Below are 55915 nucleotides of genomic sequence, written 5' to 3'. Positions count from 1 at the left end.
CTCGTCGCCCGCTTCGTACCCGTCGGAGTCCCCGTCCCCGAATGCGACGGACCCTCAACACCAACATCACCCGTGGCAGCCGACGCAGTTAGCGGCACGACCAAACCACCCCCAAGCACGAGGAGAAGCGCAGTCAACAGGGCCCGCAGCCCCCTTTTCCGGGGCCCGCCGTAGGACCAGGACGCCTTGGGGACGTGCTCAAAGTGGCCAGAATTAGATAGTGGATGGTCCATCAACTTCACTCCCCGGTGTTGGATACTCAGCCAATCCCCAGGTTGTTCAGTGTTGGCGGTGCCGGTAGCAAAAACAACCCCCGGCGTGCCCCCTAAACCCTAGGGGACACAGCCCCTAATCCCCGCAAAACCCCTATTCCCTACCCCATGGAGGCAAAGCACGCGCCGGGCAGCCCCGGGGGTTCCCCTACTGCAGGGGGCCGGGTCCCCTTGCTGAGGCCGTCACGCCTTGCCGGAAATACCGGCAAGCAGCTGCTCGAACGGGAGGGATTCCAACGGGGCCGGCTTCCGCCCCGGCTGCGGCCCCTCCAGCAGGCGGGTGAACTCGCCGGCCGCGCGCTCGACCCGGTCCGCGAGGGATGCCGCGCCCTCCTCTGCGGTTCCCCAGTCTTGGGGCCCTGCAAAGACTCCAGTGGCCGCCATGCGCGTCCGGAGGTAGCTGAACAGTGGGCGCAGGGCGTAGTCAAGGACCATCTGGTGCCGGTCCGTTCCGCCAGTCGCACCGAGCAGGACAGCCTTGCCGTCCAGCGACTTGGGATCCAGGACGTCTACGAAGGACTTGAAGAGGCCGCTGTAGGAGGCGCTGAAGACCGGAGTCACGGCAATGATGCCGTCCGATGCCTCCACACTGGTGATAACTTCTGCCAGCCGCGGTGCCGCGTAGCCAGTGACAAAGTTGTTGGCGATGTCCACGGCCAGATCGCGGAGTTCGACGACGTCCAGCGCCACATCGTAGCCGGCAGCCCCGAGCTGCCGTGAGACGGCGGCTGAAAGCTGGCCGGCCAGCAGGCGGCTCGATGAGGGTACGCCAAGTCCTGCGGAAAGGACGGTGATGCGGCGGGTTTCCATGGCATTCTCCTGTACTCGTTCAATCCATCATACATGCATATGCATCTATACCGCTGAACCATTGCCAGGGGCCGGATATTCCCAACGAGTCTGCCGGAAGGGGCGGTTGGCGGGTCCGGGTTCACCGGAGGAGGCGCCACCGCACAAACGAAAGACCCCCGCCGCCGGAGTCCGGCAGCGGGGGTCTTTGACGTGGCGCAGGGGAAATTACTTTCCTGCCACCACGTCCAGTTCAATCACAGCGGCAACGTCAGCGTGGAGGCGGACGTTGGCCTGGTAGGAACCAACCGACTTGATGTGGGCGGGCAGTTCAACCTTGCGCTTGTCGATCTTGCCAAGGCCAGCGGCCTCAACAGCGTCGGCGACGTCGCCCTGCTTGACGGTGCCGAACAGGCGGCCGGACTCGCCGGCCTTGACGACCAGCTTGACCGGCTTGGCGGACAGTGCAGCGGCCTGCTTCTGAGCATCTTCCAGGGAAGCGTGCTCGCGGGCGGCGCGGGCAGCCTTGATGGACTCAACCTGCTTCTCGCCACCCTTCGACCAGGTCAGGGCGAAGTTGCGGGGCAGCAGGTAGTTACGTGCGTAACCGTCCTTGACCTCGACAACATCGCCGGCAGCACCGAGACCGGTGACTTCGTGGGTCAGAATGAGCTTTGCCATGTTAGTTAATCCCTTCCTTAGCCGCGGCCAGCGCCGGAGTAAGGCAGCAGAGCAACTTCGCGGGCGTTCTTGATTGCCTGGGCGATCTTGCGCTGTTCCTGCACCGTGACGCCAGTGACGCGACGGGCGCGGATCTTGCCGCGGTCGGAGATGAACTTGCGCAGCAATGCTACGTCCTTGTAGTCGATGACAGTGATGTCAGCGGCCTTCAAGGGGTTGGACTTTGGTTTGGGCTTACGGAGTTCAGCCTTAGCCATCGTGGAGCTCCTATTCTAGGGAGCCCGTGGATATTGATCCACGGGATGGTGGTGGTCCGACGGCGGCAGTACCTTGGGTGCGTGGCGCACCAGGCAACTCCCGCGCCGGGCCGTTTATGGGTTTTAGAAGGGAGGTTCGGAATCGGGGCCGTTGCCCCAGCCGCCTGCGTTGGACACACCGGGCGTAGCCCAAGGATCATCCTGTGCAGCCTGCTGGTTGCCGCCGCCCCAGCCTCCACCGGAGTTGCCACCCTGGTTTCCACCAGCGTTGCCGCCTCCGAAGCCACCGCCGCTGTTGCCGCCGCCGAAGCCGCCGCCACCCTGTCCGCCGGAGCGCTGGGTGCGGTTGACCTTGGCATTGGCGTAGCGCAGGCTGGGGCCGATTTCGTCGACCTCGAGCTCGATAACGGTGCGCTTTTCGCCTTCTTTTGTTTCGTAGGAGCGGCTCTTCAGGCGGCCGGTAACGATGACACGCATGCCCTTGGTCAGGGACTCGGCAACGTTTTCGGCTGCTTCACGCCAGACAGCGGCGCGGAGGAACAGGGTTTCCCCGTCCTTCCACTCGTTGGACTGGCGATCAAAGGTGCGGGGGGTGGAAGCGATGGTGAAGTTCGCTACTGCCGAACCGGACGGTGTGAACCGCAATTCCGGGTCATTGGTGAGATTACCGATGACCGTAATGGTGGTCTCGCCTGCCATCTACTGCCTCCTTGTTCGATCCTGGGTGAAGAGTGCGTTTCCTGCGGGGTAAAGAATGAAGACGGCTGAATTACTCAGCAACAACCTTCTGCTCTTCGGGGCGGGTGATCTTGGTGCGCATGATGGTCTCGTTAAGAGACAGCTGGCGGTCAAGTTCCTTGGCGGTCTCCGGCTTGGCGGTGAAGTTCACCACGGCGTAGATACCTTCGGACTTCTTCTTGATGTCGTAAGCCAGACGGCGACGGCCCCAGATGTCAACCTTTTCGATGGTTCCACCATCGTTGGTGATGACGTTCAGGAACTTCTGAAGCGACGGCTCAACGGTACGCTCTTCGACCTCGGGGTCGATGATTACCATCAATTCGTAAGGACGCATATGTGAACCCACCTCCTTTGGGCTAAGCGGTTACGGCATTTCCGTAACAGGAGGTTCATTTGCGATTCCGTGCAATGCCTTGCCGCCGGAACGGAGGCAGGACGCAGCACAGACTTCAATATCCTAGTGCATTTGGACCCGATAGGCGATTCGCGCTTGACTCAAGGCTAGGCGCGTGATGCGTCCCTTGGCAGCGTCCGGGCGGTTATGTGGAAAACCCGTCTCGGCGCGCGGCAACAGTTTCATCAGCACCACGCCGCTGGAGCCACTACCATCTGACGTATGCGTCGACATGTGATCGCCATAGGTGTGGCGACGATGTTTTTGTATGGCTGCTCTGCTCCCTTAGCCGAACCGGCAGCCAACGAGGCGGTTCCTGCCTCGGTTCCAGCAGCCCCGTCGGGGCCTGCTGGGCCAGAGACGGACTCGGCCGCGGCAATTTGGGATTGGGGCTCGCCGATTGCCGGCGACGAGTTCGACTACACCGGTGAACCGGACGCCACGAGGTGGTCCGTGTACGACAGTGCCGGGCATGCAGGCAAGGGCATTCGCAGTCCCCGGCAGGCGACGGTCGATGGCTCCAATTTGGTTATTACGGGAACAGCACGGGGTACTTCCGCTGGAATGAGCGCCAAATTTGGCCTCCAGAAGTACGGCCGGTGGGAGGTCCGGGCAGCAGGTTCAGGTGACGATGAATACCATATGGTGGCGATTTTATGGCCGGACAGCGGGGACTGGCCTTGCGACGGCGAAGTGGACTATATGGAAACTACCGGTGACTGGGGCCTCATCAACTTCTTCCACCATTACGGATGTTCGAACTCGAAGACTTCCGTATCCAAGGCCCTGGACCTTAGCCAGTTCCACAACTACGCCGTTGACTGGTCTCCCCATGCCATAGTCGGCTACGTCGACGGGGTGAAGTGGTTTGAGGACAACGATCCCGCGCACCAGCCTCCGGGTTCGATGCACCAGACGCTCCAATTGGACTGGTTTCCTGACGGGACCGCCAACGGGCCTGGCGAGATGCGGGTGGACTGGGTTCGCGTCTATGCGGCTGCAGGTGGTTCCCCGCCTCGTTAACCGCCGTCCCGCAGAGGGGTCCGTCGGCCAGGTACCCCCTATACCCCCAACGGCAATGCGGCAAGGTCCCTAATCTACCCAACCCCGGGTGAAGACCTGTCCCTCCACCCCTATCTACTGCGTAACGGCCAATTTCCCCACGTAGGACCCGGTGTAAAAGCGAGTACCTACTACCGGTGTTTACCTAGCGCCCCTACCCTACGCTCGATTCTGCCGGGGGAGTCACACCCCGTGGTTTTCGAATCCGCATAGGGGCACTGGCGGGCTTGGAGCCCAGGTATGGACACCACGGCTGACACTAATCAGACAGGGGAGGACCATGAGCACCAGGCGGACGAAGGCACTGCACTTCGACATTCACGGCCGCGTCAACATCAGCGTCGACGCGAACGCCCCGGCAGCAAAGCAGCTTCAGAGCATGCTGGCATGCTTTGCCTCGGACACGGAACGGCAAGCCGAAATCATCGTCGACGACCAGCCGGAATTCATGCCCGATGCAGGCCACGTGGAGCACGAACTGGCCTACACCGACCACAGCGTGCGTTTCCAGGCCGACCGGGTCCAGGTGGTACGGGATGCAGACAACTGGCGCATCCACGGCCCGGGCGAGCTGCTGACCACAGTGGTACCTGTTCTCGATGCCGCCATGGTGGCCCGGGGAGCAGCGATGTTCCACGCAGCAACGATGGCATTCCGGGGGCATGCCATCGCGCTTCCCGCAGCCGGAGGAACAGGCAAGACGAGCACCGCCGCAAAATTGATGCGACGCGAAGGATGGTCGTTCATGGGAGACGACTGGGCATTCCTCGCTGAGGACGCCACGCTGCTCGGGTACGCGAAGCCGATGTTTATCAAACCCCACCACCGGGCCATCTACCCGCACCTGTTCGAAGGTGCCCGCAAACCTCTCGTCCCCTCAAGGTTCTCCGGACCCGTCGGGCGCCTCACCACAGTCGTGCACCCTTACGTCATCCGTTATCCGCGGCTGGCAGATTTCTCCCGGCGCTGGTCGCCCGAGCACCGGATGGTTACCCCCCAGGCGGCATTCCCGGGCCGTGAAATAACCACCCAGGCCCCGCTCGCCGCTGCCATCTACATCGAGCGGTACGACGGCGCACGGACCAGGGCTGTAGAGCGGACCAGCGATTGGATGGTGGACCGCATGATCGGAAACTTCCATATCGAGATGGCGGGCTTCTCGCAGCGGGTCGTGACGGGCTTGGCGGCCACATCCGTCCTCCCTTGGCGCGAGCACTTCGCGGCGAAGGGACTCGTGCTGAACAAAGCGCTCGACGGCCGTCCCTGCCACCTGTTGCAGGTTCCTGAAGCCTACTCCGCGGACCAGGCGTCGGACGACATCGTCCGGCATCTTGAGGAGCTGTTGCCTTCGGTCCTCGACGAGCAGATCTGAAGGGGTTAGGACGATGGCCCACAGCACAGCAGACATCACGGCGGTCGTTCCGGCACGCAATGCGGAGCACTTGCTCCCCGGCTGCCTCGCAGCTTTGCGTCAGTCAGGCGTCGCCGAAATCATCGTGGTGGACGGCCTGTCCACGGATCGAACCGTCGACATCGCCCGCGAGGCCGGCGCCAGGGTCCTAAGCGACGAGGGCCGTGGATTGCCTTGGGCCCGGACCCTCGGTGTCCGCAGCAGCACGACACGTTGGGTCCTGCTCGTGGACGCCGACGTCGTATTTGGTGCCACCGGTGTCGCGGACTTGCTTATCGAGTTCGTGGAGGACGGATATGACGCCCTCCAGGCCGGGCTGGAAAGTGTTGCCGGCCCTGGCTACTGGGGTCAGGCGCTGGCGCATCACCATCGCACCGGCCGCAGCCGCAACTGGTTCGGGCTGGTAGCGACGTTGGTCGATCGGACCCTGATGTTGAACCTGGGCTTCGATGATTCTTTCAAGTCAGGGGAGGACATCGAACTGCGGTGGCGAATGAGGCAATCGGGAATGAAGACCGGCGTATCACAGCGGGTTCTCGTTGAACACAGATTTGCCGCAGACGACTTCGACTTCGCGCTCGACCAGTTCCTGATGGACGGAACAGGACTGGGACGGATGGTCCGCAAGCACGGCTGGCGCGGTGCGCGGTTGGCGCTCCTGCCGGCGGCTGCCGCAGCCCGGGGCAGCGTACTGAGCCTCGCCGCAGGCCAGCCTCAATGGTTGCGTTACTACATCGCCTTCTGCTGGTACAACTACGCGGGAATGGCTAGGGGTCTAGGTCGTGACGGCTGAACGGGAGATAGTGCCTCCAGAGGCCTCATCTACCGTCCGGCGGCACTCCCCCCTGCGCAGCTCCATCGGTCTTGTCATAGCCAAGGCCGCGCAAACCGGTACCGGTTTCGCCTTTTGGATCCTGGCCGCGCACGCTACGTTCGACCGTGAGGTCGGGCTCACCACAGCCGCCGTCTCGGCAGTGATGATATGCACACAACTGGCGGTGCTCGGCACTGGTTCTGCCGTGATCGTCTCGGTGGGGCGTGGGGAGCCTCCCGCCCGGGTGTTGGACGCAGCCTTCGGCATAGTGGGAGTCGCCGGCACGGTGCTTGCCCTCGGATACCTCGTGCTGGAGACATTTGTGGCCCCGGACACGGCCTCACTGTCGGTTCTCTTTTGGCTCACGTTTGTCGTAGCAGCGGTAGCGGGGACCATGTGTACGGTGCTGGACCAGGCTCTCGTAGCGTTGGGGCGCGGCGGCAGCGCGACGTTGAGGTACACGTTGGGCGGGCTGGCGTCACTCGCGGCGACAGCGCTGGTGGCCTGGCAGGCGCACGGTGCCTCCGCCGACGTGCTAATGGCCTGCTGGACTCTTGGGTCGGCGGTGTCGTGCATCATCGGCGCCGTCCAATTGCGGAAATTGGTCGGCTATCGGCCGCGCCCCACCCTGCACCCGGCACGCCACAGGCCACTGCTGATGCTGGGAATACCAAACCAACTCCTCACCCTTACCGAACGCGCCCCCGGACTCGTACTGCCGCTGCTGCTGGCGCACCTGGTATCGCCGGAGGTCGCTGCGTACTGGTACCCGGCATGGATGATGGCCTGGGCTGCATACACCGCACCAATGCTGATTGGCATCGTCCAATTCTCCGAGGGAGTGCGTGACCCGGACCGCCTGGCGACCACTACCTGGACCAGCTTCCGGTGGTCGCTGGTCATTGGAAGCCTGGCCGCCGTCGTACTGATTATCTTCGCCCACCCTCTTCTCCACCTGCTCGGTGACAGGTACGCAAACGCGTCCACCGTCGCCCTGCGGCTGCTGGCCGCCGGACTCGTGGCGTACGCAGTGCTGCAGGCCTATAACTCCGTCTGCCGCGTCCTGGGGCGCTACACAGAGGCCATCGTGGTCGGCGTAGTGCTCGGAACCGCGCTCTGCGTCTCGGCTCTATGGGCCGCTGAAAGGGGCTCAAGCGCCATGGCCCTTGCGTGGATGGTGGTGCTTTACGTCGGGGCCGTCGTGGTCGGCCTCCGACTGCTCGCAATTCTCCGCCGCGCCAAAAAGGAGGCGTCATGACCAGCACGCTGAAGCAACCGAGCCGGACCCGGGCACACCCCTGGAATGCCCGTGACATTTGGTGCGCCGTGGCAGGCGCCGTCTCACTGGCTCTGGCAGTGGGAAGTGCCGCCACAGTGGCAGTACCTGTAAACAGCGACCTTGGGCTAGTGGCTGTACTGCCCTATCCCTTCTGGGTGGGCGTTCTGATTGTCAACGTCGCCTTCGTCGTGGCGTTGCGGGGAGATGCCACCGGGCCCGCGCGCCGGCCGGTCATGCTGTGGCTCATCGCAGTCCTCGTGCTGATGCTCTTCGGCGCGGCCGCTTTCGTCACGGATGTCCCACGCGGCGAGGTTGCTTTCCGGCACCTTGGCATTGCCGACGCTCTTTCAACCTCCGGCGGCGTCGACCCGAACATCGATGCGTACTTCAACTGGCCAGGCTTCTTTGCGCTCCTGGCAACGGTGCTCCGGGCGACGGGTATTGATCCGGTGACCGTTGCCCTGTGGGCCCCGGTGTTCAACATGGGCTTGTGGCTCACGGCCGTGGGCGTGCTGGCCCGCTACCTGACGAAGGATCCGCGCCGGCGGTGGCTGGTGCTTTGGATCTTTTGCCTCGGCAACTGGCAGGACCAGGACTATCTGTCTCCCCAGGCCTTCGGTTTCTTCCTGTACCTGGTGGTAATCGTGCTGCTCATGGGCCCCCTTGCCGCCAAGGCTCCGACTTTCCCCGGCTTCAAGCGTGCCGGTCTCAAATCATGGTGGCAGGCGAGGACGCCGGCCGATGATCGTCCGGGGCACCGGGTCGGCGCCCTCGTGGTCACCCTCCTCCTGATTGCCGTCATCTGCGCAAGCCATCAACTGACGCCGTTCCTGGTACTGATCGCCGTCACCGCCCTCACCCTCAGCGGGCGGGTGTGGCCCGGCAGGCTGCCGCTCATCATCGGCATCCTGCTGGTGCTGTGGCTCGTCTATCCGGCAAGCACCTACCTTTCGGGCCACCCACCCCTGGCGGACGCCGGACTGCAGACCGCCATCGAAGCGAACGTTGTGGACCGCACGACGGGTTCAGCGGGACATGTGCTGGTGGTCCAGATCCGGATAGCGCTCACCCTTATTCTTTGGGCCCTCGCCACGATCGGTTCGATCCGCGACTGGCGCCGGGGATGCCTCGATATCCGGGTGGTCCTCCTGGCTGTCACTCCCCTGTTGCTCTTTCCCGTGCAGGCCTACGGCGGGGAAATGCTCATCCGCGTGTCGCTGTTTGCACTACCCTTCATTGCCGTGCAGGCGAGCTCGGTCCTGCTCCCCACCACAGGCGGCTTGCGTCTTTCGTCCCGCAACGCGGTGGTCCTGGTTCCAGCCTGTGTCCTGCTCGCTGTGATGACCGTGACCGGCAGGTTCGGCAACGCACAGTACGACGTGTTCGCTGACGATGAGATCGCCGCTGTCCAAGCCGTGGATAATCTCGCGCCACCCGGCTCCGCGATCATCTCGGCAGCCCATCCAACGCCGTGGCGCAGCCAGGACTACCTGGACCACCGGTACCGGACTATCGAGGACCTTTGCCCCTCCGACCTGTCGGCGGCAACGTGCGGCCCGCTGGTCTACCGTTACGCAAAGCACAACCCCGGCGGCGGCTACCTGCTGCTTATGAGTTCCGCGGAATCGAGCCTTGTACTGCAAGGCCAAACCACCCCACGCAGTTTCGAGGAGCTGGAGAATTGGCTCAAGGCACAAGACGGCGTAGATCTCGCGTTCAGCAACAGCGACGCCCGAGTGTACCGGGTGGCGCCATGAACGCCCGTACAGTAAGCCGGCCCACCATGGCGATCGCGCTCACGGCCGTGGTCCTCTCCGTGGTGTCCCTCCTCGGGCTGCCGACACCGATCCAGGCGGTCGCCGCACTCCTTGTTCTCGTCCTGCTCCCGGGACAGGCGCTCACCAGGCTTATGCGGGTCACCGACCTCGGCCTGGGCGCACTGCTCGTCCTGGCACTCGGCCTTGCCAGCCTTACCGCGGTATCCACGGCGATGTTCTACCTCTCCGTCTGGTCCTGGCAGGCCTGTCTCGTCACCATGGGTGCCATAACCATCCTTGCGTGCATTGCACGCGCACGGCAGGAGGCCGCGTCATGATCGATATCGCCGGATTGGTTGCCGCTGCGGTTCTGCTGTTTGCCCTTATCGGGCTGGAGGTCCGGCATACCGGGTCAGCCTCCGGACAGCCGGCCAGCCTGCGGCTCTTCAGCCGCGCCGTGAACATCAGGATCGCGGTCGGCGCCATGTGGCTGCTGGTGGTCATCCTCCTTTTCCCCCGTGTCCTGGGGCTGCTGACGTGAACCACGCGGCGCGATGGGTACTCCTCAGCGATCTCCACCTGGACGTGTCGGACAGCGACCCCCGGCACCCAGGGAAAGTCCTGCCGGAGTTCCTTCGCCGCGAGGTGTACGCAACCCGACCACCAGGCCTGGAGCAGCACGTCATCTTCCTTGGTGACACGTTTGAGCTCGTCAGGCTGGACGAAGCGCAGAGCCTTGCCAGGCTCGAGTCGATCCTCAAGCACCATCCCGAAACGTTGAGGGCGCTGCAGGCATGCGCTGCAGCGGGCGTGCGGCTGCATTTCGTCTGCGGCAACCACGACGTGGAGTTGGCGCGGCCCCCGGTGGCCGCGCGGTTGTCAGCGCTGCTGTCCCCCGGTGATCCCACGCGGGTCAGCGTGCACCCTTGGCTCCTTTACGTCCCCGGCGTGCTCGTGGCTGAACACGGGCACCTCCACCATGCGCTGCACCGGATACCCGAAGTGCTCCGCACCGCCGTCAATGGCACGGATGAGCTGGACCTGCCCCCACTGGCGGCCTGGCATGCGAATCCAACGGCATCGCGGCTTAGCCGTGCCGGAGCCGTGGCACGGGCCTGCGTGGCCTCGGAACGGGCGGAACGCCGGGTCGGGAGGCCTGCCTACGACGAGCTGCTGCAGACCGAATCGTTGCGGCTCACGCTCGACGGGACGGCAGTGCGGGAACTTGCCCGCCTCTCCCGTTTCCGGACCGTGTCAGCACTGCCCGTGACGGCCACCCGTATGGTGCTTGCTGCCGCCGGGCGCAACATCCATGGCGGCGGCCAGCCCCCCGCAGCGGCGGCCCGGGTCGCGGGGATCCTCGAAACGTACGGCTCCCGCGTGGCCTGGTATGTCTCAGCCCATACGCACCGTGCCCTCGAATCGACACTCGAGGCTTCTCCAACCCGATACATCAACACCGGGACCTGGTCATCCGACGTCCGCGGCCAGGGGCCCGACCAATCGGACCGCCAGGCTTTCCCCTATGCCCTGGTGGACGTTGCCGACGACGGTGCCACCAAGGGTGGACTGCGGTACTGGCGGCCGGAGCCGGGCCAGGTCTGAGAGTCATCCGGGCGCGGCTGTTATTGTTCAGGCGCTCTGCTGCGGAACCGGCGTCGATTTCCTCCCCCGGGACGTCGTGAACAGCGTGGCGTGATGTGAAAGGCGAGGGCCTGGGGACCCGGCCCTGTGCTGCGGCACGAGCGGCAGCGCGCACGCAGCCTGCGCGTGCCGCACGTGCTGCTTGCCGGCGTCGGCCTGGCAACTACCGTTGGACAGCGAAGTGCCGGGCCTTCTTGGATATGAAGACCCGGCACTTCGCGTCGCACCCCGACATTTAACTGTTAGCAGCCGCCGCTCACTGGACTTCCCGCCAGGGCGCGTCCTCAATTGCGAGCTCATCCAGGGGTGTGGAGCCATGAGCGATCCTGCGTCCACGTATGTAACCGGCGGATGTGAAGGCCAGCACGGCGAGGACGGACCCGGCCCGGCCCAGCCCTTGCGGGCTCCCACCCCGGCTCCAATCGCGGATTCCGGAAAACACTGCGCGCGGCAAGGTACTGCGGACGTACCGCCGTTCCGGGCCGAGGGCACGTTTCTGTCCCACGATGTGGCTGACCTGGGCTTTGGAGATGCCTTCAGACCAGGATCTCGAGAGCATGTAACGCACGGTGCCACGTTCCGCCGGTACATGGTGCCGGACCAGGGCCGCGGGTTCGTAGACGATGCGTGAGCCAGGTGATCCCATGGTGGAACGGATACAAATTTCTGTCTCCTCGCAACCGAGCGGCAACGTGCCTTTCCGGCCAAGCAACTGGTTGAAGCCACCCACCTGGCGCAGCACCTCACGCCGGAACGACATGTTGGCTCCAATGACGTTCCGGACTTCGGAAGCCACACGAGGCAACCCTCGGTGGCTGCATCCGACAATCCAGTCCAGTTCCTCCGCGAAGTAGCCCGGCCGGCCGGATTCCCACAGCGGAACAACCTTCCCGCCCACGGCAAGAACGTCGGGGTCGTCGTACAACGCCAGCAGTCGTTCAAGCCAATCCGGTGCCGCCTCGGCGTCGTCATCAAGGAAAGCGACGATGTCAGATTCGGCGAGCCCGACGCCTGTATTGCGGGCACCCGACAGACCGGGCAGTCCGGTGCTTTCCACGATGGTGACGTCGTCGACGATTTCGACGAGCCTCTCGTGCAGTTCCTTGTTGTGGTCGATGACAACCAGCACCTGGTCCGGTGCGAGGGTCTGGTTGCGGACTGATTCGATGACGTCCAGCAGCAGGCCCCACCGTTCCAAGGTGTAGGCGCAGATCACCACTGAGACAGACAGGGGTTTGATGCGGTCAAGCATGCCGGCTCACCGCCGACAAAAGGACGTTGTCGTGTGCGCTGGCCGGAGTGAGGACGCTGTGTGGGTCCACGGGGAGCCGCGGAAAGCGGACGTTGGAGTAGGTGTATTTCACGCGGCGAAGGGCCTCCGGCCGGGCGCCTGCCGTCGGCGCCTCCCACACCGTGCACTCCCGGGCCAGCGTGTGGAGGACCCGCCAGCCGTCGCGGAATGTCTGGAGGTTGGAGGCTCCCGAAATACGGTCCAGTTCAAGGCTGGGGACTTCCGCAATTCGCAAGCCGGCCCTGGCAGCCCGGACAATGAGCTCAGTCTCGATCTCGAAACCGTCAGACTCCAGTTCCAGCACCGGCAGGCATTCCCGACGGAAGGCGATGTATCCGTAGCAGAGATCCGAGTAATTGCTGTGCAGTACCGCGTTTGCGAGTCGGGTCAGGGCCCTGTTGCCGGCCTTCCGCAACCGGGTAAGGTCCTCCGACCCACCTCCGGTTACGTGCCGGGAGCCCTTCACGAAATCGAAATCATGCTGGAGCGGCGCAACGAACCACCCGATTTCCCGGGGGTCCATACTCCCGTCCGCGTCCAGCATCACGATGATGTCGCCTGTTGCAGCGGCAAAGCCGGAGCGAAGGGCTACGCCCTTCCCCTTCCGGGTTTCATTGACCACCACCACATCGGCACGCACTGCCTTGGCCACCTCAACCGTGTTGTCCTGCGAGCGGCCATCCACAATGATCACCTCATCGACGTAGGACGGCATTCGGCGCAGGACCCAGGGTATGTTTTTTTCTTCATTCAGCGTAGGAATGATCACACTGATTGACGCTTGCGGAGATAACAGTCCCGGCTCGGAAAACAGAGCTGGAAGTTGGGGCGAAATCGACAATTGCCTCACCACTTCATGACAGTTCGGATTCTTGACAATGCAGGCGTCGGTTACGGCGGCTGCACTAACGCTTAATCCGGTCATGGTCTGGTCGCTGTCCCCCAGCAACCCATCGCCAATCCTCTGGCCGTGTAGGAAGACTATCCCCTACCTAATGCGGGTATCACGAGTAGTAGGTACTCGCTTTTTACCTACCGTTTACCCCCTGTTAGGCAAGTAAGGGGCTGCGGGTTTTCCGAATTCGTTAGGTATAGGGGATTGCAACGGCCCTTAAGCGGTGGGGGCAGGGGAGGAGGACCTCCCCACAGGGCCTTGAGCAGGTCCGGACGCCAATCTTGATCGAATCCAGCGGTAACCATGTGGTGCGGCTGCTGGTTGCGACGCTATATTCGCAGGCACCGGCAGAAATCCGCACTGGGAGCGGATGCCGGGACATGTACTGGAAGTGCAGCAATGCGGTCTCCTTCTCGACGAATGGGGACACCATGCCACTTATCGGCCGAAGCAAAGAACTGGACCGCATCATGTCGGTCATCCGTGGGCCCAAGGACAGCGCATTAGCGGTAGTTGGCAGCAAAGGCACGGGCAAATCCGCCTTGTTGTCCGCCATTCCCACTCTTTCCGATTACCGCACCGTATTCCTGTCCGCCAGCGCTGCCGAATCGGACTGGCCGTTATCGGGGCTGACCGCGCTCCTGAGCGACATGGACGATCCCGTCCTGAACCGCATCGCCGACGAGCTCCTGCGGGACACCAGCGGGGCCATGAGCGTGCCGGCAGTGTCCAGCATGCTGCTCAACGGCCTGCACCAGCGCTCCTCGTCACGCACCATCATCGTGCTCGATGACGCCGACCAGCTGGATCCCAGCAGCCAGGCAGTGATCGGATTCGTAGCCAGGCGTTTGACGGGAACGGACATCGTCCTGTTTGTCAGCATGCGGGAGGACCTACCGGAAAGCCCCTTCAGCGGCCTTCCTGCCCTGGCCCTTGGCCCGCTGGGCTACAGCGACACGGTACGGATGCTGGAGAGCTTGCCCGCAAAGAGGACCACGACGGCGGCCGCCCACGCGGTTGCCGCAGCTACCGGCGGCAACCCCCTTGCCGCCGTCGACCTTTACGGCCGGCTGCTGGAAAGGCATGCAGAGGGCAAGTACGCGCTGCCCGTCCCGCTGCCCTCCGGGAGCAGCTTTGATGCGGAGTACGCGTCGGCGGTGGGTGCGCTGACCCCTGGCGCCCGCAACGTCCTGGACCTGCTGGCCCTTTCCTTCCGCAGTGACATCACCACGATCGAGAAGATCGACCGCGAAGTGTGGACGAGCGTGGACGAGCTGCTGGCTGCCGGCCTGGTCAAGCGGACGGGACCCCATCTGGGGATCGGTGACCAGCTGCTGCGGGGATACGTCTTCATGGCCATGACTCCGGCCGTTCGCACGGCCAACCACAGGGCCCTTGCGGAAGCAGCCGGCGACACGGACCCTTATGCCCGCAGGTGGCACCTGAGCTTTACCGCCCTGGAACGGCAAACCCCGTTCCAGCTGCTGCGGCACGCTGTTGACCTGATCCGCGGCGGTGAGGTGGGTTTCGCGGTCGAGTATATTGAGCGCGCCCTGACCATCAACCCCTGGGAAGCGGAAACGGCGGCGCGCCTGACCAGCGTGGCTGAACTGTTGTTCAACCGGGGTGAGTTCGTGTACGCGCGCCGCTACCTGGAATGGGCACAGCGGGTTACCCGCAACCCCGCACTGATCCTTCGGCTGACCGGCCTGTCTTTCGAAATCCAGTTCCTCCAAGGAGCCGCCGTGCGTTCCAGCATGGTTCTCCGGCTTGTGAAGGAGTTCGGCCAGCACGATCCGGCCTATGCCGCCAGCCTGCTGGCCATCGGTGCCCTCTACTACGCCGAGCGGTGGGAACTGCAGGAAGCCTCCGAGCTCCTGCGCCACAGCAACGCGTTCCGCGGGTCAGCATCCGCGCAGTGCCTGGGCATCGCCGACCGCGCCAAGCTGCTGGTCGAGTCGATCGGCGGCGACACGGCCAACCTTGGCCGCAAGCAGGAACAAACGGGCACCGCCCGGGCAGCCGGCCTCTTGGTGCACGGCCGGGCCCTCACGTACGCCGAGCACTATGAAGGCGCCCACGAAACCTTTGCCCTGCTCAATAATTCGGACGAACCAGGCCACATCAACTGGCAGAAGACCGCCGCATTCATGGCAGTGGACAACGCGATCCGCGCCGGCAACGTGCGCGCAGCCGTCCGGCTGATCGACGAACTTGAGCTTTCCGAACCCGAACTGAAGTACCACCGTGCGACGCGGCACCTCTTCCGGGTGTGGCGTGCACACTCCCTTGGCGATGATGCCCAGGCCCGTGCTTACGCAACCGAGGCGCTCCGGTATGCGGGCGCGGACAGCCACCCTGCCATCACGGCACAGCTTGCGGCCTGCCAGGGCCACTTCGCCCTGTTGCGCGGCGATCTGGCGGAGTCCGTTGCCCAGTTGTCGCACGCCGTCGACATCGGCAAGGGGTTCAGCAACCCCACCCTCCTGCGCTGCGAAGCGGACTTGGTGGAGGTACTGATCCGCCTGGGCCGGCACCACGAGGCCACGCAGGCGCTTCTGCGCCTCGAGAGCCGTGGGGTGGGGCTGCGGTCCCCGTGGCTGATGATGGCTGTTGCCCGGAGCCGTGCCCTGCTTGCGGACGGCGAACAGTCGCTGCAGCTTTTCAGCCAGGCACTCGAAGGCAGGAATGGGCACACCCTTGAAAGGGCAAGGACCCTCATGTGCTATGCGGAGCGGCTGCACGCGTTCGGCAGGCTGCGCGACGCACGGGATGCATTGCTCCGGGCCAAGGTGATGTTCGACGAGGCGGGTGCGGATGCATGGACCCAGCATGTGGATGCCCTCCTGCTGGATGAGCGCATGGAGCCTGTCCGCCCGCAGGGCAACCCGGCGATGCTGTTGCTCGCGGACCATGAGCGGGCGTTGGCAAAGATGGTGGCACGGGGCATGCGCAACAAGGAAATCGCTGCGACCTTGTACGTGTCCGTGCGCACGGTCGAAGTGCGCCTCACTGCCATTTACCGCAAACTCGGCGTTGAGTCCCGGGCGCAGCTGACCGCCCTCGCCGCGCGCAAGGGATCCACGGCCGCCGAGCCGTACGTCCTGCCTGTCCTATAGGCCTAAAGTCCTGCAATCTGCAGGTCCCCGCAGTTTCCACATCCTTCCCTTGCAGGATCCACAAAGGACTTGCCGGCCCGGCAAAACCCCGCACCTCTGCGGCTAGTTTTGCTTCACGGCCAGAGAACAGGCGGCTACGCCGGAAAGGGGAACCATGGCAGAGATACCAGTAGCCAAAACCCGGCAGGCTGCGTTCGGCTGGCCCGTTGCGCCCGCTGCTGCACAGCGGGTGTCAATACAGCAGTCGGCGGCAGCGGAGACCGCAGGAACCCGGTTTCCGCTGCCGCCGTCAGCATCGACTTCTCCCGGGGCGAAGACCAGGAGCAGAAAAGCAACGGCAAGTTGGATTTCGCTGCATCTCAATCTCCTCAGGGGAGCTGACGCCGCAGTGGTCACGGCAGCTGTCTACACAGGTTTCCTTCTCTCCGAGGACGGGTTCTCACCTGTTGGACCGAAAGATGGGGGTGCAGCGGCAGCCGCCGCTGCACTCACGGTCATCTGGCTGGGGGCACTGGAGGCCTACCATACGAGGGATGCCAAGGTACTTGGCATCGGTGCCGACGAATACAAACGTGTCGCATCAGCCACCCTGCGGATCTTTGGCCTGATGGCAATCGCTGCGGTGGTCTTCTCCATCCACGGTGCCAGCGCCTTCGTAACAGTCTCCCTCCCCCTGGGCCTGGTAGCCCTGACGGCTAACCGCAAGATGTTTCGCCGGCGGCTGGCAGCCGAAAAGGCAAGAGGGCGTCATCTCTCGCGCGCCGTAGTGGTGGGCGATCCTGAGGATGTTCGCTATGTGGTCCAGCAAGTCCGCAAATCAGGGGCTGTGTACGAGATCCTCGGCGCTTGCCTTCCCGGGGCAAGGCGGGGAGCCTGCCTGCGGGTGGACGGCCAACCGGTACCGGTGCTCTCCTCCACGGATGACATCGCCCGTACCGTCCGCTCGGTGGAGGCCAACTCGGTAATTGTCGCTGGTCCCCTACCAGGCGGAAACAGGTTCATTCGTGAGCTGGGATGGAAGCTGGAAGAGTCCGCGACGGAACTCATTCTGGCCGCAACCCTCACCAATGTTGCCGGTCCACGCATCCACTGGCGGCCTGTGGACGGATTGCCTCTGATGCACGTGGATATTCCACAGTACGCCGGAGCAAAACACGTCTTGAAACGGGTCCTGGATGTCACGGCTGCGCTGATCGCCCTCTTGGTCCTCTCACCCGTACTCCTCGTGCTCGCGCTGATCGTCCGGTTGGACAGCCCCGGTCCCGTCCTCTTCCGGCAGGACCGGATCGGCAAGGACGGCCAGGTGTTCGGAATGCTCAAGTTCCGCTCCATGGTGGTCGACGCCGAGGCGCGCCTGGCTGCCCTGAACCAGCAGAACCAAGGGGCGGGGGTGCTTTTCAAGATGAAGGATGACCCCAGGGTCACCCGCTGCGGACGCTGGATGCGCAAGTACTCGCTGGACGAACTCCCACAGCTTTGGAACGTGGTCCTAGGGGACATGAGCATGGTAGGGCCCCGGCCCCCGCTGGCTCGCGAAGTCAGCGGCTACGAACGCCATACCCACCGCAGACTCCTCATCAAGCCGGGAATCACCGGACTTTGGCAGATCAACGGCCGCTCCGATCTTCCTTGGGATGAAGCGGTCCGGCTGGACCTCTACTACGTCGAAAACTGGTCACTTGCAGGTGACCTGCTGATTCTATGGCGTACGTTTCGGGCCGTCGTCCGGCCGTCCGGCGCCTACTGACATCACATACACAGGAAAGAAAGTGACATGAGAGCATTCGCCAATCCATTCCGTGCCCCTACCCACCCGCAACCTGCCCGCAAACTCCAGATCGCCGTCGTCGGTGCCGGCTATTGGGGACCAAACCTGGCGCGCAATCTGGTCGCCAGCCCCGATTGGGACCTGGTGGCCATCTGTGACCTCGACCTTGAGCGGGCTCGGATGTTGGCCGACACACTCGGCGGGATTGCCTGCGTAGAGTCCCTGGACGAATTGCTGGACAACTTCGACGTGGATGCCGTGGCCATTGCGACACCGGCCCGCACCCACCATGGAACGGTCATGACGGCCCTGCGCGCCGGGAAGCACGTCCTGGTGGAAAAGCCGTTGGCGGACAGCAGGGAACACGGGCAGCAGATGGTTGCCGAAGCCCAGGCAAACGGACTGGTCCTCATGGCAGACCACACCTATTGCTACACGCCGGCCGTCCTAAAGATGCAGGAGCTGATTCAGTCCGGATCCCTGGGCGAAATCCTTTTCGTGGACTCCACCCGCATCAACTTGGGACTGGTGCAGCCCGACGTGAATGTTTTCTGGGACCTGGCACCCCATGATCTCGCAATCCTGGATTTCGTCCTCCCGGGCGGTCTGCATCCGGCCGAAGTGTCGGCCTTCGGCGCGGACCCGCTGGGAACCGGACGCGATTGCGTGGGACACCTCAACTTCCGGCTTCCCAACGATGCCACCGCCCATATCCACGTGAACTGGCTGAGCCCCACCAAGATCCGGCAAATGGTCATCGGCGGATCCCTGCGGACGCTGGTATGGGACGATCTGAACCCACAGCAGCGGCTCAGCGTGTACGACCGTGGGGTAAGCCTGGACCGGCAACCGAAATCAGTGGGTGAGAAGACGTCAACCGCCGTTTCCTACCGGCTGGGCGACACATGGTCCCCCGCCCTGCCGGAACGGGAGGCCCTTGGCCAGGTGGTAGCGGAGCTGGCGGCCTGTATCCGCAATCGCCGGGAGGCCCGGACAAGCGGCGCTTCCGGGCTCCGCGTGCTATCCGTCCTCGAAGCGGCCAACCAAAGCCTGGCTTCGGATGGCCGTCCGACACCCGTGGCCGGACCTGACTTTTCGGCGCCCGATGCTGAATTTCCTGGAAACAGCCCGGAACTGGAGGGTGCCCGATGAACGCGTTGGAAGGGGCCAGAGTCCTGGTAACGGGCGGGGCCGGCACCATCGGATCAACCCTTGTGGACGCCCTGCTTGACGGCGGTGTGCGGCACGTCGACGTCCTGGACAACCTGGTCCGCGGCCGGTTGGATAACCTCTCCGGTGCCCTGGCAACCGGGCAGGTTGAACTGGTTCGGGGCACCATCCAGGACCGGGACCTCGTCCATGACCTCACCAAAGGCAAGGACCTGGTATTCCACCAGGCCGCCATCCGCATCACCCAATGTGCCGAAGAGCCGCGGCTGGCCCTTGAGGTGCTGGTAGACGGAACATTCAACGTCCTGGAGGCCGCCGCGGAGCACAAAGTGGACAAGCTTGTGGCAGCATCAAGCGCCTCTGTGTACGGGATGGCCGAGGAGTTTCCCACCCCCGAACGGCATCATCACGCCAACAATGACACCTTTTACGGCGCCGCCAAGTCCTTCAACGAGGGCATGGCCCGCAGCTTCCGTGCCATGACGGGACTCGACTACGTGATCCTCCGCTACTTCAACGTTTACGGGCCCCGGATGGATGTCCACGGCCTGTACACCGAGGTCCTGGTGCGGTGGATGGAGCGGATCATGGACGGGCAGCCGCCACTGATCTTCGGCGACGGACTCCAGACCATGGATTTCGTGCATACCGCTGACGTGGCGCGTGCCAATGTCCTGGCGGCCGGCAGCGACATTGCCGAGGGAGTCTACAACGTGGCCAGCGGGGCGGAAACCAGCCTGCTGGAAATGGCGCAGGCACTGCTGCGGGTGATGGGCTCTGGTCTTGAAGTGGAGCATGGGCCTGCACGGCAGGTAAACGGCGTGGCCCGCCGGCTGGCCGACACGTCGGCTGCCGCACGCGATCTTGGCTTCAAGACCGAGGTGGAACTTGAAGAAGGACTTCGGCAACTCGTCAGCTGGTGGATGCCTCTGCGCGACGAGATTGCCGCTGCACGGAAGGTTGGTGCCCGATGACTGCGGAAGCATCCCTTACCCGGATCAACGTGATGAAGCCCTGGCTCGGGGAAGAGGAAGCCCGGGCCCTGGCCGAGGTGGTGGCCTCCGGGTGGGTGGCGCAGGGACCCAAGGTTAAGGAGTTTGAGTCCCGCTTTGCCGAATCCCAGGGTGTCCGGCACGGCGTGGCCACCTCCAGCTGCACCACCGCCCTCCACCTGGCGCTGGTGGTGGCGGGAATCGGGCCGGGGGACGACGTCGTCGTTCCGTCCCTGTCCTTCATCGCCACGGCGAACGCGGTCACCTACGTGGGCGCCCGGCCGGTGTTCTGCGACGTGGACCCGGTCACCGGGAACGTGACGGCAGAGACCATCCATGCCGCACTTACCTTGGACACCCGGGCCGTGATCGTGGTGGACCAGGGCGGCGTTCCGCTGGACATGGATCCCATCCGTGAACTGTGCGACCGCCACGAGATCACCGTGGTCGAAGACGCCGCATGCGCGGTGGGGTCAACGTACAAGGACCAGCCGGTGGGTGTGCGCGCGGATGTCACCGTGTGGTCCTTCCATCCGCGCAAGATCCTCACCACCGGTGAGGGCGGGATGCTCACCACCAACCGGGCCGACTGGGCGGCGAGGGCCAGGACCCTGCGGGAGCACTCCATGAGCGTGTCCGCCGCAGACCGGCACGGATCGCTGCTGACACCTTCCGAGGACTACCTTGAGGTGGGGTTCAACTACCGGATGACGGACCTGCAGGCCGCCGTCGGAATCGTCCAGCTGGGCCGGCTCCCGGCGGTGCTGGAACGGCGGCGGGACATTGCGGCGCGGTACGTAGCCGGCCTTTCGAGGGTGCCGGGCCTGCGGCTGGTGTCGGATCCTCCTTACGGCACCACCAACTTCCAGTCGTTCTGGGTGGAGGTCCTGCCGAGCTTTGGGACCACGCGGGACGGGCTGATGGAAAAGCTGGCCGAGGCCGGGATCTCGGCGCGCAGGGGCATCATGGCGGCGCACCGCCAGCCTGCCTACCGGTGGCGTGACTCCGGCGGATCCCTGCTGCAGCACACGGAACGGCTCAACGACAGGACCCTGATCCTGCCGGTCTACCACGAGCTGGACAACGACGGACTGGGCAGGATCATCAGCACCATCAGGGCTGCAGCTGCGGGGACGCGCACATGAGTGAGCTGATCCTGATAGCTGCCAGCGGCCTGGCCCGCGAAGTCCTGGCGATGGTGCGCAGCAGCGGCCAGTACGACGTCGTCGGCCTGCTTGACGACGACAAGGAAATGGCGGGCGTGACCGTGGACGGTGCGCCCGTACTGGGGACCATCGATGACGCCGCGAAGTACACGCACGCGTTCGTCCTGGTATGCATAGGTTCCGGCAGGGTCCGCGAAGCTGTGGTGGAGCGGTTGACCGCGATGGGCCTCACCGAGGCCCGTTATGCCATCGCCGTGGATCCCTCCGTCCAGTACCCGGAGGGGTGCCGTGTCGGGAGGGGCAGCATCCTGCTGCGGAACGTCACGCTCACGGCATCGGTCACGCTGGGATCGCACGTGGTTGCCATGCCGTCGGTGACATTCACGCACGACGACGACGTGGCCGACTTCGCGACCTTCGCTGCGGGCGTGTCGCTGGGCGGCGGAGTCCGGATTGGCCGGGGAGCGTACCTGGGCATGAACGCGAGTGTGCGGGAACGGACGTCCGTGGGGGCGTACGCCACGGTGGGCATGGGCGCTGCGGTCCTGAGCAACGTGCCCGACGGCGAGACGTGGGTAGGTGTGCCGGCGCACGAAATCAACGGGGAGAACTTCAAGTTTCGGGGGATGTCATGAGCACAGGGGTAGACGTAGAGAGCGTTCCGCTGGTGGATCTGGCCGCGCAGCAGGCGGAGGTCCACGAGGAAGTCATGGCGGAACTGGCCGACGTTTTTTCTTCAGCTTCCTTTATAGGCGGACCTGCCGTCTCAAATTTCGAGTCCGCGTATGCCTCCTTTCTAGGCGCCCGGCATTGCGTCGGCGTTGCCAACGGAACCGACGCGCTGGAACTTGCACTCCGGGCCGGGGGTGTATGCCCCGGCGGGGAAGTGATCCTGCCAGCCAATACGTTCATCGCGACGGCCGAGGCGGTGAGCCGGATCGGCGCCGTGCCCGTGCCTGTTGATGTGGATCCGGAGTATTTACTGATTTCCCCTGAGGCGGTCGCCGCTGCGGTCACATCCCGTACGCAAGCGATAGTGCCGGTGCATTTGTTTGGGCAGACCGCGTTCGTGGAGCGCCTGGTGCCCATCGCGCAGTCCTGCGGTGCCGTGATCATCGAGGACGCTGCGCAGTCGCAGGGTGCAACACGCTTTGGTGCCCATGCCGGGACATTGGGCGCGGCTGCAGGGACCAGCTTCTACCCTGGCAAGAATCTTGGAGCCGCCGGGGATGCCGGAGCGGTGCTGACCAATGATCCCGGACTTGCGGCGCGGGTCCGACTGCTGGGCGCGCACGGCAGCTCTGAAAAGTACAGGCACGAGGCCATAGGGTTCAATTCGCGGCTGGACACGGTGCAAGCTGTGGTTCTCAAGGCAAAACTTGCCAGGCTTCACGCATGGAACCTGCGGCGGCGCGCGGCCGCGGAACGGTACGCTGCGCTTCTGGCCGATGTGCCGGGGGTTGAGATCCCCCGGGAGGCCCCCGGAAACGTGGATGTGTGGCATCTGTACGTAGTGCGGGTCCAGCACCGGGATGCCGTCCTCCAGGCGCTGCACGCTGCCGGGATCCACGCCGGAATCCACTACCCGGTGCCGGTTCACCTCAGCGAGGCGTATGCCGGCGGCCATTCCGGTTCGTTCCCTGTTGCCGAAGAAGCCGCCCGCCGGATCCTGTCGCTGCCGCTGTTCCCGCACATCACCGCGGAACAACAGCAGCGGGTCGCAGAGGTGCTGGCAGATGCCGTGGGAGCGGCAGGATCTTGACGACGTCGTGGTGGGGTAATCGATGAAACGCCCGGGCCTGGCCTCTGACCCTGTGGATGGCAAAACGCCCCCAGGCCTGCGCGAGAAGTCCGGCGCAACCGCAGCGCTTGCCTGGAGCCTGCTGAACACGGGGGTCGCCAAGTTTGGCACCCTGGGCATTGGGATTGTCTTGGCCCGGTTGCTGGGCCCTGATTCATATGGCAGCTTTGCGGTTGCCATGGTGGCGCTGCTTGCCGTGCTGACAGTCAACGAGCTTGGTGTCAGCCTCGCCATCGTGAGGTGGCCGGAGGATCCCGCACGGATTGCACCCACCGTGACCACCATCTCGATCGTGTCCAGCGCACTGCTCTGTGTGGCCGGTCTTGCCGTCGCCCCCTGGTTTGCGGACCGCATGGGTGACCCCGGTGCGACGGATGTAGTGCGGGTCATGGTGTGCTGCGTCCTGGTGAGCGGCGTCGTCGCCACCCCTGCAGCCCTGATGCAGCGCGCATTCGACCAAAAGACGAAGATGCTCATCGACCAGGTGAATGTCTGGGTAGGGGCTATCGTTTCGATCTGCCTGGTATTGGCCGGCGTAGGTGCAATGAGCTTGGCTGTTGGCCGGCTCGCCGGAACGATGGCCGGCGGGCTGCTCTTCGTCCTCAAGTCGCCCCTGCCCGTGCGCCCCGGCCTTGACAGGAGCGTCCTGATGCCGCTGCTGCGGTTCGGGCTGCCACTGGCAGGGACCAGCATCATCGTGTTTTGCGTCGGATACCTGGACCAATTGGTTACGGGCAGTACCCTCGGACCGGTCATGTTGGGGATGTATGTACTGGCCTTCAACTTGTCGAGCTGGCCGGTAACCATGTTCTCCCAGCCACTGCGGAGTGTAGCTCCCGTGGTGTTGGCCCGGCAGCAGCATGACCCGGAAAGCATGCGTTCAACAGTCACGGCCCTGATCGGCGTGATGATGTGCGTTGTCTTCCCCGCAATTACGTTCCTGGCAGCCGAGTCCGAGACCATCGTCCGGATTGTTTACGGCGACGTGTGGGCGGGTGCAAGCACCGCCCTTTTTTGGCTTGCCATGGTGGCGGGACTCCGGATCCTGTTCGAGTTGATCTACGACTATCTTGTCGTTGCAGGAATGACGGGCTCCATCATGTCCATCCAGGTGGGTTGGCTGGTGGCCCTGATACCGGCACTGTTCCTCGGCGCCAGCGCTGGCATCGCCGGGGTGGCCATGGCCCAGTTCGTGGTCGTGGTGGCGCTGGTCCTGCCCCTGTACCTCTGGCGGTTGCGGGCCGTGGGAATCAAGCCGCTCCGGGTACTCCGCCAACTGCTGTTGCCTGCAGGGGCGTCGGCAGCACTCTTAACCCTCTCCGCCATCTTCGGCCGCCTGGAACTCGCTGTTCCATGGGCCCTGCTGCTCTCCGGAGCTGCCACCGTCTGCGTCTCAGGAGTCCTGCTCTGGTTCAAGCGCGCAGACGTTGCCATGTTGACGAAACTGGGAAGGAGCGGCGCCCTTGCGTAGCATCAGCAGTAACCGGGGAACCTTTGAAGGCCTGGTGGGGACTGCAGGACTACTGACTGCAGCCGGGTTTTGGGAACGGGCGGCTGTGCAGGCACAACTCGCCGCCCGCTTCGCCTGGACCGACCACACCGGGTACTTCGGCCATCAAGGGCTGGAAGAAGTCCTGTGTAAGCTCCGGTTCTCGATTGCACAACCGCCACCTGCACTCCGGGGGCGAGCGTCGGAGCGCCTTGTGGTCCATGTCGCCACGCAGCTGTACGGTACTGGCGGTCACACGCAGAGCATTGCCCACTGGGTCCGTCAGGATCCAGGCTCGCGCCATCAGGTGGTTGTTACCCGCCAAGGCAGTACCGAATGTCCGGCCAAAATTACGGCATGCCTCTCTGATCCCCACGACCTGTTCCTCCTTGACCGCGGGCCCGGCGGGCTCATCAGAAGGGCGGCCACACTGCGCAGGATCGTCGCTCGGGCCGACGTTGTTGTTGTGCACGCCCATCCGCACGACGTCGTCCCCTCCATTGCGTTGGGCGTTCCCAATGCGCCTCCCGCCGTCTACGTCAACCATGCCGACCATGTCTTTTGGCAGGGGACATCGGCGGCCGCCCTCGTCTTGTGCCTGCGTGGGAGCGGACGGGATCTGACCGTCCACCGCCGGGGAGTTGATGCGGACCGCTGCCTGGTGGCCAACAGGCCACTCGAAATTGCTCCCGCCCAGGCAACTGAACGAGCGCAGAGGGCAGCGGCACGGAGCGGCTGGGGCGTCCCGGAGACCGATTTCGTGGTGGTGTCCGCCGCGGCGGCCAGCAAATACGACCCCGTCGGTACGGACTCCCTGATAGGCCTGTTCCGTTCTTTTCTGCTCCGACGGCCGAATGCGCGCCTCCTCGTCGCAGGCCCCGCTCCGACCGGGGCCTGGGCTGCAGCGGCTGCTGCCACCAACGGAAGGATCCGGGCCGTCGGGAGGCTCACCAGCATCTCAACGCTCTTATCCGTTGCCGATGCATACGTAGACTCCTTTCCATTCTCTTCACTGACATCAATGCTGGAGGCCGGAGCACACGGGCTACCGTTGGTGACTTTCCGGGGCCATCCGGCAGAATGTGCGGTCCTTGGATCGGATTCACCGGGCCTGGAGGACCTTCTACTCGCGCCGTCAACGCCCGTGGGGTTCGTATCCGTCCTGACGGAACTGGCAGATTCGGCTTCCACCAGGATGGCGCGGGGGGCAGCCACCCGCGAGGCAATAGTCCAGGGCCATAGCCCTGCAGCCTGGCGGAACACAGCGGAACTGGTCTATGCCAAGGCCGATCTGGCGCGGATTGCACCTGCTGCACCACGTGCGACTCTCTGGGGAGACGGGCCTCTCGACCGGTTGGTGGGCTTGGTGCAGCAGGAAACCGGATTTGCCGGGCTGGACGCGGCATGGGCTGACATCATGCCCTTCCTTGGAACATCACTGCGCATCAAGCAGTGGGCCGCCTGGCGGAAGTCACCCCATATGGGCCTGGCGCAGTTGGTTCCGGACCGGAGCCGAGCGTGGGCTTCAGACACGCGCAGGCGCCTTATCCGACCTTCATAGCGAGGGGTGTCGAACGGGGGGTGCGGTAGTGTGCCTCCGCCGCATCGACACTGGGCCCCGTGAGCAGCCATGCTCCGGTATTTTCATGGAACCCCAGGATGACCCTTCTTCCCGCCAATGATCCGACCACCTCACGGGCAGCATCAAAACTGATATTTGTCACGGCCACGGTGGAACCCGGCTCCTGGGCGGACACCACGGCTGCAATGGCGGCCTCATCGACTGTCAGGAAGCTGAAACGGACACCTCGCCTGCTCAGCTCCAGGGGTTTGCCCAGTTCGTGCATGCCGGAACTCTCGGGAAGCGCACTGATAATCGTGGCGGCGCCGACGCCGGCGGCGGTACAGATGTCGTCGATGTCGCGGCGAAGGTCGCCCAGGACCGTCACAGGGCGCACTGCGGATCTGTTACGGAGCTTGTGGGCAGAGACAGATTCCCGGAGCCATCGGTACCGCCATTTCTGTGCCGTCAACAGCCTGCCAAAAATGGCGGGAACACCAGCGCGTTGCCGCACAGTACCGCACGTGGTCACAATCGGCAGCTGATCGGGATACGCTCCCGCTATCCACTGATGTGCCTCAGCCAACCGGTCCAGGTTGATGGTGAGGCTGTTATGGGTCAAGGGAATGTTGGCCACCACCACCCGGCTGCCCATCGACCGAAGCCGGGCTCCATATTCGACCGCGTACGCATGCCATGCAAGGTCCGGCTCCTGGCTGAGCGCATGCCGGAGAATTTGATCCCGCCGCACCATGAAAAGGACCTCATCCAGACTGTCTACGTCCGCAAGGCCGGCTTCCTGGCGACCGGACAAGACGATGCGGTCACGGATCAGACCCAGGAGGTGGCCTTGTCCGGTCATTCCGGTTGCCCCGACCATGCCCAGGGACAGATCTGCCATTAACGCGGCGGCGACCTTTTCCAATGCGGGGATGGAGTGGAGGAACACGTCCTGGTGGACAAAAACCACTACATCGTGACGCGCCAATGCCGCACCATGGTTTAAGGCGGCTCCGGCGGAAGAGAACTGCCGCGCCGTATTGTCCACTGGCAGGTATTCGATGTCCGGGGCATCGGCGTGGCCTGCCGCGACGGAGGCCGTAAGGCACTCTTGAAGCACTGCTGGATTGTTGAAGACACAGACAACAGAGACCGGGACCCGCCGCTCTTGGTCAACGTTTGGCTGGGACATCAGAGCCTCGCTCCTCAAAGGAAAGATCCTGCAGCTCGTGCTGGGGCAGCAGGAAGGGCGCATCATGCACGGTTGCCACAGATGGCTTTGGCTTCCGGCCTTCAACTGCCTTTGCCGCGAGAGCCGTGTCCGCTCCCGGTTCCTGGTCATCGTCCACGGAGGGGGCGGCCGGAGCGGCACGACGGTCGTCGGAGCGCCTGCGCCGGGACAATGGCTTGGCCTTATCCGCGGCGTCCTTTCGGGCAGCCCGCGAACTTTCCAGCATCCTCGCGATCGAGACAGCACCGAAGAGGAGGATGACGCCACCGATCAGCACCACGATCATGGAGCGAAGACGGCTGGAGAACTGTTCTGTTGCCTTGCTTGGCGGGTCAATTTGAAGCGCCGTGAACAGGTAGCGGTCGTCTGCCCCGTTGACCTTTTGTGCGTCCTTCAACTTAGCGGTGAGATGCTGGCCCAGGGCTTCCGCAGTCGAAATAGCCAACTGCGGGCTCGACCCCGTAGCCTCCATCCTGATGAGTTGTCCTGCACCAGTAGTGGCCGGCAGGGTCACGGTGTAATCCGGTGACAGCCCGTCGGCCCTGAGCGAGTCAACGACGTCACTCGAGCTCAACTTCGTCGCCATCACTTGCGTGATCAGGGAGCTATCCGCCGAGCGCAAGTAGGGGTTGTCCGAGTTGGCGGACGCGAGTGCGGGGTCGGTACGCATTTCTTCAGTGCTAGGGACCCGGGGGGTCACGAGAACGTAGACAGTCGACGCCATGTAGCTCCGGGGCGCGTAAAAGAATACGTAGGCGGCCGCAACCAGCGTGAGCACCAATACGGTAATCATCGAAGCTTTGTGGCGCCACAGGATTTTGAGAACCGAGACGGGAGTCATGGGAGCCTTTCAGATTCTGCAAGGTCGGAGCCTTGTTCCTTGGTAGTAGCGTTGTGCACCCGCCGCTCGCCGGCAACGAGCAACCAGACCGTCCCGGAGAGCCCGACGCAAATGGGATACACGAGCGCGAGCACGGGGAAGCCCAGTGAGTCAAAGGCCGCCGAAGCGGGGGCTGCCACGAGGCAGGCTGCCGCAACTGCTGCGGCAAGAGTCTTCAAGCATTCTTCCTTGGCGTTGAACGCTGCCAGCCACGCCGCAAGCCCTGGGACAACCATGTACAAAAGGAGTGCCAGGAATCCCGGTACGCCCATCTCGACGATCGTTTTCAGGTACTGGTTGTCCAGGACCTCGATGGCGTTCCGCGTCAGGTAGGCGCCGGGGCCGATTCCAAGCCAGGGCCGTGCGGACACCATCGCTTCCACGCGAGGATAATCCTCGAGCCTTGCGGTGATGGAAGGGTCGGCCGTCCCCGCTGTTACGGACCCAAACAGCGTTGCAACGAATCCCGGCACTGCCAGGAACAGGAGTGTCGCAGCACCAGAGAACCCCAGGACCGTCCACTGCCGTGATTTGGACGGCAGGAAGGGGAGGAACACCAACGCCACAGTCAGGACCCCCAGGACCGCGGAGCGGGAGATCGTCGCGGCGATAGCGAACACGATGAATCCCGTCCCCGTCCAGTGCAACCATTTGCGGCCCGCCCTGTCATACAGCGCGCGCCACAGCGACAGTGGAAGGAGCATGGATGCTATAACCCCGAGTTCAATGGGATGGAAGGTGCTGCCGGCAACCCGCAGGAAGCTGCCGCGTTCCTGGAACGGCTGGTTTCCGCCGTTGTCCTTGAAACCGGGAAGCACCCCCTGAAACCACGCCATGGGATCAACATGGGTGGTGAACTGGAAGGCCGCCACGATGCTGCAAAATACGGCACCGCGCAGGAGCGCACGAACCAGCATCATCGCAGCGTCGACTGTCCGCGTCGTTTCAGTTGTCACCAGCACCAAGCCGGACGAGGCGACCATCAGCAGCATCCAGCGGTCCGCAGCCGCCCGCGTTGCATCGGTGCTGCCCCCGCTGATACCTACATACATGGCGGCATAGGAGGCGCAGGAGACCGCAAAGAGGGCAATCAGCGCGAACCGGCCTGGATGCTCCCGGTCGATGGTCTTGTGCAGGCCGAACATGACGGACGTTGCCCACAGGGCGAAAACCAGCAACGCGAGTATGTGTGCCACATAGCCTGCGGCACCCAGCGGTTCCAACACCAAATTGGACGGAAAAACAAAACATGCCACAGTCGTCACCCTCAGCAGCAGGGGTGGCTTGTTGTCCGCACCATCAACGTGCAGGGGGGCGTCCAGTCGGACTTCCGCACCCAGCACAGACGAAGCTCGCAGATGCTTTCCCATATACCCCCAATCTTCCTGCCGGGGTTGAAATACCCTTACCGACGCAATGTTCAGGGTGATAGCGTAGCTCCAAAATGCTTATTTGTCGCCGAATATTCCCCATTTATTCCGTATGACATTTGACTCATGATTTTACGACAGGAAATGCGATGAGAAACTTGCTCGAAGCGCCGGGAGTAACCGCTCGGGGAATGCGCAATTCCACAAAATTTATCAAAAAAACCACAATTCTATTGACTTTGCTTTTGGCAGCCCCATGCATGTCATCGAGTACCGTGACTGCATCCCCAGCATTGGCTCAAGATCCCCTTCCAGACGGAATCACCATCCTCGGCGTGGATGGCGGGGCTGGCTTCTACGGCAGGTTCTCGCCCACATTGCCGGCTGACCACAACTTTTTTCCTATTGGAGTGTGGTTTGAAAGTGTTTTGCAGGCATCGGACGTTACGTCAGACCGTGGTGCTGGCCTGAACACCTATGTGCAACTCACCGAAGACTCGAACGTGGGGCTTATTCGAAGCAGCGGCCTTCATGCCCTCCCTTCCGTGGCTGTTCCAGGTGCCTCCGGGTTCGTTGTTTCCGATGAAGTGGACATGTGGGCCGGCGGGGGAGATTCGACGTGGACCGGGAGGTCCCAAGGGGAAGGTGTCATCTGTGATCCAGCAGACTCCGAATGTGGCTATACCGTACAAAGTGCCCTGGTGAAGCAGTTCCCGCCCCAGGCCTTGCTCTACTCGAACTACGGCAAGGGCGTCACATTTCAACTGAAAAATCCGCAGGCAGCCCAATTTGTCAACGGCTATCAGGACGTTGTCTCCGCGGATAACTACTGGTTCACTGACCCCTATATATGCAGTCATGTGGAAGGCGGCGCTGTATTCGCCAACGGGCGTGACTTGAGCGACGAGGAATGCCGCACGGGCGCCCACTATGGCTGGACGGTTGACCGTGTCCGGTCACTTGTCCAGCCAGCAGGTTCCAAACCGGTGTGGGCTTTTGTTGAGGTGGGCCATCCATTTTCCGAAACTGACTCGCTCACCATCAGCCCCGCCCAGCTACGGTCAGCGGTGTGGAGCAGCATCATTCACGGCGCGCAGGGAATTGTCTACTTCAACCATAATTTCGGCGGCCAGTGCCAGTCCCAACATGTGCTGCGGGATGAATGCGGCACCGCCATACGTCCTACGGTAACTGCAGTGAATCAACTCATAACTAAGCTGGCTCCGGCGCTCAACACGGGTTCGATAACAGGACTCATCACCGCAAGCAGCAAGGACGTCGACTTTTCCGTGAAGGCCAGTGCCGGCCAGTTTTACGTCTTTGCGGCGTCCACGCGTCCGGGTCCCCAATCGGTAACCTTCTCTGTACGCTGCGGTGGACCAAGCGAGGCAGAGGTACTGGATGAAAACCGTTCAGTGGCAGTGGCGGACCACACCTTTACAGATAGCTTCAGCGATGCTAACGCGGTCCACATTTATCGCCTCAGCGGTGGAAACACCTGCGGTCTCGGCTAGGCCAAGGCCTCGTATCCCTCACTGTACGCGGCTTGCGACACCGGATTGTGCCACGGACCGTCCAACTCTCCGCTTCCTGTACCCGTCGACTATGGGGTGGTGACCTCCACGTCCACCCAGTAGTTAGTGGCATTCCAGGTGGGGAATCCTCCTTCACCGTAGGCCTAAACCGTTGGGACCACTGGTACCGTCCATCGTGGTGAGGGATGGCACCCTCAGGACCCATCCACCTCCCTGCCAGGGCTCGGCCCGCGACACCGGATTGCGCCGCGGGCCCTTGAGCTGCCCTGCCTGTTATCCCCTCCTGCTACGGGGTGGTGACTTCCACATCCACCCAGTAGTTGGTGGCGTTCCAGGTGTTGCTGGGGAACCCGCCTGCACCGTAGGCGTAGACGCCGTTGGGACCGCTGGTACCGTCCGCCAAGCCGTGGAGGACGCCACTGTCCGCTGACTTCCCGGCGAAGAACGCACCGTCTGCCGAGTAATACCCGTTGGGCGCCAGGTAGGAAACCACGTAGACCGTATTGGCGCTGATCGGAATTGGCGTTGCGAACGTCGCCCGTTGCCAACCCGATGCGCCCTCATTGGTGAAGGTTACGGACCCCAGCAGTTGTCCTCCGGAGGTCCAGAGCTTACCGACGTGTGTGCCGGTGTTCTGGGGTCCCTTGTAGAACCGGACGGCCGTTACGGTGGCGTTGGTGTCCGCTGTGAACTTCATGCCCAGTTCCACTGATGAGTTGTCCTGGGCGGTGACGGTGGATGGAGCCGCGGTGGGGGCAAATACGGTACACGGGCAGCCCGCCGTTGGTTGCGGGGCTGTCGTGAACGACCAGGTGTACGAGGACGCCATGGCCAGTCCGTTGCTACCCGTGGCCCCGGATACGGTGGCGGTGAATGTTGTGCTGTAGGCCAGCGCAGCTGCGGGGGTAAACACCGAGGTGTTGGTCAACGTGTCATAGCTGAGCGTGCCCGGAACGTTCGCGTTCGCCGCGTCCTTGACGTTGAAGACCACAGTGCTCGGGTCAACTGCCCTGTCGTACGTCGCCTTGACCGTAGTGGAGGTGGCGATGTTGGTTGCACCGGCAGCCGGGGATGTGGATGACACCGTTGGCACAGTGGACGAACTGGATCCGTTCAGCACCACATCAACCCAGTAGTTGGCATTGTTGTAGCTGCTGGATGGGAAGCCGGACGTACCGTAGCGGTACACGCCGTTGAGTCCATCCACCCCGCTGGCAAGGCCGTGAAGTGGATAGCTGTCCACACCTTTCGTGAAGAAGGCTCCGTCCGCCGAGTAGTGGCCATTGGGTGCATAGTACGAAACGATATAGGTCGTGTTCGCCTGGATGGCCACGGGCGTGGAGAAGTTTGCCTGCTGCCAGCCGGAACCTGACTCTCCGGTGAAGGTGATGCTCGCCAGCAACTGTCCTCCGCTTGTCCAGAGCTTTCCGGTATGCGTCCCGGTGTTCTGGGAGCTCTTGTAGAAGCGGACACCGGTAACGTTCCCGGCAATGTCCGAGCGGAATTTCATCCCGAGTTCAACGGACGATCCGTCCGGCTGGTCGATGGTTCCGGGCAGTGCGGCCGCGGCAAACACGCTGCATGGGCAGTTTGCCGTGGGCTGGGCCACCGTGGTGAAGGTCCAGCTGTATGGCGCGGTCATTGCCTGGCCTGCCGCGTCTGTGGCCCCGCTGACAGTCGCCGTGTAGGTGGTGTTGTAGGCCAAGGCGGAGCCCGGCGTGAACGTCACTGTGTTCCCCGAGTAGCTGCTGGTACCAGTCACGCTGGTGGTCCCGGCTTGGAGGGTGAAAGTAATGCTATTGGCGCTGACCACCTGGTTGAACGTTGCGCTCGGCGCCGTATTGACACCAACTGCCGTGGCTTTATCTGCTGGCAGCGTTGACGTCACTGCGGGCGGAACAGGTGCGGTGGTGGTGGTGAATGTCCAGGAGTATGGGCTTGCCATCGCTTGGCCGGAACTGTTCGTGGCACCGCTGACGGTTGCCGTGTAGGTGGCGTTGTACGCCAGCGGGCTGCTGGGCACAAAAGTGGAGGTGTTGGTTGCGGAGCTGTAATTGGTTGTCCCCGGCACCGAGTTCAGGGACGGATCCAGCACGCTGAAGACCACCGAAGTGGGCACCACTGCCTGGTTGAACGTCGCTGCCGGTGTCACGGAGAGGGGTACGCCAGTGGCCTGGCCGGCTGGCGAAGTACTGCTGACGGCCGGAGCGGGAGGCGGTGCCCCGGTGGTGAACGTCCAGCTGTAGGGGCTGGCCATGGTTTGCCCGGCCGCATTGGTCGCGCCGTTGACGGTCGCCGTGTACGTGGTGTTGTAGGCCAGTGCGGCAGAGGGGGTGAAGGTGACGGTGCCTGAGCTGTAGGCGGCGGTGCCCGCAACCGCCGAATTGTCCGGCTTCTTCAGCGTAAACGTGATGCTGCCGGCCGTCACGGCCTGGTTAAAGGTGGCTGACGGCGTTTTGGCGATTGCGACGTTGGTGGCGGCATTGGCAGGGTCCGTTGAAGAGACTGCGGGCGGCACCGATGCCGACGGAACGAACTTGACGTCCACCCAGTAGTTCTCGGCGTTGTACGAGGACTGCGGGAATACGCTGCTGGCCCCGTAGGTGTAGACGCCGTTGCCCGAGGTGGGGGTGTTCCTCAGCCCGTGCAGCACTCCGCTGTCCAAGGATGAGTGCCCGGCCGGCATGGGCGACGGGTTTGGATACATGAAGCCGGCTGCCTGCGCATAGTGTCCCTGCGGAGCGAAGTAGGAGACCACATACGTGGTGTTTGCCGTAATGGCCACGGGGGTGGCGAAGGTGACCGTTTGCCAGCCGGTTGCCGTCTCACCTGTGAAGGTTGCCGTGGCCAGCCGGGTTCCACCCGACGTCCACAAACTGCCGACGTGCGTTCCCTTGTTCAAGCTCGACTTGTAGAAGGAAACGCCGGTGACGGTTCCCGCGGTCTGAGCGGTGAACTTCATCCCGACTTCCACACTTCCGCCGTCGCCGGAATCCGGCCTGTCGGGAATCATGCTGGACCCGAAGATCGAGCAGGGGCACGAAACGTTAACCGAAGCACCGGACCCCGGCACCTCGGTATTCCCTGAGTCGTCCGTGGCGCGGGTCTTCACGGCCACGGCCGGGCTGCCGTGGACCGTCCACGTGTAGGTCCAGTTGGTGGTGCCGGTTGCCGGGCGCCAAGTGGTTCCCCCGTCGGTGGAGACTTCGACGCCGGCGACAACCCCGCCGACATCGGACGCCGTTCCTGACACGGTGACGCTGGAGCCATCGGCCAGGGTCTGGCCGTTCAGGCCCGATGTGATGGTCGATACAGGACTGATGGTATCGGTGGACTTTGAAGCGGCCACCAGTCCCGTCATCAGGGTGGTTGGTTGGACACCCATGTCGGCGAACAGGTTGACGGTAGCCTGCTGCATGTTCTTATCGGGAGTGCTGGTGGGAATGGTGAAGTTGTCCAGGCCGTAGGCCCACTGGACAGTGCCGGCGCCAAAAACAAGCGCGCCGCTGGGAACCCGATACATGATCAAGTTGTGAGTTTGGGAGGACGCGGCAGTGGTACTGCCGTAGTCAGTGAACGCCTCGGGCACGGACACCGTGGTGGACGACAACTTGAAGGCGCCGGCGGGGCGGAAACCGTTGTCAGCGTCAACGTCCCATTCGTAACCCAGCGTGTCCAAGCCGCTTCCGAGGGTAAGTGACTGCGTTCCGGTCAGCTTGGCAGCTGCTGTGTTACGCCAGATCCGCATCCCTGCATACTGGGCCGGAACCTTGATGTCCGCGGAACCGGAATTAACCAGGAAGAACTGCCCGGTCAAGGAGTTCTCCGGGTTTCCGCCCCCGGACGACGTGCCAAAGCGTGGGTCGCGCCAGGTCCCGGTCCATTCCACAGGGTCTACGGGCGCGTTGTAGTGGGTGTCCTTATATGACACGAGGGTACGGCCGGCCGTCTGGCTGCCATCAATCGAAGCCTCCCAACGGGTCCGCCAGAACGCCTCGTTACCGCTGAAGAATGCCAGGTTGACTCCTGCATTCCGGGCGGCCTCCACGTTGGTTCGTTGTGTTCCGCTCCAGTATTCATCGTGCCCGGAGGACATGAACATCTTGTGGTTGAGCAGCAGGGGGCCGCGCGTTGCAGTGTCAAGCCCGCTTATGTAGCTGACGTCGTATCCATTCGCCTCCAGGAAGCGAATCATCGGGTACTCGGTGTCCATCAGCCAACTGTGACCTTGGTCGCCTGTGGAGAGGAACGGCCTGTTGTAGGACACCTTGAACGCCGACTTGTAAGCCTGCGGATTGCCAGTAGGGCACGCAATCGTGCATTGGTAAAGGCTGTTGCCGCCGTAGGTGTTGTAGGCCTGCCACGTCGTGTCGGAGGTTTGCACCACCATGCCGCTCTTGCCGGCGTCATTCCGGACCACGAACGGGATCATGCTGTCGCCGCCCGTATCGTTTCGGACGAGATGGGCAAAGTACACCCCCGAGACGGCCGACGCCGGAACAGTCCAAGTCGCTGAAATTCCCCAGTTCCCGCAGTCGACCAAGCCCGTTCCCGACTGGGTCAGGCAGGCGGGCTGGGACTGCGGCAACTTTACTGCGAGTGGGATATTTGCGGCGACCTTTCGCGCTCCATCTCCCTGATAGTAGCCAAATCGGAGAATGTCGATGTGGTAGGCGCTGGCCGTTGTCTTGATCTTGAAACTGATGGTTTCGCCCAGGTTGAGGCTCATCGACGTTCCATAACCCTGGATTGACGAGTCGCCGGATCCCGCAACTTCCCAGTCCGAGGAGGGCGTGCCAGGCAACGAGTTTTCACAGGCGATGGCGCTGGCAACGGGCGGCGTGCAGGCATCTGCGTGAGCCGCCGGCGCCTGGGAAAGCGTCGAACTAAAAGACAACATCGTGGCGACAAGAAATAGTACGGAAAAACTCACTGCCGAACGCAGCCTGCCTTTAAAGGGCCCTGATTTCGCAAACACTATAACTCCAATTCGAGACATGAATAGCCGTTTGGCGACAGATGCCCGCCCATCGCTTTGTACGAATATGCGGCCATTTAGAAATGTAGAATTAGAACTTCATGGGTACTTCTGGGATTTCAACCACAGCCGGCTCCCGGGGACTATAATCCATAATTCCGACTGCTTTCATCCCGCTCCCAGGCTGGGCTCTTGCGGCGTCGGGCGGCACGGCCGGCCAGCGCGAAAGCGGCATACACTATGGCATCCATCGCCGAGCTGGGACCCTTGATTGTCTGGGCTAGTTGCCCCGCCGTCCGTCCCGCATGGGCACCTGGAATATCGCGGAGTTGGGAGTTCCCCCTATACACGCGCTTCAGGGTGGAGAGCAGTGCGCCGGCGGTCCGCGGGGTGCGTACTATCACCGGTTGGCCGGCAATGGTGGCCTTTTCGGAGGCCGCGAACAGTCGGTCGACGTAGCAGTCGTCGGCCGTGACGGGCGGGAATTCCGCCAGCCGTTCATGTCCCCTGCAGCTTAGGCCGTAGACCCCGGCCCCCCACATCGATGCCGTTGCTTGGGGAAGTCGGTTGCGTGCTCTGTAGTAGGCGCGAACCGCCCATGAAGCGCCCGCAGTGTCATAAGCGAATGCCGGCCGGGCGCACAGAGGCCCGTCGTCGTCAGCCAGTGCCGCCAACGTGGCACGGAGCGCCGCCGCCGGTACCTCAATGTCGGCGTCAAGATACAACCGCGGCCAACTGCCAGCGGCTTGATCCCCGGCGTTGAGGGCAGCAGTCTTGGACGCCTCCTCCACACAGATAACCCGAACGCCGGGTACGGAACCAGCCACTGCTTCTGTCCCATCCGTGCATCCGTTACAGGCAACTATCACTTCCACATTCCCGCTGGCTATGGGCGCCTTGAGCGCTTCGAGCGTCCGTCCCAGTACCGAAGCTTCGTTGTGCGCCGGAATGATCACCGAGCCGAAAGGGAACTCCTGTTCCTGCTCCGCACGGCACGGGTAAGCGACAGCGTGCGGCAAATCGGCCCACCGGGATTCCAAGGCAATCAGACCCAGGATCCCTCTGTGACCCGGCAGTGGAGCCCGCAGCATGGCAGCAAGAAGGACGGCGGCACGAAAGAACCGCGCATACCCCGTCCGACGGTACTTGCGTGCATACCGGATGCGGTTAGCTTCCATCAGTGCATCGAGGGAAGGTGAACTCCCGGATGCACCACGGGAGTGAACCATGGCTGCCCGAGGCTCGAACCAGACGGCCGCCTTGAGGTCCCGGACGCGGTGCAGGTAGTCAGTCTCTTCCGAGTACAGGAAGTAGGATTCGTCCCAGTTGCCGACCTGTTCAGCGATGTCGGACCGGATCAGAAGCGCAGCCCCCGTGGCCCAGTCCACCTTGTGCGGGTGGGCGTAACTTTCCACATCGAAGTCGATCTCCGTGAGCCATCCCGGACGCCGTTGGAACCTACTTCCGAAGAGGGCATCACCCAACGCGCGCGAAATGCTCGGCTCCCGGCGAAGGGAGGGGTAAACGCTTCCGTCATCGTCCCGCAACAACGGCACCACCACTCCCGCACCGGTACTCCTCATGGATTCCCGAAGGGTCCGGACCGCATCCGGACAAAGGCTGAGATCGGGATTCAGGACCAGGTATGCGTCCGCACTTCCCGCTTTCGCGTAGGCCGCATTGATGCCGCCCGCGTACCCGAGGTTCCCCCCGGTAGCGAAAGCGGTCACACCGGGAAACTGCCCCAGGCAGGAAAGCGTCGCCGGGTTCGGTGAGTTATCCGCAACCACTACCTTGATGGACTGGTCCCGTGTCTGAAGCCGGAGGCTCTCCAGCAGCTCACAAACGTCCGCGCCATTGTTGTAGGTCACCACCAGGGCGGCAACGTCCGCGTGTTCGTCGGCATGTGCGAAGCCGGCAGCCTTGCTTCGGTCTTCGCGAATCGCACCGGATAGGGTTTCAGGGACACCGTCAGTTGGGGTGCCCGGGGCTCCATCTGCACTGTGGCGACGGAGCTTCAGGTAGGCTTCCGGTCCTTCGATAACGTATCGTTTGGCAAGCCGTCGCGGTTCCATGGCCAGCCGCCAAGCCCATTCAAGGCCCATGTTGCTGATGGGGGCCGGAGCGCGCTGTATGTGGCCACCGAGGAAATCGATGACGGCCCCGAAAGCAAGCAGCACATTGGCCCCGGTTTGCTTCCCATACTCCCGGATCCAGAGCTCCTGGCGTGGTTTACCCAAACAGACCACCAGTATCTCCGCTCCGGCAGCGCGGATCTCTGCACACAAGGCCGTGGAGGCGGCGGAATCAGTTAGCACTTCACGGGGGGGAGCCCACCACCCCGCCACGCGAAGGGCGGGCCGCTCTGCTGCGAGTCGGGTTGCAACCAATTGATGTGTTTCCCGGCTCCCGCCCAAAAACCCGATGGACCGCCCCTGTACCGTGGCTTCATCGAGGACCTGCTCGATCAGATCACTCCCTGCAAGCCGGGTCCACCGCTGCCCTGTGAGCTCCTCCGCCTTGGCCACCAGTGGGGCACCGTCAAGCAGGGTCAGCCACTCCAACGCTGGTATGCCCAGAGTTCCTTCCCACCGGCTGCCGGTCCCGAAATGGTTCACGTGGTCCAGGTTCGCCGACACGACGCCCAAGGGCACTGCGGCGCCACCTGCGGCACGTTCCATGATGGCCGCCAGGGCGCTTTCACGGCTCATCAGGTCCACCCGGACGCCGCCGAGCGTAACAGTCCGGTTCAGTGGTCCTGCAAGGCCCGATGTTGCCCGCGAAGTCACCAACCCGGCCATCCCGATTTTGTAAATGCGGCGGGGCATGCGTCCAAGTGCAGATGTCATTCCAGCTCCAGGGCTCACAGCGCAGGGGCCCGTGGGCCGGAACCGGGGTCTGCACTCCCCACTCCAGCCAGCGCCGGCTTACCGGCACAGCACCTGTCGCATCGGTCAGTTGTCAACGGGCGCCATCAGTCGGCAGGCCTGCGAGGACCTGGCATGCCGCCCGGAACCTGGACCGCATGCCCAACGGCATCCGTGTTTTCAACCGTAGGTGTTGGAAATACCCCCATCAGGAGAATAGGGGCTACCTATGTGGGTCCCCACATCAACTGTGCGGGGGTACCTATCGCAGGAAAGGAACTACGCCGCAGTCCCGAAAAACAGCTCCGTAACGGCAGCCAGGCGAAGGGGATCCTCCACACCGCACAGCTCGCGGGCGGAGTGCATGGACAGCAGCGGCACGCCCACGTCGACGGTCCGGATCCCGAGCCGGGTGGCGGTGAGCGGACCGATGGTGGAACCGCAGGGCATCACGTTGTTGGAAACGAATTCCTGGTACGGTACCCCGGCTTCACCGCAGAGCCGCGCCCAGAACGCCGCACCGCAGGCATCCGTGGCGTAGCGCTGGTTTGCATTGATCTTCAGCAGCGGGCCGCCGTTCAGCACGGGGTGGTTGGCGGGATCATGCCGCTCGGGGTAGTTCGGATGCACTGCGTGGCCGGCGTCGGCAGAGAGACAGAAGGACGCCGCCAGGGCCTGGCGCCGCTGGCTCACCGTTGCACCCAGGCCGTCGGAGATGCGCACCAGGATGTCTTCCAGGATGGGTCCGCACGCACCGGAACGGGAGTTGGACCCGATTTCCTCGTGGTCGAAGGCAGCGAGCACCGCAATGGGACCGCCGGCGCCTGCGGAACCGGCGTGGTCAATCAGTGCCGCCAGGCCGGCGTGCGTGGCCGAAAGGTTGTCCAGCCGCCCGGATGCGAAGAACTCCCCCTTACCCCCGAAAACTGCCGGTATCTGCGTGTCCGCAATGACGACGTCGTACCCGCCGATCTGCCCCGGATCGACGGAAGCGCCGGCAACCGAAGCGGCCAGGACGCCCAGCAGGTCCGAGTCCGTGGGATTCCCCAGGCCCCAGACGGGGTTCATGTGCCGCTGCTTGTCCAGGGTGAGACCCTCGTTCACCGCCCGGTCCAGGTGGATGGCCAGCTGGGGGAAGCGCAGCAGCGGTCCGGTGGCCGCGAGGTGCTGCGTGCCATCGAGCATCACCAGCCGGCCCGCGAGCCGAAGTTCGCGGTCCAGCCAGGAATTCAGCAGCGGTCCACCGTAAATTTCCACCCCGGCCTGCAGCCAGCCGTGGGCACCCGTGGTGGGTTTGGGCTTGAGTTTGAACGACGGCGAATCGGTGTGCGCGCCGAGGATGTTGAACCCCGTGGCCGGTCCCGCCCCTTCCGGGACCACCCACGCGACCAGCGCCCCGTCGCGGATCACGAAAAATGATCCGGCACCGCCCTCCCAGGGCTGCAGTTCATCCAGGCGGATGAATCCGGCTTCCTCGAGCCGCCGGCCACCCTCATGCGCAGCATGGAAGCTCGACGGCGATGCGCTCACATACGCGCCAAGGTCCTGGACGTGGTCTGCGGCAGAGGAAGGCAAAGGCATGGTCCCGAGTCTAGTGCCGCGCCTACTCAGCCGGTGCCGGGGCAGCCTCCGCTGCAACGGCGGGCTGGCCAGCGCCCTCTGCACCCTTTCGGCGGTAACGGAGCACGCCCACTGCCACAACCACGGCGGCCAATGCCAACGACAGCAGCAGGGATTCCCGCGTGGATTCCACGATCACCATGCCAATGAGCAGGGCCACGATGCTGATTATCGCTGCCCAGGTGAGGTACGGGAACAGCCACATCTTCAGCTGCAGGTCCTTGGCTGCGGCACCCATCCGCCGGCGGAGGACCAGCTGCGAGGCCGAGATGACCAGCCACACGAACAGGGCAATGGCGCCGGAGGTGTTTACCAGGAAGAGGAATACGGTGTCCGGTGCAATGTAGTTCAGGCCCACGGTGACGAAACCGACCACCGTGGAGGCAAGGACAGCAGCAGCGGGAACGCCGCGGCGGGAGATGCGGGTCCACGAGCGGGGGGCGTCACCACGGGTGGAAAGTGAGAACAGCATGCGGCTGGCGGTGTAGAGGCCGGAGTTCAGGCACGAGAGGACCGAGGTCAGCACCACGACGTCCATGATGGTTCCTGCGCCGGGGATGCCGAACAGTTCGATGACCGCCACATACGGGCTCTTGGCCACGGAGGCGGAGTTCCACGGAAGCAGCGTGACAACAACGGCGATGGAGCCAATGTAGAAGACCAGGATGCGCCACACGGTCGACTTCACGGCCTTCTTCACGGCATCAACGGGGTTTTCGGATTCGCCTGCTGCGATGGTGGCGATCTCGGCACCGAAGAAGGAGAAGACCACCACAAGGATGCCGGCCAGGACAGCACCCGGGCCGTTGGGCATGAATCCGCCGTTGTTGATCAGGTTGCTCAGTCCGGGAGCGGGAACCCCGGGGACGAGGCCCAGGATGGCGGCGGCGCCGAAGAGCAGGAAGAGGACGATTGCCGCCACCTTGATGGAGGCGAACCAGAATTCGAACTCGCCGTAGGACTTCACGGAGCCGAGGTTGGTCAGCGTCAGCAGCACCATGAGGACCAAGGCCCAAACCCACTGGTCAATGCCCGGCACCCACCGGTGCATGATGGCGGCGCCGGCGGTGGCCTCGATGCCCAGGACGATGATCCAGAACCACGCGTAGAGCCAGCCGATGCTGAACCCGGCCCAGCGCCCCAGCGCCTTGTCTGCATAGGTGGAGAAGGAGCCTGTCTCAGGGTTTGCTGCAGCCATCTCGCCGAGCATGCGCATCACCAGGATGACCACCAGCCCGGCGGCCGCGTACGCCACGAGGATGCCCGGGCCGGCCTGCTGGATGGCTGCCCCCGAGCCGACGAAGAGGCCTGCACCGATGACGCCGGCGATGGCGATCATGGACAGGTGCCTGGGTTTCAGGGACTTTGAAAGTTGCTGGTCAGCATGCATGGAAGCGCCGTCCTGTTGGGAAATAGCATGGGTTGAGCGACGTACCTTGGTGGACCCCGGCGGACCGTGTGATGCACCACATCGTTGTTTCACCCTAGATCCGCCATTATGCGCCCTGCTTTGTGCAGTCCAACAGATCTGATTCCCGCCAACAGGACGGCACTCCAAGCGGAAACACCAAGGAGCAATAAAAGTTGCCTTTCAGGCATATTTGTAATGTGCCCGAAACCACGCGCCCGGCGGGGTGGCGGAAAGAGGAGGGGGCTACACGTCCCGGCGTTTCAACAGGACGGCGGCGAGCAGGACGGGAATGACCACCCAGGCACCCAGGACCATTCCGGCCTGCCATGCCTCCAAGGTATCCGGGACGTGCTGGGCCGCCGTCAGCGGTTCCACGGTGTTGCCTGGCAGGTACTTACGCGCCTCCTTGAAGAAGTCCCCTGGGATGAGCTGGAACGCGATGGGGGCCACAAAGAAGATGCCCACCAGGCTCATAATGCCGCCGGCTGAATTCCTGATCAGCGTACCCAGGGCCATGCCGATGGCGGCCACGGCTGCCACATAGACGCTGTTGACCAGGAGGAGCTTCACGGACTGCGAACTGCCCAGGTCCAGCTTGAGGCCATAGTTGTCCAGGATGGGCACTGCCACCAGTCCCGCCACCCAGGTGGAGACGGCGGTAACCACGAAGGATGTCCCCATCACCACCACCAGTTTGGCAGCGAAGGCCGGGAGGCGCCGGGGTACCGCTGCAAAGGTGGACCGCGCCATTCCGGTGGTGAATTCCGAGCTCATCAGCAGTACGCCAAGGGACCCCAGGATCAGCTGGGCGAAGGCGATCCCTGACGTGGGCACGCTGACGGCAAGGTCTCCGCCCTGGGATGCCATCCGGGCCGCAGCCTGCGGGTCCCGGTTGGCCGCATCGGCGAACTGGCCCGTGCCCCATGCAGACAACGCGCCAAAGCCGACCATGACCACAGCGGTGGAGGCGAGCAGGATCAACGTGGAGAGAAGGCTCCGGAACTTAATGACCTCAGAGTTGAGGACCCGGATAAAGGTGGGGCCGGGAAGGGACCGTCCGGTGTTGCGGGAGCCCGGCACGGCGGGGGAGGGTACCGGCTCGCGCGGAGGCATGGATTCGGTGGTCGTGGTGCTCATGAGTGACTTACCTCCGCAGCGGGCAGTGAGTGGTATTCGACGTCGTCCTTGGTCAGCTCCATATATGCCTCCTCGAGGCTGGCAACCAGGGGCGTAAGTTCATACACCATGACCTGGTTTTCCAAGGCGGTGGCTGCGATGGCCCTTGGTTCGAGGCCTGCTACTTCGAGCAGCTCCCGTTCCGGAACCTCGACGGACGCACCCCGTACGGCAAGCAGCTGATGGAGGCGGTCGGGTTGGTCGGTGCGGACACGGACCCGGGACTGGCCCTTGCCGGTAATGATGTCCCGGATGGGGGCATCCGCAATGACCCGGCCGCGGCCAATGACGATCAGATGATCTGCCGTTTGTGCCATCTCGCTCATGAGGTGGCTGGAGAGGAATACGGTGCGCCCCTGCCCGGCGAGGTACCGGACCAGATTCCGCACCCAGACCACGCCCTCAGGGTCCAGGCCGTTGACGGGTTCGTCGAGGATGAGGGTCTGCGGATCCCCCAGCAGGGCGGCAGCGATACCCAGGCGCTGGCCCATCCCCAGGGAGAACCCGCCGGCCTTCTTCCGCGCCACCGCTTCCAGTCCGGTCATCTCGATCACCTCATGCACCCGGGCTTTGGGGATGCTGTGGGTGGCTGCCATGGCCAGCAGGTGGTTGTAGGCGCTGCGGCTAGTGTGTACGGCCTTGGCATCAAGCAGGGCACCCACCTCCCGCAGCGGTGCCTTGTGCTGAGCGTAGGGCAGGCCGTTTACCCTGGCGGACCCCGACGTCGGCCGGTCCAGCCCCATGATCATGCGCATGGTGGTGGATTTTCCTGCCCCGTTGGGTCCCAGGAAGCCGGTGACTTGCCCTGCCCTGACGGTGAAACTGACACCGGCCACGGCGGTTTTGGCGCCATAGACCTTTGTCAGCCCGTTTACCTCGATCATGAATCATCCTTTGAACGGCAGCGGACGGCTGCAGACGCTGCGGGTGCGGATACCTTCCCCACGGTACCGAGGCCGCCGCCGCTTTTCGCCGCTTTCAGGGATGATTCAGGGGAGAATCAGGGTAGCCATCCACTCTGCCGGCAGCGCTACCGGCGGGGCGAGTAGTACCTCAGCGCCCTGGGCCGCACCGCGTAGGCCACTTTGCGCACGCCGGCCAGCGCTTCTCCGTCCACTGCCAGCGCCATGGGCGCCCCGCCGGCGTCGATCCCCACTTCCCTGGCTTCCCGCAGGTGCGTGATCCTGGAACTTGCCACAGTCCCCGTCAGTACGGACCACAGCAGCCGGAGCCGGGCGAACGATTCGTCAGCGGTAATCAGCCGGACGTCCAGAACCCCGTCATCCATCACGGGCCGAATCAAGGGCGCATGGTCCCGCGGATAGAAGCGGCCCCGCCCCAGGTACGCGATCCACACTTTGTGCCGGACGCCGTCCACGGTGAGCGTGATGGGGGTGCCGGCAGCGAAGGTCCGGAACATGGCCACAACGCCGGCCAACGGCTTCCCGAGTGCCGGCCGAAGGTGCTCCCGGCGCCGCACAAAATTCGGGTAAAGACCCACGCTGGAAGTGTTCAGCATGACCAGCTCCGACACCTCCGGGTTTCCGGCCAGTCCGCGCTCCGCGGTGACCACGCCGAGGTCCGCCAGGGCGGCTTCACCCTTGCTGGCGGCCTCCACCGCGTCCTTCAGGCTGCCCGTGCCGGCATCCCGCGCAAAGTGGTTCAGGGTCCCGCCTGGCAGGACCAGCAGGGGAATGGAGCGTTCGACGGCGGCAGCGGCCGCCGCGCCCACCGTCCCGTCACCGCCCCACACACCCAGGGCCAGGGTGCCTGGAAAGTCGGCAGTGGCGGCGATGCGCTGCACCAGGTCTTCGTCAGGCTGCACGGTATTTATATGCGCCTTTGGAAATACTTCCTGCAGCGCTGACGCGGTTTCCTCCTTGAAGGAACCACCCAAGGTGTTCACTACGATGCTGAGTCCCTCACCGTCCGGCAGCACAGGGGCGTTGGTCCACGCGCGCGATATCTGCGGGATGGGCGGCCGGACAGGCCACCAGTGACGGGTCACCAAGGCAGCGCCGGCACCCAGCGCCGACCCGAACAGGACATCCGAAGGCCAATGCGCGCCGGTGTGAACCCTTGAATAGGCCACACCCAGGGCGGCCGGGGCCAGGGCGGCGCCCAAAGCCGGGCGGACCAGGCCTGCCCCCACCGCGAACGCCACAGCTGACGCCGAGTGCCCCGACGGCATGGAGGAACTCTTGGGCTGCGGATGCACGAAACGGAAAACGGGCAGATGCTCGGGCAACGGGCGTGTCCGGGGGAGCAGGGTCTTGAACACCACGTTGGTGACGGCGGATGCCACGCCCTGGGCGATCAGGCCATGCAGCGCAGCCCTCCGCGTTTTTCCCGGGAAGAGCGCCATGACCGCTGCCGCTCCCATCCACAGCTTGCCTTGGTTGGCAGAGGCAGACAGGCGGCGGAAAAAGACGTCGTGATTGCCTCCGGGCAGGCTGGATACATGTCTTAAAAGGTATCTATCGAGGCTGCTGATCCACGTCCGGCCCCGTGGCCTGGTGCTTTGCATCTGATCACCCTAACCCCATCAGCTACTCCCGCTCGGCAGGCTCCTGCCCCACGGGCAGCGGCCTGGCCGCGCCGGCAAGGAGCAGCGCCACCAGGATCGGCGCCATGATTGCCAGCAGTGCGGTGTGGATGCCGGTGAGGTCCCCGAGGTAGCCGAGCAAAGGCGGGCCTGCCAGGAATGATATATACCCCAAAGTGGATACGACGGACACGCGGGCCGCGGAGTGCTTGGGGTCGTCGGAGGCCGCGGACATGCCCATCGGGAAGGCCAGGGCGGCACCCACTCCCCAGAGGGCCGCACCGATTCCGGCCCCCCAGATGTTGGATGCCAGCACGAACAGGCCCAGTCCTGCGGCGGCGGCTGCCATGCTGGCCCGAAGTACCGCCACCCGTCCGTACTTGTCGATGACCCGGCCGCCAAGGAACCGCATCGCGGTCATTGCCAGGACGAACAAGGCAAACATGAGGGCGCCGGTTGATTCGGAGGTGCCAAGCCCGTCCACGGAGGCCTTGGCTATCCAGTCGTTGCCGGCCCCTTCGGTCAGGGTGGCGCCCAGTACCACCACACCGATGAGCAGGGTCCGGCTGTCCCGCCACGCCGACGGTCCCTTAGCCGGTTTCGGCTCCCCTTCCAGGGGGGCAGTCGATATATGCGGAAGGAAGTAACGCGGCACGGTCAGTGCCACCAGCACCACCACGGCTGCGATCACCAGGAGATGCAGCGGCAGGTCCACGCCCAGGGTTGACAGACCCGCCCCCACGAGGGCGCCTACGAAAGCCCCGCCGCTGAAGGCCGCGTGGAACTGGGGCATGACGGTCCGGCGGAGCTTATGCTCCACGTCGGCCCCTTCGATGTTTTGTGCCACATCCCAGAGGCCAATACCAATGCCGAAGAAGAACAGGGACACCGCGGTCCCGGGAATGGACGTGGCCAGGAGTGACACGGCAATGCCCACTCCCGCGGCCGCCGCGAGGAGCCCGGCAAAGCGCACGGTGTTGGCCGTTCCTATCCTGCCCACCACCAGGCCGGCGGTGGGCAGCGCGAGCAGGGAGCCCACAGCCGTGCAGAGAAGCAGCGTGCCCATTTGGCCGGAGGTGATCTGCAGCGTCTGGGTGACTGAGGGGATCCTGGCGGCCCAACTGGCAAAAACAAGTCCGTTGATTCCGAAAACCACGAAGGTGGCCACGGCGGCGGCCTTCAATCCTGCCTGCTGTTCCGTACCGGTATTGGTGCTCATACGCTCACTACTTCCACTGAGTATTTTTCGAGTTCGGCTTTGTCCTGTGCGCTGAATTTTCGGTCCGTGACGATGACGTCCACCCGGGCCAGGGCGGCAACGACCACACGGGCATGGGCCTGCCACTTCGCGGCTGAGGCGGCCACCACCACACGTCCTGCTGATTCCAGGCCGGCTGTCTTGACTGCTGCATCTTCAAGATCGTGGGCAAGGAGGCCATCCTTGAAGTCCACGGCACAGGGCGTGAGCACTGCGGTATCAAAGCGCAGCGACCTGATATTGGACTCGGCCAAGGGTCCGCGGAAACAGAGTTCGCCGGGTACCACGCTGCCCCCGGGCAACAGCAGCGCCGGGCGTGAGCCCTCGGCACCGTCCCCTTCAGCCGCCGCGTTGAGGGCCTGGAGCGACATGGGCATCAGCGTCAGCTCCCTGCCTGCCACGGCCCGCGCCACCGCGGTGGCGGTGCTTCCGCTGTCGAGCCAGACGTGTTCGCGGTCGGCCAGGAGGCCGGCGACGGCAGCCGCAATCCGCTTCTTGCCGTCCCGTTCCTCCAGCTCCCGCTGTCCGTACCCAGGGTTTTGCCCCTGCCCTATCAAACTCCTGGCCCCGCCGTGGACCCTTCGAAGCACACCGTGGCCGGCGAGTACCTCCAGGTCGCGGCGGATGGTGGCACCGGAAGCGCCGCACGCCTGCATCAGCTCTTCGACGCTCACCTCTGGCCGGTGCCGCAGGACGTCGGCAATGGTCCGGTGCCGCTCATCCGTCTTCATGATCAAATGCTATCAACTCTTGATCATTTGATCACGGAGGATGGACACCTCAGCGAATACGCTCTACCCGTTGTTCGTCCCACACCGGTTCCGCCGACTCGTACACTTTTCCGTCCGAGCCGAACACCAGGAACCGGTCGAAGGTCCGGGCGAACCAGCGGTCGTGGGTGACCGCGAGGACCGTCCCCTCGAAGTGGTCGATGGCGCGCTCCAGGGCTTCGGCTGAATGCAGGTCCAGGTTGTCCGTGGGCTCGTCCAGCAGGAGCAGGGTGGCACCGCTGAGCTGCAGGAGCAGGATCTGGAACCGTGCCTGCTGGCCACCGGAGAGGGACTCGTACTTCTGCTCCGACTGGCCCGCAAGGCCGTAGCCATCAAGGGCGCCTGCTGCGGCCTCGCGGCCCAGCCCAGACCTGTGCTCGTCGCCGCGGTGCAGGATTTCCAGCAGGGTCTTGCCCAGCAGATCGGGGCGGACATGGGTCTGCGCGAAGAAGCCGGGCCTGATCCGCGCCCCGAGCTTCACGGTCCCTTCGTGCGGGACCTCCGCTATTTCGACGTCAGAGACCGGCAGGTGTTCGCGTTCGGGGTCGGTGCCGCCGGTGGCGAGCAGCCGGAGGAAGTGGGACTTGCCGGACCCGTTGGATCCGAGCACGCCGACGCGGTCACCAAACCACACCTCGGTGGAAAACGGCTTCATCAGCCCGGTGAGCTCCAGTCGTTCCGCCACGATGGCGCGCTTGGCGGTCCGGCCGCCCTTGAGCCGCATCTGGACATTCTGCTCAATGGGCAGCGCCTCGGGTGGCCCAACTTCAAGGAACTTTGCCAGCCGGGTCTGGGCGGCGTGGTACCGGTTGGCCATATCGGAGCGGAACGCGGCCTTGTTCTTGTACATGTTGACGAGTTCCTTGAGCTTGATGTGCTCCTCGTCCCAGCGCTTGCGCAGTTCTTCGAAGCGCGCGTTCCGGTCCGCGCGGGCCTCGACATAGGAGCCGAAGCCACCGCCGTGGATCCATGCCGCGGCTCCGTTGATTCCGGGCTCCAGGGTGACAATCCGGCCGGCAGCGTTGTTCAGCAGCTCACGGTCGTGGCTGATGAAGAAGACCGTCTTCTTTGAGTCATTCAGTTTTTCCTCCAGCCAGCGCTTGCCGGGGACGTCCAGGTAGTTGTCCGGCTCGTCCAGGAGCAGGAGGTCGTCCGGGCCGGCGAACAGTGCCTCCAGCACCAGGCGCTTTTGCTCGCCGCCGGAAAGGGTCGACGCCGGGCGGTGCTGCGCGCGGTCAAAAGGGAGTCCCAGCGCGGCCATGCAGACCTCGTCCCAGACAGTTTCGACGTCGTAGCCACCGGCATCGCCCCAGTCCACGATCGCCTGGGCATACCGCATCTGGGTGGACTCGTCGTCGTGCTCCAGCATGGCCGTCTCGGCTTCATCCACCTCGCGGGCGGCTGCCGCGAGGGCCGGGGGAGCAGCGGACACCAGGAGGTCCCGGACGGTGGAACCGTCCCGTACCTGGCCCACGAACTGGCGCATGATGCCCATGTTTCCGGAGCGCCCAATGACGCCTTCATCCGGAACCAGGTCCCCGGCGATGATCCGGAAGAGGGTTGTCTTGCCCGTTCCGTTGGGCCCGATCAGGGCGGTCTTGGTGCCGTCCGGAACCTTGAAGGTCACCCCGTTCAGGAGCTGGGTGCCGTCGGAGAGGAAGTAGTCAATGCCGGAAACGTCAATATGGGCCACGCCGTCAATCTTCCCACGCCCGTCCTTAGCCCGCGGCGGTGAGGAACTGCTTCAGGAGGGGGCCTGACGTGGTGGCGCCCAGGCCGCCGTCCTCGACGAACACGGCCACGGCCAGGTCTCCGTGGACGGCCACGATCCAGGCGTGGGTCTTGGGCGGATTTTCGGTGCCGAACTCGGCCGTTCCGGTCTTGGCGCCCACCGGAGCACCGGGGACGCTGGAAAGGAAGCCTGCATGCCCGGAGGTGACCACGGCGCGCATCATGTCGGCCAGCGCTGCCGCCTCCGCTGCGGTGATGGGCTTGTCCGACGCCGTGGAGGGCGCCTCAGCGGTGGCCGTCGCCGATGCTTCGGCTGCTGGAGCGGTGGAGCCTGCTGTGGTCCCGACGGCGGGAGCACCGTCGTCGGGATTCAGGACCAGCTGCGCCGAGACCGGGGCGCCCTTGGCCACCGATCCGGCCATGATCGCAGCGGCCAGGGGCGACAGCAGCACCTTGCCCTGCCCGATCATGGAAGCGGCGTGTTCCGTGCCCTGGGCCTGGCCGGGAACGGACCCCAGGAAGGCTTCCGCACCAAGTTTGGGCGCCTCGACCGCCACCCCCATGGACGTGGCGGCGGCTTCAAGCTGGCCCTGTGAAACCGCGTCGCGCTGTGAGATGAAGGCGGTGTTGCAGGAGTGCGCAAAGGCGTCCCGCAGTGTGACTGCGCCCAGCGAGGTTTCGGGGTAGCCTTCGGAGTTCTTGAAGGTCCGTCCGTCCACTGTGAGCGTCGGGGTGCACTGGACGGTGGAGTCCGGAGTCATTCCGTTGCGGAACATCGCCAGGGAATCCACCATCTTGAAGATGGAGCCGGGGGCGTACTGCCCCAGCATGGCCGTGTTGTAGCCGTTGCTGCCCGGCCCCGAGGCTGCGGCCAGCACGGCACCGGTGGAGGGACGGAGGGCCACGATCGCTGATGCCGGACCCACTTTTTCCAACGTGGTTTCGGCCAGCGACTGCAGCCGGGGATCGAGCGTGGTCTTCAGCGGCGTCCCTGGCTTGGGCGCCACCTGGAAAAGGACGCGCCGTGGATCCGTTCCCGCGGACTGGATCTGTTCGCGGGTCAGGTCTGCCCGCTGCGCGCGGATCACGACGGCGTCTGATCCGCGAAGCTGTTCGTCATACTGCTGCTGGAGCCCGCCGATGCCCGTGACATCACCGGGGAGCAGGGCGCCGTTTGATGCCTCAATCTGCTCCGCGGAGGCTTCACCCACCGAGCCAAGGACCGCGCGGGCAAACGTCCTGCTCGGGGCCAGGGGGATCGATGCCGGAATCCCGCGGGCGCCGGGAATGGCCTGGATCTGCTCATCGGAGATAGTGCGGCCTTCTTCACGCAGCGTGATCGCTGGAACGAAGGCCTGCGCGCCGGCCGCTTTGACCTGCTGCACATAGGCGGCCGGGTCCACCCCTACCAGTGCCGCCAGCTTGCCTGCGGACTCGGCAGGGTCTGCGGCACCCAGCTGGGGCTTGTCGATACCCACATTGACCACGGGACGGTAGGTCACCAGCGGGACGTCACCGGCACCAAGGATGTCAGCGCGCTGGGGGGACTGGGATCCCTTGGTCACGATCTCGCTGTCCGCGAGGCCGGGGGCCAGGATAGCCGGGTCCCAGACGGTGAGCCACTTGTCACCGGACTTCTTGAAGTTCGCCGAAATGGTGTATTTCCACTCGGCATCGCCGAACTTCCAGGTGTAGTTCAAGGGTGCGGAGGCTTTGTCCCCGTCCAGCGTGAGTGCGCCGGACTGGACCGCGGGCTTTTGCGGATCCAGGGCGGCGAAAACCTGGTGCAGCTGGTCGTTGGCCGCTGCGGCGTCCTTGCCTTCGAAAGCCACAGACCCTACGTCCAGCGCCGAGACCGCGCCGGCCAATTGTTGGGCCGCGGCTTCCGCCCCGGATTTTCCGTCATCGCAGGCCACCAGCGAGGTACCAAGGATGAGCCCAGCTATGGCAAGCGAAAGTTTTGTTGATTTCCCCATGGCGCCATTATCCCCCGGGCCGTCCTGCTGCGGCGCCACCCCGGGGGTGTAAACCAACCCACCGGAACCTAGGAAAGCCCCAATGCCGGAACCGGCAACTTGAAGATGTCCTTGAGGGCGTGCTTTGCCGCGTGCATCCCGGGCATGCCCGTGACCCCGGGGCCAGGAGGTGTTGACGACGAGCAGAGGTAGACACCCAGCAGCGGGGTCCGCCACGGGACGGGGGAAACCACCGGTTTCTGGACAAGCCCGCGGACGTCCATCACACCGGCGCTGAAGTCGCCACCGATGTAATTGCGGTTGTACTCAGCCAGCTCCGCCGCGGTGATGACATGTGATTCCACCACCAGGTCGCGGAAGCCCGGCGCGAACCGTTCCAATTGGGCCACCACCTGGCTGGTCATGTCCTTCGTCGAGCCGGACGGCACATGGCAGTAGGTCCACAGGACGTGCCGGCCTTCCGGTGCGCGGCTGGAGTCGAAGCGGGACGGCTGCGCCACGAGCACATACGGCCGTTCGGGGTGGCGTCCGGCACTGACCTCGTTCTCCGAACGCGCGAGTTCAGCCCGCGTGCCGCCCACATGGACCGTCCCCGCGTCGGATAGCCCGGCTGCCTGCCACGGCACCGGCCCGGAAAGGATGAAGTCCACCTTGCAGGAGCCGTTGCCGTAGCGGAAACGCTCCAGTGCCCTGCGGTAGTGGGCGGGAAGGGAGTTCCCCGCCATGTCCAGCAGCCCCCGGGGCGCCACGTCCAGCAGGGTGGTGCGGGAGGCCGGAAGCTGTTCCAGCCGGTCGATCGGGGTTTCGGTGTGGATAACGCCGCCGTGGGCCCGGATGTCATCGGCAAGCGCTGCCGCTATTGCTGCCGAGCCGCCGCGGGGGATGGGCCAGCCGCCGGCGTGCCCCAGGGCGCCGAGCATGAGTCCGGCTCCGGAGGCTGCGAGGGAGGGCAAATGGGAGATTGCGTGCGCAGCCACACCGCTGAGGAGGGCCGGCGCAAGTTCGTCGCGGAACCTGGCGTTCCACAATCCGGTCCCCTGTTCCAAGGTCCGCAGTCCATAAATCCCCGCCACCAGGGGGTTCCGGGGAATCCGGAGGAGCTGGTTCTGCGTGAAGTCCATGACATCGTCGATATGCCGGACCAGCGGTTCCATAAGCCGCCGGTAGGCGGGTCCGTCCTGCCCCAGTTCCGCCGCTGTCCTGTCCAGTGATTTGTAGGCCAGCGCTGCGCGGCCGCCGTCCAGCGGCGAACCGAAGGAAACTTCCGGAGTGACCAGCTCCACCCGACGGGGCAGCTCGAAGGCACGGAAGAAAGGGGATGCAACGGCCATTGGATGCACCGCGGAGCAAACGTCATGGAAGTACCCCGGCCGCATCAGCTCCGTGGTCCGGGTGCCACCGCCGATTTTGGCTGCAGCCTCGAAGACCTCCACTGACAGTCCGGCCCGCGCCATGACCGCTGCTGCCGAAAGTCCGTTGGGACCGGAGCCTACTACCGCGACATCAGGCATGGGACCTTGCTTTCGGAGGAAGGAGCGAGGCGCCCGGCCGGAATGGATTCAACCGAAAGCGGTCCGGCGCATTCGCGAAAGGGCCGCCGTGCGGATCATCAAGATGGTGCCGGCGGATGGGGTCGTACGCGGGGTCGTAGATATCCCAGACGACCCGTGCCATGAGGTAGCCCACCGCGGCCATGTGCGCGGCTACGGCGAGGACGTAATAGGGCATGTCCAGGTTGTGCTGGGAGGAACCTGCGCTGGTCACCTGACCAAGGTACATCCAGATCGCAGCCCAATGCAGGGCTTCGATGCCCTGCCACACCAGGAAGTCCCGCCACCGCGGCCTGGCAAGGGCCAGCAGCGGAATGAGCCACACGACGTACTGCGGCGAATAGACCTTGCTGGTCAGGATGAAGGCAGCCACAACCAGGAATGCGAGTTGTGCCAGCCGTGGGCGGCGGCGTGCCGTCAGGGTAACAGCGGCAATCCCGCCGCAGGCCAGCACAAAGAGTCCCGCGGACAGAACGCTGACGCCTTCGGCACCAAGCCCGGACCAGCCCAGCCTGTCAGCCACAAGGTTGTAGGCGAACCAGGCTGAGCTGTGACCGGCACCCCGATCGGCGCTGTACTGGAAGAAATACGCCCAACCCGATGGGTTGGCGACAGCGAAGGGCAGATTGACCACCAGCCACGTGGCAGTCGCGCTGCCGGCGGTTACCAGCAGCGGGCGCCATCTTCCGGTGCGCACCGCAAGCAGCAGGATGGCCCCCAGCACCAGGAGCGGATACACCTTGGTGGCTGTTGCCAGGCCGATCATCACTCCGGCGGGAACGAGGCGCTGCCGGGCAAAGAAGTACATCCCCAACGCAAGCAGGCACGCAGCCCAAAGGTCCCAGTTGATGGTTCCGGCCAGCACGATTCCCGGCGCCACCGCCACCATGGCGGCGTCCCAGGGACGGCGGCCTGGCATACGGGCAACCACCACCACGGTGAGCATCGCCACGGCAGCCAACAGCACGGCGTTGATGTCGAAGTAGGCCAGCGCCTGGGCGTTAACATCCCCACCTGGCACCAGCCATGCCGTCAGCCCCGCGATTAAACCGATGAGCACCGGGTATTCAAACTGGCTGCCGCTGCCCAGGATGGGAAAGATTCCGGCCGCCATGCCGCGGTTCCGGAACAGCTCCGGGAAGTCCGAGTAGCAGGTGGCATAGAACTGTGTGGGCGTCGCCCACCCGTTGGCCCTGCAGTAGCCCTTGAGCAGGATCCCCAGCAGGGCTGCCAGTGCCGTGAGGGCAATGAGTACCCGCTCCACGGTGAAGATGCCCGATGTGACCGCACCGGGATCAGCCCTGGTCCCCAGCGGACCGCCGATCACCTCGGTGAAATTCCGCAGCAGGGAATCACTGCGGCTGGGCACCACGATGCGGGGCCGTCGTGAATCCTCCGGCGGCTGGGTCTCGTGCATGGGATCGAGCTTACAGCCGGCCCCTTCCCCCAGGTTCGGGGCCGCCTGTCAGCGCAGTCCGCCCAACTGTTGGTGCATCAGCACGAACACGTCGTTCCGGTGCTGCTCCAGCAGGGCACTGTTCAGGGAACTGCGGCGCTGCAGAGGCCGGGACAGGAGAACCAGGATTCGTCGTATCAAGGGAACCACCTCCTTTCTTTGATAATCAGGAATGAAAAAGGGCACCGTAAATCAGCACCGTTGTCGGGCGCAAAAGGGCATGCTAAAGCGGTGCGGGAATTCCAAAAAGGAAATCAGTGAATTAAGTCAGCGCAATTAAACAGGGCCGGCTACAAAACAAGCTGTTGGGGAACTGTAAAAGCCAAATGCCAGGTTCTCCGAGGAGGACCGTTCGAAGGCAGGGCACGGGCTACGCCAAGAGCTGTTTCACGGAGTCAGCGGGGAATCGCAGCGGTCCGCAGTCGGTAGGAGCTGGGCGGATACCGCAGCGGCAGTCCTGGCAGGGAAGGCCGGTGCGGGCTAGCGTCGCCGCAGCTGGACCGGGAGGGTGACAGGCCCACCCGTGCCGGCATTGACCGGGGCAACGCGTGCGGAATCAGCAAAGGCCGGGAACGCATTGATGCGGGCATTCCATTCGCCAGTCAAAGTCATCATTATCCCAACCTCCTTTTCTGCTGTCCGCTGCGTGGATTGCAATGCGGTCTGGAGCCCAAGTGGATCACCGTGGGGTCAGGAATAAAAGTACCGCAGGATTCCGTAAATTACCAGCAATTTACCGGGAAAAAGTAAAACTTCCCGAAAAGTAACGTTTACAGGCCCCAGCGGACAATTGCAGGAGTCTTCTTATCCCATCCCAGGGTGCAGACCTTCGCCGTCCCCAGGACAAAGTGCCGCCCTTCCGTGGGCGGCAATTCCAGCCAGCGGGCGGTCAGGATCCGGGAGAAATGCCCATGCGCCACGATCAGCACGTTGTCCATCCCGGATTCCAAAATCCGGCCGATGATCTTGTCCGCCCTGGCGGCGACCTCATCCAGCGTTTCACCGTTGGGCACGCCGTGGGTCCAGATCAGGTAGTCGGGGTTGTCCTTGCGGATCAGGTCGGAGCTGATGCCTTCGTAGTCGCCGTAGTTCCACTCCACTGCAAGCGGCTCGTGCCGGGCATCGGGGAAACCTGCCAGTTCGGCTGTCCGCCGCGCACGCCGCAGCGGGGAGGTGAGCACCAGGTCGAAATCGACACCGTCCAGCAC

44 protein-coding genes (1 of these 44 running past the window's edge) are annotated in these 55915 nt (G+C 64.0%); 18 read left to right on the top strand and 26 right to left on the bottom strand.

What is annotated here, in order from left to right; translation table 11 throughout:
• Positions 1–455: 455 nt before the first annotated feature.
• The 5 genes from ACR65J_RS17365 to rpsF all read right to left on the bottom strand — a co-directional run bounded on the left by ACR65J_RS17365 (position 456) and on the right by rpsF (position 3074).
• Positions 456–1082 (bottom strand): FMN reductase, encoded by a 627-nt coding sequence (locus ACR65J_RS17365; protein ID WP_440171404.1) that lies wholly within the window; start codon positions 1080–1082, stop codon positions 456–458.
• Positions 1083–1289: 207 nt separating this feature from the next.
• Positions 1290–1742, bottom strand: coding sequence for a 50S ribosomal protein L9 (gene rplI / locus ACR65J_RS17360; protein ID WP_018769834.1), 453 nt, complete (start codon positions 1740–1742; stop codon positions 1290–1292).
• A 17-nt stretch (positions 1743–1759) separates the two neighbouring features.
• Positions 1760–1999, bottom strand: coding sequence for a 30S ribosomal protein S18 (gene rpsR / locus ACR65J_RS17355; protein WP_003800144.1), 240 nt, complete (start codon positions 1997–1999; stop codon positions 1760–1762).
• Positions 2000–2122: 123 nt separating this feature from the next.
• Positions 2123–2698: a single-stranded DNA-binding protein gene (locus ACR65J_RS17350; RefSeq protein ID WP_440171402.1), complete on the bottom strand. Its 576-nt coding sequence runs from the start codon at positions 2696–2698 to the stop codon at positions 2123–2125.
• Between the two features lie 70 nt (positions 2699–2768).
• Positions 2769–3074 carry a 30S ribosomal protein S6 gene (gene rpsF, locus ACR65J_RS17345; protein ID WP_015939036.1) on the bottom strand — a complete coding sequence of 102 codons (306 nt, stop codon included), beginning with the start codon at positions 3072–3074 and terminating at the stop codon, positions 2769–2771.
• A gap of 282 nt (positions 3075–3356) precedes the next feature.
• On the opposite strand from rpsF, the gene ACR65J_RS17340 reads away from it, so the two are divergent.
• The 8 genes from ACR65J_RS17340 to ACR65J_RS17305 all read left to right on the top strand — a co-directional run bounded on the left by ACR65J_RS17340 (position 3357) and on the right by ACR65J_RS17305 (position 11062).
• Positions 3357–4157 carry a glycoside hydrolase family 16 protein gene (locus tag ACR65J_RS17340; RefSeq protein WP_440171400.1) on the top strand — a complete coding sequence of 267 codons (801 nt, stop codon included), beginning with the start codon at positions 3357–3359 and terminating at the stop codon, positions 4155–4157.
• Between the two features lie 319 nt (positions 4158–4476).
• Positions 4477–5568 (top strand): hypothetical protein, encoded by a 1092-nt coding sequence (locus ACR65J_RS17335; protein WP_440171398.1) that lies wholly within the window; start codon positions 4477–4479, stop codon positions 5566–5568.
• Between the two features lie 13 nt (positions 5569–5581).
• On the top strand, positions 5582–6400 hold the full coding sequence (locus tag ACR65J_RS17330; RefSeq protein ID WP_440171396.1) for a glycosyltransferase: 819 nt from the start codon (positions 5582–5584) through the stop codon (positions 6398–6400).
• The gene (locus tag ACR65J_RS17325; RefSeq protein ID WP_440171395.1) at positions 6390–7679 is read left to right on the top strand and encodes a lipopolysaccharide biosynthesis protein; all 1290 of its coding nucleotides are present in this window, start codon (positions 6390–6392) and stop codon (positions 7677–7679) included. Before ACR65J_RS17330 ends, ACR65J_RS17325 begins: the two co-directional genes overlap by 11 nt.
• A complete protein-coding gene (locus ACR65J_RS17320) occupies positions 7676–9457 on the top strand; it encodes a glycosyltransferase (RefSeq protein WP_440171393.1) in 1782 nt (593 codons plus the stop codon). Before ACR65J_RS17325 ends, ACR65J_RS17320 begins: the two co-directional genes overlap by 4 nt.
• The gene (locus tag ACR65J_RS17315) at positions 9454–9795 is read left to right on the top strand and encodes a hypothetical protein (RefSeq protein WP_440171392.1); all 342 of its coding nucleotides are present in this window, start codon (positions 9454–9456) and stop codon (positions 9793–9795) included. The genes ACR65J_RS17320 and ACR65J_RS17315 overlap by 4 nt, the downstream gene beginning before the upstream one ends.
• On the top strand, positions 9792–9998 hold the full coding sequence (locus ACR65J_RS17310) for a hypothetical protein (protein ID WP_440171391.1): 207 nt from the start codon (positions 9792–9794) through the stop codon (positions 9996–9998). Before ACR65J_RS17315 ends, ACR65J_RS17310 begins: the two co-directional genes overlap by 4 nt.
• Entirely contained in the window at positions 9995–11062 is a 1068-nt protein-coding gene (locus ACR65J_RS17305; RefSeq protein WP_440171389.1) for a hypothetical protein, read from the top strand. The genes ACR65J_RS17310 and ACR65J_RS17305 overlap by 4 nt, the downstream gene beginning before the upstream one ends.
• Positions 11063–11357: 295 nt before the next feature.
• Here the strand turns inward: ACR65J_RS17305 and ACR65J_RS17300 are convergent, their stop codons facing one another.
• Both ACR65J_RS17300 and ACR65J_RS17295 read right to left on the bottom strand, forming a co-directional pair.
• Positions 11358–12353, bottom strand: a complete 996-nt coding sequence (locus ACR65J_RS17300; RefSeq protein WP_440171387.1) for a glycosyltransferase family 2 protein — start codon at positions 12351–12353, stop codon at positions 11358–11360.
• A complete protein-coding gene (locus ACR65J_RS17295; RefSeq protein ID WP_498794978.1) occupies positions 12346–13242 on the bottom strand; it encodes a glycosyltransferase family 2 protein in 897 nt (298 codons plus the stop codon). The genes ACR65J_RS17300 and ACR65J_RS17295 overlap by 8 nt, the downstream gene beginning before the upstream one ends.
• A 476-nt stretch (positions 13243–13718) precedes the next feature.
• Here ACR65J_RS17295 and ACR65J_RS17290 point away from each other — a divergent pair, with 476 nt between their 5' ends.
• From ACR65J_RS17290 to ACR65J_RS17250, 9 genes are all read left to right on the top strand, one after another.
• Positions 13719–16406 carry a helix-turn-helix transcriptional regulator gene (locus tag ACR65J_RS17290; protein WP_440171383.1) on the top strand — a complete coding sequence of 896 codons (2688 nt, stop codon included), beginning with the start codon at positions 13719–13721 and terminating at the stop codon, positions 16404–16406.
• 154 nt (positions 16407–16560) lie between these two features.
• A complete protein-coding gene (locus tag ACR65J_RS17285; RefSeq protein ID WP_440171381.1) occupies positions 16561–18153 on the top strand; it encodes a sugar transferase in 1593 nt (530 codons plus the stop codon).
• Between the two features lie 27 nt (positions 18154–18180).
• Entirely contained in the window at positions 18181–19326 is a 1146-nt protein-coding gene (locus ACR65J_RS17280) for a Gfo/Idh/MocA family protein (protein WP_440171379.1), read from the top strand.
• Positions 19323–20318, top strand: a complete 996-nt coding sequence (locus ACR65J_RS17275; protein ID WP_440171377.1) for an NAD-dependent epimerase/dehydratase family protein — start codon at positions 19323–19325, stop codon at positions 20316–20318. The genes ACR65J_RS17280 and ACR65J_RS17275 overlap by 4 nt, the downstream gene beginning before the upstream one ends.
• Complete coding sequence (locus ACR65J_RS17270; RefSeq protein WP_440171375.1) at positions 20315–21481, top strand: DegT/DnrJ/EryC1/StrS family aminotransferase; 1167 nt, start codon at positions 20315–20317, stop codon at positions 21479–21481. Before ACR65J_RS17275 ends, ACR65J_RS17270 begins: the two co-directional genes overlap by 4 nt.
• The gene (locus ACR65J_RS17265; RefSeq protein WP_440171373.1) at positions 21478–22137 is read left to right on the top strand and encodes an acetyltransferase; all 660 of its coding nucleotides are present in this window, start codon (positions 21478–21480) and stop codon (positions 22135–22137) included. Before ACR65J_RS17270 ends, ACR65J_RS17265 begins: the two co-directional genes overlap by 4 nt.
• Complete coding sequence (locus ACR65J_RS17260; protein WP_440171371.1) at positions 22134–23264, top strand: DegT/DnrJ/EryC1/StrS family aminotransferase; 1131 nt, start codon at positions 22134–22136, stop codon at positions 23262–23264. Before ACR65J_RS17265 ends, ACR65J_RS17260 begins: the two co-directional genes overlap by 4 nt.
• A gap of 22 nt (positions 23265–23286) precedes the next feature.
• Positions 23287–24774 carry an oligosaccharide flippase family protein gene (locus tag ACR65J_RS17255; protein ID WP_440171369.1) on the top strand — a complete coding sequence of 496 codons (1488 nt, stop codon included), beginning with the start codon at positions 23287–23289 and terminating at the stop codon, positions 24772–24774.
• Positions 24775–25258: 484 nt separating this feature from the next.
• Positions 25259–26353 (top strand): glycosyltransferase, encoded by a 1095-nt coding sequence (locus ACR65J_RS17250; RefSeq protein WP_440171368.1) that lies wholly within the window; start codon positions 25259–25261, stop codon positions 26351–26353.
• Here the strand turns inward: ACR65J_RS17250 and ACR65J_RS17245 are convergent.
• From ACR65J_RS17245 to ACR65J_RS17235, 3 genes are read right to left on the bottom strand one after another with little or no spacing between them, the layout of a single operon-like run.
• Complete coding sequence (locus ACR65J_RS17245) at positions 26337–27545, bottom strand: glycosyltransferase (protein WP_440171366.1); 1209 nt, start codon at positions 27543–27545, stop codon at positions 26337–26339. The two genes, ACR65J_RS17250 and ACR65J_RS17245, sit on opposite strands and share 17 nt — an antisense overlap.
• The gene (locus ACR65J_RS17240; protein WP_440171364.1) at positions 27526–28377 is read right to left on the bottom strand and encodes a YveK family protein; all 852 of its coding nucleotides are present in this window, start codon (positions 28375–28377) and stop codon (positions 27526–27528) included. Before ACR65J_RS17240 ends, ACR65J_RS17245 begins: the two co-directional genes overlap by 20 nt.
• Positions 28378–28421: 44 nt before the next feature.
• On the bottom strand, positions 28422–29660 hold the full coding sequence (locus ACR65J_RS17235) for an O-antigen ligase family protein (RefSeq protein WP_440171362.1): 1239 nt from the start codon (positions 29658–29660) through the stop codon (positions 28422–28424).
• 323 nt (positions 29661–29983) lie between these two features.
• On the opposite strand from ACR65J_RS17235, the gene ACR65J_RS17230 reads away from it, so the two are divergent.
• Positions 29984–31348, top strand: a complete 1365-nt coding sequence (locus ACR65J_RS17230; RefSeq protein WP_440171360.1) for a hypothetical protein — start codon at positions 29984–29986, stop codon at positions 31346–31348.
• 307 nt (positions 31349–31655) lie between these two features.
• On the opposite strand, the gene ACR65J_RS17225 is transcribed toward ACR65J_RS17230, so the two are convergent.
• The 16 genes from ACR65J_RS17225 to ACR65J_RS17150 form a co-directional block, all read right to left on the bottom strand.
• A complete protein-coding gene (locus ACR65J_RS17225) occupies positions 31656–36098 on the bottom strand; it encodes a DUF4082 domain-containing protein (RefSeq protein WP_440171358.1) in 4443 nt (1480 codons plus the stop codon).
• 392 nt (positions 36099–36490) lie between these two features.
• Positions 36491–39196, bottom strand: coding sequence for a WecB/TagA/CpsF family glycosyltransferase (locus tag ACR65J_RS17220; RefSeq protein WP_440171356.1), 2706 nt, complete (start codon positions 39194–39196; stop codon positions 36491–36493).
• A gap of 297 nt (positions 39197–39493) precedes the next feature.
• Positions 39494–40795: a M18 family aminopeptidase gene (locus ACR65J_RS17215; RefSeq protein ID WP_440171354.1), complete on the bottom strand. Its 1302-nt coding sequence runs from the start codon at positions 40793–40795 to the stop codon at positions 39494–39496.
• A 22-nt stretch (positions 40796–40817) separates the two neighbouring features.
• Positions 40818–42224 carry an amino acid permease gene (locus ACR65J_RS17210; RefSeq protein ID WP_440171353.1) on the bottom strand — a complete coding sequence of 469 codons (1407 nt, stop codon included), beginning with the start codon at positions 42222–42224 and terminating at the stop codon, positions 40818–40820.
• A 264-nt stretch (positions 42225–42488) separates the two neighbouring features.
• Positions 42489–43382 carry an ABC transporter permease gene (locus ACR65J_RS17205; protein WP_440171351.1) on the bottom strand — a complete coding sequence of 298 codons (894 nt, stop codon included), beginning with the start codon at positions 43380–43382 and terminating at the stop codon, positions 42489–42491.
• Entirely contained in the window at positions 43379–44305 is a 927-nt protein-coding gene (locus ACR65J_RS17200; RefSeq protein ID WP_440171349.1) for an ABC transporter ATP-binding protein, read from the bottom strand. Before ACR65J_RS17200 ends, ACR65J_RS17205 begins: the two co-directional genes overlap by 4 nt.
• A gap of 146 nt (positions 44306–44451) precedes the next feature.
• A complete protein-coding gene (locus ACR65J_RS17195; protein WP_440171347.1) occupies positions 44452–45948 on the bottom strand; it encodes a bifunctional phosphatase PAP2/diacylglycerol kinase family protein in 1497 nt (498 codons plus the stop codon).
• 22 nt (positions 45949–45970) lie between these two features.
• Positions 45971–47185, bottom strand: coding sequence for an MFS transporter (locus tag ACR65J_RS17190; RefSeq protein WP_440171345.1), 1215 nt, complete (start codon positions 47183–47185; stop codon positions 45971–45973).
• On the bottom strand, positions 47182–47955 hold the full coding sequence (locus tag ACR65J_RS17185; RefSeq protein ID WP_440171343.1) for a DeoR/GlpR family DNA-binding transcription regulator: 774 nt from the start codon (positions 47953–47955) through the stop codon (positions 47182–47184). The genes ACR65J_RS17190 and ACR65J_RS17185 overlap by 4 nt, the downstream gene beginning before the upstream one ends.
• Before the next feature lie 49 nt (positions 47956–48004).
• Positions 48005–49687, bottom strand: a complete 1683-nt coding sequence (locus tag ACR65J_RS17180; RefSeq protein WP_440171341.1) for an ABC-F family ATP-binding cassette domain-containing protein — start codon at positions 49685–49687, stop codon at positions 48005–48007.
• Positions 49688–49712: 25 nt separating this feature from the next.
• Complete coding sequence (locus tag ACR65J_RS17175; protein WP_440171339.1) at positions 49713–51701, bottom strand: penicillin-binding transpeptidase domain-containing protein; 1989 nt, start codon at positions 51699–51701, stop codon at positions 49713–49715.
• 68 nt (positions 51702–51769) lie between these two features.
• Positions 51770–53212: a phytoene desaturase family protein gene (locus tag ACR65J_RS17170; RefSeq protein WP_440171337.1), complete on the bottom strand. Its 1443-nt coding sequence runs from the start codon at positions 53210–53212 to the stop codon at positions 51770–51772.
• Complete coding sequence (locus ACR65J_RS17165; RefSeq protein ID WP_440171335.1) at positions 53205–54668, bottom strand: glycosyltransferase family 87 protein; 1464 nt, start codon at positions 54666–54668, stop codon at positions 53205–53207. The genes ACR65J_RS17170 and ACR65J_RS17165 overlap by 8 nt, the downstream gene beginning before the upstream one ends.
• Before the next feature lie 48 nt (positions 54669–54716).
• Positions 54717–54848: a hypothetical protein gene (locus ACR65J_RS17160; protein WP_440171333.1), complete on the bottom strand. Its 132-nt coding sequence runs from the start codon at positions 54846–54848 to the stop codon at positions 54717–54719.
• Between the two features lie 339 nt (positions 54849–55187).
• On the bottom strand, positions 55188–55322 hold the full coding sequence (locus ACR65J_RS17155) for a hypothetical protein (protein ID WP_440171331.1): 135 nt from the start codon (positions 55320–55322) through the stop codon (positions 55188–55190).
• Between the two features lie 155 nt (positions 55323–55477).
• Positions 55478–55915 carry the 3' portion of a histidine phosphatase family protein gene (locus tag ACR65J_RS17150; protein WP_141182849.1) on the bottom strand. Its footprint extends 147 nt past the window's final position, so the window shows 438 of its 585 coding nt (coding positions 148–585); its start codon lies off the right edge, out of view — the gene reads right to left on this strand; it ends in the stop codon at positions 55478–55480.

It is taken from the genome of Arthrobacter sp. SAFR-044 (assembly GCF_059414985.1).
Note: the sequence above shows the minus strand (reverse complement) of the source record. Positions and strands in the feature narration are given on the sequence as shown.

Coding starts and splice junctions, on each gene's coding strand:
- rpsR (WP_003800144.1), bottom strand. CDS start 1,999: ATGGCTAAGGCTGAACTCCGTAAGCCCAAACCAAAGTCCAACCCCTTG.
- ACR65J_RS17220 (WP_440171356.1), bottom strand. CDS start 39,196: ATGACATCTGCACTTGGACGCATGCCCCGCCGCATTTACAAAATCGGG.
- ACR65J_RS17185 (WP_440171343.1), bottom strand. CDS start 47,955: ATGAAGACGGATGAGCGGCACCGGACCATTGCCGACGTCCTGCGGCAC.
- ACR65J_RS17225 (WP_440171358.1), bottom strand. CDS start 36,098: ATGAGCCTCAACCTGGGCGAAACCATCAGTTTCAAGATCAAGACAACG.
- ACR65J_RS17200 (WP_440171349.1), bottom strand. CDS start 44,305: ATGATCGAGGTAAACGGGCTGACAAAGGTCTATGGCGCCAAAACCGCC.
- ACR65J_RS17285 (WP_440171381.1), top strand. CDS start 16,561: ATGGCAGAGATACCAGTAGCCAAAACCCGGCAGGCTGCGTTCGGCTGG.
- ACR65J_RS17215 (WP_440171354.1), bottom strand. CDS start 40,795: ATGCCTTTGCCTTCCTCTGCCGCAGACCACGTCCAGGACCTTGGCGCG.
- ACR65J_RS17300 (WP_440171387.1), bottom strand. CDS start 12,353: ATGCTTGACCGCATCAAACCCCTGTCTGTCTCAGTGGTGATCTGCGCC.
- ACR65J_RS17240 (WP_440171364.1), bottom strand. CDS start 28,377: ATGATTACCGTATTGGTGCTCACGCTGGTTGCGGCCGCCTACGTATTC.
- ACR65J_RS17190 (WP_440171345.1), bottom strand. CDS start 47,185: ATGAGCACCAATACCGGTACGGAACAGCAGGCAGGATTGAAGGCCGCC.
- ACR65J_RS17195 (WP_440171347.1), bottom strand. CDS start 45,948: ATGCAAAGCACCAGGCCACGGGGCCGGACGTGGATCAGCAGCCTCGAT.
- ACR65J_RS17175 (WP_440171339.1), bottom strand. CDS start 51,701: ATGGGGAAATCAACAAAACTTTCGCTTGCCATAGCTGGGCTCATCCTT.
- ACR65J_RS17340 (WP_440171400.1), top strand. CDS start 3,357: ATGCGTCGACATGTGATCGCCATAGGTGTGGCGACGATGTTTTTGTAT.
- ACR65J_RS17245 (WP_440171366.1), bottom strand. CDS start 27,545: ATGTCCCAGCCAAACGTTGACCAAGAGCGGCGGGTCCCGGTCTCTGTT.
- ACR65J_RS17265 (WP_440171373.1), top strand. CDS start 21,478: ATGAGTGAGCTGATCCTGATAGCTGCCAGCGGCCTGGCCCGCGAAGTC.
- ACR65J_RS17330 (WP_440171396.1), top strand. CDS start 5,582: ATGGCCCACAGCACAGCAGACATCACGGCGGTCGTTCCGGCACGCAAT.
- ACR65J_RS17165 (WP_440171335.1), bottom strand. CDS start 54,668: ATGCACGAGACCCAGCCGCCGGAGGATTCACGACGGCCCCGCATCGTG.
- ACR65J_RS17320 (WP_440171393.1), top strand. CDS start 7,676: ATGACCAGCACGCTGAAGCAACCGAGCCGGACCCGGGCACACCCCTGG.
- ACR65J_RS17210 (WP_440171353.1), bottom strand. CDS start 42,224: ATGCATGCTGACCAGCAACTTTCAAAGTCCCTGAAACCCAGGCACCTG.
- rpsF (WP_015939036.1), bottom strand. CDS start 3,074: ATGCGTCCTTACGAATTGATGGTAATCATCGACCCCGAGGTCGAAGAG.
- ACR65J_RS17155 (WP_440171331.1), bottom strand. CDS start 55,322: ATGATGACTTTGACTGGCGAATGGAATGCCCGCATCAATGCGTTCCCG.
- ACR65J_RS17205 (WP_440171351.1), bottom strand. CDS start 43,382: ATGAGCACCACGACCACCGAATCCATGCCTCCGCGCGAGCCGGTACCC.
- ACR65J_RS17260 (WP_440171371.1), top strand. CDS start 22,134: ATGAGCACAGGGGTAGACGTAGAGAGCGTTCCGCTGGTGGATCTGGCC.
- ACR65J_RS17280 (WP_440171379.1), top strand. CDS start 18,181: ATGAGAGCATTCGCCAATCCATTCCGTGCCCCTACCCACCCGCAACCT.
- ACR65J_RS17270 (WP_440171375.1), top strand. CDS start 20,315: ATGACTGCGGAAGCATCCCTTACCCGGATCAACGTGATGAAGCCCTGG.
- ACR65J_RS17335 (WP_440171398.1), top strand. CDS start 4,477: ATGAGCACCAGGCGGACGAAGGCACTGCACTTCGACATTCACGGCCGC.
- ACR65J_RS17230 (WP_440171360.1), top strand. CDS start 29,984: ATGAGAAACTTGCTCGAAGCGCCGGGAGTAACCGCTCGGGGAATGCGC.
- ACR65J_RS17310 (WP_440171391.1), top strand. CDS start 9,792: ATGATCGATATCGCCGGATTGGTTGCCGCTGCGGTTCTGCTGTTTGCC.
- ACR65J_RS17365 (WP_440171404.1), bottom strand. CDS start 1,082: ATGGAAACCCGCCGCATCACCGTCCTTTCCGCAGGACTTGGCGTACCC.
- rplI (WP_018769834.1), bottom strand. CDS start 1,742: ATGGCAAAGCTCATTCTGACCCACGAAGTCACCGGTCTCGGTGCTGCC.
- ACR65J_RS17255 (WP_440171369.1), top strand. CDS start 23,287: ATGAAACGCCCGGGCCTGGCCTCTGACCCTGTGGATGGCAAAACGCCC.
- ACR65J_RS17275 (WP_440171377.1), top strand. CDS start 19,323: ATGAACGCGTTGGAAGGGGCCAGAGTCCTGGTAACGGGCGGGGCCGGC.
- ACR65J_RS17350 (WP_440171402.1), bottom strand. CDS start 2,698: ATGGCAGGCGAGACCACCATTACGGTCATCGGTAATCTCACCAATGAC.
- ACR65J_RS17315 (WP_440171392.1), top strand. CDS start 9,454: ATGAACGCCCGTACAGTAAGCCGGCCCACCATGGCGATCGCGCTCACG.
- ACR65J_RS17170 (WP_440171337.1), bottom strand. CDS start 53,212: ATGCCTGATGTCGCGGTAGTAGGCTCCGGTCCCAACGGACTTTCGGCA.
- ACR65J_RS17290 (WP_440171383.1), top strand. CDS start 13,719: ATGCCACTTATCGGCCGAAGCAAAGAACTGGACCGCATCATGTCGGTC.